Source organism: Neoroseomonas marina (genome assembly GCF_012927745.1).
Lineage (GTDB): Bacteria > Pseudomonadota > Alphaproteobacteria > Acetobacterales > Acetobacteraceae > Neoroseomonas > Neoroseomonas marina.
Window position 1 is genome coordinate 1 of record NZ_JABBKX010000004.1, and the last position, 53,882, is coordinate 53,882.

Sequence of the window (53,882 nt, forward strand, 5' to 3'; positions counted from 1 at the left end):
CGGACGGTGCTGCTGCTCGTCTGCTCGGCGCCGCAGCGGCTGCTGCCGACGATCCGCAGCCGCTGCCGTCGGCTCGGCCTCAATCCGCTCGCCCCGGGCGGGGTGGGGGGCCTGGTCGCCCGCCCGCTGCCCGGGGCGGGGAAGGGGGGGGCAGGGCCGAGCCAGGCCGCCCCCCCCCAGGCGGGCCCCCCGCGGGCCCCGCGGCGGACGGGGCCGGGGGCGCGCTGTTGGAATCCGGAGAGGGGCGCTGCCCCTCTCCGGACCTCTCCCCGCCCAAGGCCGAAGGGCCTTGGGGAACCGTTACTTGGGGGCGGTGATGTCGCGCAGGACGTCCTCGGCCGTGCGCATGGCGGCGATGGCGGCGGGAAAGCCGGCATAGGCGCAGGAATGGGTGATCACCTCGGCGATCTCCTCGGGCGTGCAGCCGTTGTTGAGGGCGCCGACCAGGTGGCCGCGCAACTCGTGATGCTGGCTCATCGCCACCAGCATGCCGATCGTGACCATGCTGCGCTCCCGCCGCGTCAGCGTCCCGCGCGTCCACAGCGAGGCATAGGGGAACTCTTCCGACAGATGCCGCAGCGCCTGGTTCAGCGGCGTCGTGCTGGCGTCGCGGCGCGCCATGTACCCCTCGCCCAGCACCTCCCGCATCGCCTGTCGTCCCGTCGTCCTCAGCGCGTCGTGCGCGGTCTCGTCGCTCATGCGGTGTCCTCCTGCGTAGGATGGGGCGATCCTAGAGCAGATCCCGATCAGGTGGGATCACCTGATCGGGTAAAGATGCTCGCGAAAACAAGGACCTAGAGATGTTTCCGTGAGCCATGGCGAACGGAAACTGCTCTGGCGGGAGGCCGCGGCGATGACGAAGACGCTGCTCATCGTCTTCCACAGCATGACCGGCGGTACGCGTCAGATGGCCGAGGCCGCGGCCCGCGCGGCGGAAGGCGAGGGCGTGTGCGTGCGCCTGATCGAGGCGCGGGATGCGACCGGCGACGACGTCCTCGCCGCCGACGGCTACCTCTTCGCGACGCCCGAGAACCTCGCCGCCATCGCCGGCATGATGAAGGACTTCTTCGACCGCACCTACTACGCGGCGCTCGGCCGCATCGAGGGGCGGCCCTATGCGCTGATGGTCTGCGCCGGCAGCGATGGCACGAACGCCGCGCGCCAGGTCGCGCGCATCGCAACCGGCTGGCGCCTCCGCGCCGTTGCGGAACCGCTGATCGTCTGCACCCATGCCCAAACGCCGGAGGCGATCCTCGCCCCCAAGACCATCGGCGCCGAGGACCTTGCCCGCTGCCAGGACCTCGGCGCGACGCTCGCCGCCGGCATGGCGATCGGGATGTTCTAGCCGCGCTTCCAGCCGATCCAGTCGCAGACCGCGCCACCCATCACGCGTTCCATCTGCGGCCCCTGCAGCCAGGGGAGTTCCTCGGTGAACAGCGTGATGCACTGCGTCCAGGAACACGGCATGCGCGTGATGTCCGTGCCCCAGAAGAAGCGGTCCGGGCCGAAGGCGTCGTAGAGCCGATGCAGCCCGTCATGGATGTCGCGGAACGGATAGGACTGTTCCGAATAGCCGGGCGCGCCGGTCGCCTTGAGCGCGACATTCGGGAAGCGGGCCAGTGCAACCACGGCATCGAGGTTGTCGAAGGCCGCCGCGCCCTTGCCGTGCCGGATCAGGCCGCAATGGTCGATGATCAGTCGCAGCCGCGGATGACGTTCGGCGATGCGGGCAAACTCGGGGAGGAAGCGCCAGGCCATGGTGGCCACCGGCAAGCCGGCGTCCTCGGCGGCGGGCCACAGCCAGTCGATCGTGCCGTCGAAGGGCCAGCTCTGCTGGTCGTCGCGGACGAAGGGGTAGCGCAACCCGCATTGTCCGGGCCGCTGCCGCCAGGTCGCGAGGAGCGGCCGGCTCGCCTCCGGCGTGTCGAGCGGCACCTGGCCCAGCACGCAGAAGCGGTCCGGATAGCGCGCCGCGGCGGCCTCGGAGATCGCATTGGCGTCCGGATCCCAGGAGACCGGCGGGTGCAGCACGGCGGCGTCGACGCCCGCCTCCGCCATCTCCCGCAGCAATTCCTCGGCGGTGAAGACTGGGACTTGGCGATGGTCTCCACTGGGCGTCCCGCTGCCCCAGATATGCACCTGAGCGTCGACGATCTTCATGCCCGTCCTCCCGCCGACAATACTGGAAGGGAGGAGAAGCGCGTGTCGAGGTGCTCGATCTCGAGGAAGCCGGCGTCGGTGCCGAACGCCTTGTAGATCGGGAAGGTCTTCAATACCCCGAGCGTCGCCGCACTCTCGAGCGGCGAGATGAAGCCGCAATCGTTGTCGCCGAAATGGGGCTGGCGCATCCAGTGGGCCAGTTGCGCCGCCGTGACCGCGAAGAAGCCGCTGTGCGGATTGGTGGCTCGGCGGAAGGTGGTGCGGTCGAGGCGAAGGAACGGTTCGTCCGGCAAAGGATCCTGCCAGGGTGCGAGCAGCCCTGGCCGGAGGTCGCCGTCGATCCAGGTCTTGAGGCTCGGCCCCGCCCTGTTCCATTCGAAGCGGTTGGGCATGAGCAGCCGCTTCGGTCCGAAGGCGTCCTGGAACGCGACGATCTTGGCGATGAAGCCGGGGTCGCCGACGCGCAGGTCGTCCTCGGAATAGCAGAACAGGTCATAGGCGTTGCGGCTGTCCGCAAACAGGCGACGTGCGGCGAAACCGATCATGCGCGGGTTGTCCGCGCGGACGGTCACCTGGCGGACGTCCCGTGCCTTGGCGTGCGCCTCGTCGATCAGGTGGTCCGTGCCGTTGGTCAGCACCACGATGTCGAGCGCATCGAGGACGCCGCGCATCCGCTCGTAGCGCTTCGCGGCGATGTTGATCGTCGTGGTCGCGCCGAAGGTGCCGCGCCAGGAATCGATCGTGCGTTTCAGGGCTTCCGCCCGTTGGTCGCGCCGGTGCGCATCGGTGGAGGAATGGCGCGAGCCGTCCTCCGCCTTGAAGTAGTGCACCAGCGCGAGGAGAACCCGCATCAGCGTCCGACCGCGTAGCCTTGCATGCCGCGCGGGTTGGCCCCGGCGCGGATGGTGCCGTCCGGTTCGCGTCGCACGCCGGTCAGACGGCCTTCCGACCACTCGCCGCCCATCTCGGCGAGGTGGCCGCGCGTGTTGAGGTCCTGCAACACTTCCGGTGCGTAGCGGCCTTCGATCACCACCTTCCCGGGCTTGGCCCCGCGCGGCCAGAAGCTGCTGATCCAGTGCTCGGAATGGAAGGAGGGCAGGTCGATCGCCTGCTGGATGTTCATCCCGTGATGGATCATCCGCAGCAGCATGATGGGCTGCCACTGGTCCTGCTGCTCGCCGCCCGGCGTGCCGAAGGACATCCAGGGCTGGCCCTCGCGCAGCAGCATGGACGGCGAGAGCGTCGTGCGCGGGCGCTTGCCCGGCTGCAGGCCGTTCGGCAGCGTCTCGTCCAGCCAGAACATCTGGCAGCGCGACCCGAGGCAGAAGCCGAGTTCCGGGATGGCCGGGGAGGATTGCAGCCAGCCGGCCGAAGGCGTCGCGCTGACCATGTTCCCCGCCGCGTCGATCACGTCGACATGGCAGGTGTCCCCGCCCGACGCGCCGAGGCGCGAGACGGTCGGCTCGCCCGACCCCGCGGCCGCCGCGAGTTCCTGCGCGCGCCGGATCGCCGCGGCGTAATCCGTGCGTGGCACGCGGCCATCCGGGCTGCCGGGGCGGAACTCCATCGAGGCCTCGCGCCCGATCAGCGCCCGACGCGCATCGGTGTAGGCCTTGGACAGCAGCGTCTGCATCGGCACGTCGACGAAGTCGGGGTCGCCGTAGAAGGCCTCGCGGTCGGCGAAGGCGAGCTTCTGGGCCTCGATCACATGGTGGATGAACTCGGCGCCGATGGGGTCCATCGCATCGACGTCGAATCCGGCCATCAGCGCCAGCGTCTGCAGCATGGCAGGGCCCTGGCTCCAGGGGCCGCACTTCAGGACGGTGTGGCCATGGTAGTCGAGCGTCAGCGGCGCCTCGACGGTGGCCGACCAGCGGGCCAGGTCGTCGCCGTTCAGCACGCCGCGGTGGCGGCGGCCGGAGGTGTCCATCGCCTCGGTCGTGGTGGAGAAGCGGGCGATCGCCTCGGCGACGAAGCCGCGATACCAGGTGGTGCGCGCCGCTTCGATCTGCCGCACGCGGTCGCCGCCGGCGGCCTCGGCCTCGCGCACCACGCGCTCATAGGTGTCGGCGAGCGTGGGGTTGGCATAGACGCCATTCGGCTCCGGCCCGCCATTGCGCAGCCACAGTGCGGCGGAGGTCTTCCACTCGGCCTCGAACAGCGGGCGCACGCTCTCGATCGTCGCGCGGATGCGCGGGACCATCGGCGCGCCATGCCGCGCATAGCCGATCGCGTAGGCGAGCACGTCGCGCACCGTCCAGCTGCCGTGGTCGCGCAGCATGACCATCCAGGCATCGAAGGCGCCCGGCACCGGTGTCGCGAGCAGACCCGTACCCGGCACCAGGTCGAGGCCCAGCTCGTCGCGCAGGTGCGCGACCGTGAGCCCGGCCGGCGCGGGACCCTGGCCGCAGATCACCTCCTGCCGGCCGGTCCGCGCGCTGTGCAGGATAATCGGGCAGTCGCCGCCCGGCCCGTTCAGGTGCGGTTCCACGATCTGCAGCGTGAAGCCGGCGGCGACGGCGGCGTCGAAGGCATTGCCGCCGCGTTCCAGCACCGCCATGCCGACCTGGCTCGCGAGCCAGTGGGTGGACGCGACGGCGCCGAAGGTGCCGATGATTTCGGGACGAGTGGTGAACATCCGGGGCGGTTCCTTCGCGGGGAAGCCGATCATCTCCGGCGTGGCGACGGACATCGGCCGTGGTCCTCGGTCTTGCGCCGAACGTCGTCGCGCAGCAGAGGGTGCGCGTCAATCCTCGCGGGAGCCTCGGACGGATGCTGGTGGCGGTGGTCGGGCCCTCGGGGGCAGGCAAGGACACGCTGATGGGCCTGGCCCGCGCGCGGCTGGAAGGCGATGCCCGGTTCCGCTTCGTGCAGCGCAGCATCACGCGCCCAGCCGAGGCGGGCGGGGAGGCGCACCGCGCCCTGTCCGTCGCCGCCTTCGACGCCGAGCGCGCCGCCGGCGCCTTCGCCCTGTGGTGGGGCGCGCATGGCCTATTCTACGGCATCCCGCGGGACATCGAGGCCGACCTCGCCGCGCGCCGGGTGGTGGTGGCGAACCTGTCGCGCGGCACGCTTGCCGAGGCCGCGGGGCGCTATCCGCTGCGCGTGCTGAACATCACCGCGCCGCTCGCGGTGCTGGCGGCGCGCCTTGCGGCGCGCGGGCGCGAAACGGCCGAGGACATCGCCGCCCGTCTGGCGCGGGAGGCCGCGCTGCCCCCGGGGCTCGACGTCGCGACAGTGTCGAACGACGCGACGCCGGAGGACGGCGCCGCTCGTGTCGTCGCCGAGCTCAGCCGCGCAGCGGCAGACGCTCGGCGATCGTGAAGGGCGCGCCCGGTGCGGGCTGTACGAAGAGCGAGAGCGACGTCACCTGCCGCTTCCGGCCCGGGGCCTCCCCGAGGAAGGCCGTGACCGCCGGCATGACCACCGCCTTCTCCTTGGGGGCGAGGCGCCGCGTCAGCGTGACGTGGAAGCGCCATTCCTCGAAGACATAGGGGTAGCCCCAGCGGTCGAGGTAGTCGCGCTGCCGGGCAGAGAGCCGTTCCGGGCGGCGGCGCGCGATCTCGGCCTCGCTCGGCGGCACGCGATGGTCGTCGAGCGCTTCGACGCAGGCATTCGCGAAGGCGGTCAGCGCGGGGCAGGGAGCGGATTCCCGCAGCGCCAGGAAGCCGTCGAGGTCATGCACCGCGAGCGGCGGCAGGTCGAAGGGCGCCGTCCGGCCCGCCAGCGCCGCCGCGGCGTCGCGCGCCGCCGCGTATCCCCGCGCCAGCCGGAAAGGCGGCTTCAGCGTCGCATGCAGACCATAGCCGCGCGGATCGGCCGTGAGTTCGGCCAGGTCCATGCCGTCCACCGCCGGCTGCGTCTGCGCCCGCCCCGATGCGGCGTCGCGCCCGAGCCAGGTGCTGCCCAGCGCATGCAGCGCGTCGTTCTCCTCCGGCGCCCAGTAGAGCGCGAGCCGCCATGGCGTCATGCGACGCGGCTGCCCTCGCGCCACACCCGGCGCACCACCGGGATGCCGTGGACCGCGCGCACCTGCGCGAGGTCGGCCCGCAGCCCCGGCGCGAGACGCCCTCGATCGGCGAGCCGCGCCATCCGCGCCGGCCGGTCGGTGATCATGGCGACGGCTTCGGGGAGGGAGATGCCGGTCTCCTCTGCCGTCCGCCAGGCGGCCTCGACCATTGAGGCCGGCACGTAGTCGGAGGCGAAGGCATCGGCCGCCCGCGCGCGCACCAGGTCCGCCGCGGCGACATTGCCCGAATGGCTGCCGCCGCGGACGATGTTCGGCGCCCCGGCGATGACGCCGACGCCCGCGTCGCGCGCGGCCTCGGCGGCTTCCATCGTCACCGGGAACTCGCTGATGGCGATGCCATCGGCGAGGTTGCGGCGCACTTCCTCCGCACTCTGGTCGTCATGCGAGGCGATGGCGAGGTCGCGGTGCCGGATGCGGTCGAGCAGCCAGCGCCGCTGCGGTTCGCGTAGCCGCTCCCGCTGGTCGAGCAGGAAGGCGATGCGATCCTGCACCTGTTCGACCGTCATCTGCGTCTGCTTGCGGCGCATCGTCACGTAGCGGGGGATGTCGCGGTACTGTCCGACACCCGGCGAGTGGTCCATCAGGCTGACCATCAGCACCCGCGGATGATCGGCCACCGGGTCCATCGCCGGCACCATGTCGGCGGCCGGCAGTTCGCAGCGCAGGTGCAGGAAGTGCTCGGAGCGCAGCACGCCGGTCTCGGCCAGCGCATCGAGGTCGGCGACGCCGTCGAGGAAGGTCTGCCCGCGCCCCTGGTCGAAGCCGAGGTCGCCGAGGCACAGCGCGTCGAACACGGTGGTCACGCCGGCCGCCGCGCATTGCGCGTCATGCGCGATCATCGCGGAGCGCGAGGGCCAGCGCGCGTTCTGCCGCGGCTGCACCTGGCGCTCGAGGTTGTCGGTGTGCACGTCGACCACGCCGGGGATGAGGTGGTCGCCCTCGAGGTCCCGCGCGGCGGCCGCATGGCTGCGGCCCGGCTGGATCTCGGCGATGCGGCCGCCGCGGATCACCAGCGTGCCCGGCAGGGTTTCCTCCGGCAGGACGAGGATGGCGTTGGTGAGGATGGTCTCGGCGGTCATGCGGCGTCCTGGTGGGGGATCACGTCGAAGAGGCGGTCGGCGACGGCCTCGCGGACCTCGGCATCGTGGAAGATGCCGACGATGGCGGTGCCGGCGGCCTTGGCCTCCCGGATCATCTCGACGACCACGGCGCGGTTCCCGGCATCGAGGCTGGCGGTCGGCTCGTCGAGCAGGAGGACGGGATAGCCCGGCGCGAAGCCGCGCGCCAGATTGACCCGCTGCTGCTCGCCGCCCGAGAAGGTGGCCGGCGGCAGGCCGTGCAGGCGGTCGGGCAGGTTCAACCGCGTGAGCAACGCGGTCGCGCGGGCCAGCGCCTCCGCCTTCACCATGCCGCGAGCGATCATCGGCTCGGCCACGATGTCGCGCGTCGCGACGCGCGGGATGACACGGAGGAACTGGGAGACGTAGCCGATCGTCTCCCGCCGCGCCTCGATCACCGTGCGCGGATCTGCGGTGACAAGGTCGATCTCCTCACCGCGATGGCGCAGCAGGATGCGCCCCGCGCCGGCGCCGTAATTGCCGTAGAGGCAGCGCATCAGCGTCGACTTGCCGGCCCCGGAGGGGCCCCAGAGCGCCACGCATTCGCCCGGGTTGACGACCAGGTCGACGCCGCCCAGCACCGGGATGCGCGTGCCGCCCTGCAGGTGCAGCGTGAAGGCCTTGGCGACGCCTTCGGTGCGAAGGAGCGCGCTCATGCCGCCAGCACCGAGGAGACGAGCAGCTGCGTGTAGGGATGCTGCGGGTCGTCCAGCACCCGGTCGGTCAGCCCCTGTTCCACCACGCGGCCGCGCCGCATGACCAGGATGCGGTCGGCGAGCAGCCGCGCCGCCGCGATGTCATGCGTCACGATCAGCACGGAAAGCCCCAATTCGCGCGAGAGGGATCGGATCAGGTCCAGCAGCCGCGCCTGCACGGACACGTCCAGCCCGCCGGTCGGCTCATCCATGAACACCAGCTTCGGATGCGTCACCAGCGTGCGCGCGATCTGCAACCGCTGCTGCATCCCGCCCGAGAAGGTGCGCGGCAGGTCGTCGATGCGTGTCGCGTCGATCTCGACCTTGGCGAGCCAGGACAGCGCCTCGCCGCGGATGTTGCCGTAATGGCGCGCGCCGACGGCCATCAGCCGTTCGCCGACATTGCCGCCGGCCGAGACGTTCAGCCGCAGCCCGTCGCGCGGGTTCTGGTGCACGAAGCCCCAATCGGTGCGCAGCAGGCGTCGCCGCGCGGCCTCGCCCATGGCGTGGACGTCCTCGCCCAGCCATCGCACCGTGCCGGCATCGGGCGGCATCAGGCCGGACAGGACGCGCAGCAGCGTCGTCTTGCCGGAGCCGGATTCGCCCACGATGGCGACGACCTCGCCCTCGGCGACGTCGATCGCGACATCGACCAGGGCGGGGATGGCGCCGAAATGCAGGGTGAGGCCCCTGGCCTCGAGCATCGGCCTGGTCATTCCGCGGCCTCCCGCAGGGCGACGCGGCCGCTGCAATAATCGGTGTCGGAGCAGACGAAGAGCCGACCGCCGCGATCGTCGGTGATCACCTCGTCGAGGTAGCTCTCGCGCGACCCGCACAACGCGCAGGCATGCGGCGCGCGGATCGGGCGGAAGGGATGGTCCTCGAAGTCGAGGCTCTTCACCTCGGTATAGGGCGGCACGGCGTAGATGCGCTTCTCGCGCCCGGCACCGAACAATTGCAGCGCCGGCATGCGGTCCATCTTCGGATTGTCGAAGGCCGGGATGGGGGACGGCGCCATCAGGTAGCGCCCGTTGACCATCACCGGATAGTCATAGGCCTTCGCGATATGGCCGTAGCGCGCGATGTCCTCATACAGGCGGACATGCATCAGCCCGTAGTCGGCCAGCGAATGCAGGCGCTTCGTCTCCGCGCGGCGGGGTTCGAGGCGCGAGAGCGGCTCGGGCTGCGGCACCTGGTAGACGATGACCTGGTCCTCCCGCAGCGCCTGTTCGGGGATGCGGTGACGGGTTTGGATGATGGTCGCCTCGGACGTCCGCTCGGTCGTCGCGACGCCGGCGACGCGGGTGAAGAAGCGGCGGATCGAGACGGCATTGGTCGTGTCGTCCGCGCCCTGGTCGATGACTTTCAGCGTGTCGCTGGGGCCGAGGATCGCCGCGGTGACCTGGATGCCGCCGGTGCCCCAGCCATAGGGCAGCGGCATCTCGCGCGCGCCGAAGGGGATCTGATGCCCGGGGATCGCGACGGCCTTGAGGATGGCGCGGCGAAGCATCCGCTTCGTCGCCTCATCTAGGTAGGCGAAGTTGTAGCCTTCCATCACAGGGCTCATTCCGCGGCCTCCTGCATCGCTTCGCGCGCCAGCGCGGCGCGGATCGTCCGCAGGTTCTCGAGCTCCGACTGGAAGTCGACGTAATGCGGCAGCTTCAGGTGCTCGACGAAGCCCGTCGCCTCGATGTTGTCCGAATGATACAGCACGAATTCATGATCCTGCGCCGGGGCGGTCACGTCCTCCCCGAGTTCCGTCGCGCGCAGCGCGCGATCGACCAGCGCCATGGACATCGCGCGCCGCTCGCCATGGCCGAAGGTCAGCCCGTAGCCGCGGGTGAACTGCGGCGGCTCGGTGCGGCTGCCCTTGAACTGGTTCACCATCTGGCATTCGGTGATGCCGATCTCGCCGAGCTCGATCGGGAAGCCCAGTTCCGGCGGCGTGAATTCGACGGTGACATGACCGACGCGGACCTCGCCGACGAAAGGGTGGTTCCCGCCATAGCCGCGCTGCGTCGAATAGCCGAGGGCGAGCAGGAAGCCCTCGTCGCCGCGCGCCAAGTTCTGCAGCCGGACCGGCCGCGCGGCAGGGAAAGCCAGCGGTTCGCGCGTCAGGTCGCCGGGTTCGGCATCGGTCGCTTCCTCCCGCTGCATCAGCCCCTCGCGCGCCAGCAATTCGGTCACGCGCGGCACCGCGCCGGCGGGCACCTCGGATTGCGGCGCCTCGGCGCGCTCCGCCCCCTCGGCCGCCAGCGCGAAGTCCAGCAGGCGGTGCGTGTAGTCGTAGGTCGGGCCGAGCACCTGGCCGCCCGGCAGGTCCTTGTAGGTCGCGCTGATCCGCCGGCGGATGCGCATCGCATCGGTCTCGAGCGGATCGCTGACGCCGAAGCGGGGCAGGGTGGTGCGGTAGGCGCGCAGCAGGAACGCGGCCTCGATCAGGTCGCCCTTGGCCTGCTTGATCGCGAGCGCGGCCAGGAAGCGGTCATGGCAGGACCCTTCCGCCATCACCCGGTCCACCGCGAGCGGCATCTGCTGCTCGATCTGCGCGACGGTCAGCTCCGGCAGCGCGGGATCGCCGCGCCGCGTCTCGTCGAGCCAGGCATGGGCGGCGGAGATCGCCCGCTCGCCGCCCTTCACGGCCACATACATCGACTCAGCCCTCCGCGATCGCGACGGTGCGCGGCAGGGCGGCGAGCCGCTCCCCCGCGCAGAGGATGACATCGACGCCGCGCGGGAAGCGCGCGCGGTTGCGCGCCCAGGCCGCGACGAAATCCGGCGGCAGGCCGGTGACGGCGAGGCGGTGTTCGCGTTCGATGCCAGGGCCCGTCAGGCGCCAGCCGGCGCCTTCCTCGAGGGCGGCCACCTGCACGATCAGCGTCGCGCCACGTTCCGGTTCTTCCTCGGTGCCCGCGTTCAACGCGGCGACCGAAGGCGGCGCGCCGGTCGCGAGGACGAAGGCGGCCTCGCCCGGCGCATCGGCGAAGGGCGCGCCGCAATGGAAGCGCAGCCAGGCCGCGGCATCCTCGCCCGCATCCTGCCAGAGCGTCGTGCCGGAATCGGCGAGCGTCAGCAGCACCGCCGCCGCCGAGGGCATCATCGGCGCGGGCGGCTGCAGGCCTGCGCCGGCGCGCTGGATGCGGCCCGGGCGGCTCATCGCCTCGAGCACCGCGCGGAATATCGCCTGGGCGTCGAGGACGGGATCGGCGAAGCCGGGGGTGAGCACGCTCATCGCGTCGTCTGCATGGCGAGGAATTCCACCTTGGTCGCCGCGGCGCGGCGGGCATCCGCCTCTCGCGCGGCGTTCTGGCGCGTCTCGAGCGGCGCGATCACCGAAGCCATCAGGGCATCGCGCCGCGCCGGATCCTGCAGCGCCGCGTCGAGCACGGCCGCGAGTTCCGCCTGGCGCTTGTCGCGTCCGGCCACATAAGCGTGGCCGACCGTCTCGCCGAGCCGCACCGCGCAGCGTGTCACCGTCATCTCGCCGAGGTTGAAGGCATTGCCGTCCCCGCCGGCGCGGCCGCGCACCATGACGAGACCGGTTTCCGGGGCGCGCAGGCGCTCATGGGCCGGAAGTTTGGGCATCAGGGCGGCGATCTCCTCGCCGCTCGCACGCGCCAGCACGGCCATCCAGTGGCGGCGCTCGGCGTTCGGATCGGGTGGTGCACTTGTCATGGAATTCATCTGGACAAGTAGACATCCGACCGCCACAAAGTCCACACGGATATCCCATGGACTTGGGCGGCGATGGTTGAAGTTTCGATGACAGGGGCGCCTCTGGCGCGGGGGCAGGGCGTCGCATTGTGGCGCCAGATCGCGGCCTCGCTGGAAGGCGAGATCGCCCATGGCGGCCGCGCCGCCGGAGATCGCCTGCCGACCGAGGCGGTGCTGACGCAACGCTTCGGCGTGAACCGACACACCGTGCGCCGCGCGCTCGAGGATCTCGAGGCTCGCGGCCTCATCCGCGTCGAGCAGGGCCGCGGCGCCTTCGTCGCGGAGGACGTGGTCGACTACCGCCTCGGCCCGCGCACGCGCTTTTCGGAACTGATCCGCCGCCAGAACCGCGAACCTGCGGGGCGCATCCTGCGTCTCTCCGAGATCCCCGCCGAGACGCAGCTGGCCGAGGCGCTCGGCATCCGCCGCGGGCGGATGGTGCTGAAGGTCGATCGGCTGGGTCTGTCGAACGGACGCCCGGTGGTGATCGGCGTGCACCACCTGCCATTGCCGCGCTTCGCCGTGGCGGCGGACGTTCTCGGGGAAGAAACCTCGATCACCGCGGCGCTGGCCGCCTGCGGACTGTCCGACTACCGGCGCAAATCGTCCCGCATCACGGCCCGTTTGCCGACGCCGGAGGAAGCGGACCTCCTGCAGCAATCGCGGTCGCGCCCGGTGCTTGTCTCCGAATCCCTCAACGTCGATCCCGACGGGCAACCCGTGGACTGGACCCAGGCGATCTACGCCGCCGGCCGCGTGCAACTGGTGGTGGAACCCTGATCCAATGGCCTGGACGATCACTGGCGGCAGCGTGCTGCGCGACGGCGCGATGCGCGCGGAAGACCTCGCCCTTGCCGACGGAACCGTCGCCTCGGCACCTGCGCCGGAGGCGGCGCGCTTCGACGCGCAGGGCCTTTGCGTGCTGCCGGGCATCGTGGACATCCATGGCGACGCGCATGAACGGCAGTTGCAGCCGCGACCGGGCGTCGACCTGCCGGTGCCGCTCGCGCTGCGCGACAGCGCCGCGCAACTGATCGCGAGCGGCATCACCACCGCCTATCTCGGCGTGACGCTGTCCTGGGAACCGGGGCTGCGCTCCTTGTCCGCCTGGCGTGCGCTGAAGGCCGCGCTGCCGACCGCGCGCGCCGCCGCCGCGACCGACTTGCGGGTCCATCTGCGCTTCGAGGCCGACAACCTCGACGCGCTGGACGATGCGCTGGAGGGCATCGCGGATGGCTCGGTGCACCTGCTCGGCTTCAACGACCACACGCCGGGCATCATGAAGAAGATCGGCAAGCCCGAGCAGGTGGCGAAGTTCGCCGGCCGCGCGGGGATGCAGGCGGAGGCCTTCCGCAGCCTGGCCGAATCCGTCGCCGCCCGGCGCGACGAGATCCCTGCCGCCCGCGCCCGCCTCGCGGAGGCCGCCCGCACCGCCGGCATCCCGATGCTCAGCCATGACGACGCGACGATCGAGGACCGCGTCCATTACCGCGCCCATGGCGCGACCATCTGCGAATTCCCGATGGCCGAGGCCGTGGCGGCGGATGCACGCGCCGCGGGTGAGCATGTCGTCATGGGCGCGCCCAACGTGGTGCGCGGCGGGAGCCATATCGGCTGGGCCTCCGCCGCACCGCTCGCCGAGCGGGGCCTCGTCACCGTCCTCGCCTCGGACTACGTCTGGCCGGCGATGCTCGAGGCCGCCTTCGCCATGGTCCGTCGCGGCGCGATGGACCTGCCACGGGCCTGGGCGCTGGTCTCCGCCAATCCGGCCGAGGCCTGCGGCCTCAATGATCGCGGCCGGATCGCGCCGGGCCTGCGTGGCGACGTGGTGCTGGTCGATCCGGCGACGCCGTCGCCCGTCGCCGTCTTCGCAGGCGGCCGGCTCGGCTGGCTCGCGCCGGGCGCCGAGACGCGCATCGCGCGCTGAGGCCGGGGCAGGGCGGCATGACCTCCTCCGCCGCCCCGGCGCCGCGCGAGATCACGGCGCCGATCATCCTCTTCGGCTTCCGCCAGCCGGATCGCCTGGCGCGCGTCTGCCGGGCGTTGCGGTCGCAGCGCGGCGTGGTGCTCGACGAACGCCGCATCCACCTGATGATGGATGGCGCGGTGTCCCCGCGCACCGGTCGCCGCTATGCGAGCGGGGCCGAGATCGCCGCAGGCATCGCCGCGGTGCGCGAAATCTTCCCGAGGGCCGAGATCCTCGCAGCGCCGGACAACCTTGGCATCGCGCGCAACATCGCGCGCGGCGAGGACCACGCCTTCATCACCCTCGGCGCCGAATGCGCCTACTTCTTCGAGGACGATCTCGAGCCCGGCCCCTGGTATCTGCACATGCTCGACCTGGCGCGGGAGGTGACGGCGAAGGCGGGCGGCGTCGCGCATTTCGCCGTCTATGGCGATCACCGCGCGCCCGCAGTGGAAGGCCCCGCGGGATGGACGCAGCTGGAACACCACTGGGCCTTCGGCCTGCACCGGGATGCCTGGCGGCGAATCCGAACGGAGCTAGCGCCCTATGACGCGATCCTCGCCCTGGACGACTACCAGGAACGCAACGAGGGTCGGATCCTCGCCCTCTGGCTCGCGGGTGAGTTCGGGCATGTCGCGAGTTCGCAGGACGCGGCGAAGGCGCTGGCCGCGGCCCGCCTCGGGCTCGCGCGCGTGAACACGCGGGCCTGCTTCGGCCTGTATTTCGGCGAGACGGGGGAGCACTTCACGCCCGAGATCTACCGCCGCCACGGCTTCGCGGAGGCCGCGGTGCACCGCGATGGGCCGCGGCCCCTCTCGCCTCTCGATCCCACCGCCTTTGCGGCGGCCGAGCGCGAACGCTACCGACACCTTCGCCGTGCCGACCTGCCCGGCCGTGTCGCCGCCTTGCAGGCCCGCCACGCGGATCCCGATCGTCCCGCGACCGAGGCGGACCTCGCGGCGCTCTACCTGTTGCTGGCCGACCGGAAGGAGGTGCCGCCCGAGGGGCGTGCCCAGGTGGGCCGCAGCCTGCGTGAGGTCCGCGCCTGGCTGCTGCGGTCGGCCGAGCCCGCGATCCTGCGCGCCCTGCGTCCGCCCCGCGGCTAGGAATCGGCCGGCCGGCGGGCCCGATACGCGCGGAAGATGCCGAGCTGGATCTCGCAGCCGATATCCGTGAAGCCGGCTTCGGCGAGCGCGCCTTCGATCGCCTTGGGCGGGACGCAGGCGTCGATCGTGTCCCAGAAGTACTCCATCATCTGCTGCGACGGGCCGCGGCCGGCGATCCACCGCGACAGGACCGGCACGACGCTGCCGAGGTAGAATCGCAGCGCCGCCAGCGCGACGGGGCTCGCCGGTTGGTCGATCTCGAGCAGCAGGACGCGGCCACCCGGCCGCAGGACACGGCGGTACTCGGAAAATGTGCGCACCAGGTCCGGCACATGCCGCAGCGCGTAGCCCATGCTGACGAGGTCGATGCTTTCGGAGGCGAGGGGCAGCGCTTCCGCGCGCGCCTGCAGCAACGGAATCGGCAGGGTCGCGCGCGCTTCGCGCAGCATGCCGATGCTGAGGTCGAGACCGATGACGTCCTGCGGACGGCCAAGCACCGCCAGCGCTTCCCGCGCCACCAGCCCGGTGCCGGTGGCGACGTCCAGCAGGCGGAGGCCGGGCGCCAGTCCGCTCCGCAACAGAGCTTCACGCCGGTAGCGGGCGCCGGACCCGAGCGAGAAGACGGCGTTGATGCGATCGTAGGAAGCCGCGCCGCCGTCGAAGAGGCCGCGTACGAAGCGGTCCCGCTGCGCCGGGTCGGCGTAGTGGCGTGGCAGCGGCGCATGGGGCGCGAGTCCGGCGGGCGGCGTGTCCATCTGGTCGTCCGGCAATAAGCGGGACGCATGGGGACCGAGGTCCCCCGCCGGCGTCAAGACGGACGCCGGTGCGGCAGGGTTCACAATCCAGGATGGAAGGATGGCTCCCCGAGTAGGACTCGAACCTACGACCTAGGGATTAACAGTCCCGCGCTCTACCAACTGAGCTATCGGGGAACGGAGCCGGGCGCCGCATATAGTCGGGGGCGACACCCATGTAAACCCACCCGCGCGATCAGGTCCGGAGCGGAATCGAACCGCTGTAGAGGGTTTTGCAGACCCTTGCCTGACCACTCGGCCACCGGACCGCGCGGGCGCCCCATATCCTCTGCGCGCCGTCCGCGGTCAAGCGCTGGGTTGGCGCGCGTGGCCGCAGCGACCTATAACGCGGCCGCACCCTGTCACGAGGCCGATCACGATGGATTTCGCCGCGGCGCGCCGCTTCATGGTGGATGGGCAGCTCCGCCCCAACCGCGTGGAGGATCCGCGCATCGTCGCCGCGCTGCGCGAATTGCCGCGCGAGCGCTTCGTGCCGCCGGCGCTCGCCGCCCGCGCCTATGCCGATGCGGACATCCCGCTGCCGGGGGGGCGGGCGATGCTGAAGCCGCTGGTGATCGCGCGCCTCGTGCAGCTCACCGGGCTGAAGCGTGGCGAACGCGCCCTGGTGCTCGCCGCGGGCACCGGATTCGGCGCGGCGCTGCTCGCCGCGATCGGCGGCATCGTCACCGCCGTTGAAGCCGACCCCGCGCTCCTCGCCGTCGCGCGGGCCGCGCTGCCGGCGGCGGCGCCGGCCGACAGCGTGACGGTGGTGCAGGCGGACCCGGCCCTGGGCTACGCGGCCGGCGCACCCTGGGACGTCATCCTGATCGAGGGCGGCGTGGGCCAGGTGCCGCAGGCGATCGAGGAGCAACTCGCCGAAGGCGGCCGCCTCGTGACGATCGGCCTTGCGGGTGGGCCGCCCGGGCGCGCGCTGCTCGCCCGTCGCGCGGGCGGGACCACGACGACCACGCCTGCCTTCGACGCCCATGCCCCGGCCCTGGCGGGCTTTGCGGCGGCGCCGGCCTTCGCCTTCTGACTTCGTTGCGGTGTCCGACACACTTCCTTGTTCCGGTGCGGGCTGGCGCGGCCGTGTTGCGCTGCGTTAAGGTTTTCCCCTGACACTGCTACAGTCCGTGCCTGCTTCGGCGGACTGCCGGCCGGAAGATCTGGGGATCGGCGACTGACATGATGAGTCTTCGCGGGACGATGCTGCTTTCCGTTGCCCTGGCGGCGCTTGCGCCAGCCGAGGGCAGGGCGCAGTCGCTGCAGGAGGCGCTGGCCGCCGCCTACGCGAACAATCCGACGTTGCTGGCCGCCCGCGCGCAGCAGCGGGCGGTGGACGAGAACGTGCCGCAGGCGCTGTCGGGGTGGCGGCCGACCGTCGTCCTCTCGGGGGCGGGCGGCTACACCAATTCGACCAACCGGCTGCAGGCCAACGTGCCGGCGGCGCGCGATTCCGCGGGCAACATCCTGAATCCGACCACGGTGGGCGAGCCGTTTTCCGCCTACACCGACATCCCGCGCAACACGGCCACGCTGCAGGCGACGGTGACCCAGCCGATCTATCGCGGCGGCCGGACAACCTCCTCGACGCGGCGCGCGGAGAACCAGGTCTATGCGCAGCGCGCGCGGTTGCTGGCGACCGAGCAGGGCGTGCTGCTCGATTCCGTCGCTGCCTATGTGGCCGTGATTCGCGATGGCGAGGTGGTGCGGCTCAACGCCAACAACGTCGAAGTGCTCATGCGCCAGTTGCAGGCGACGAATGAACGCTTCCGCGTCGGCGAGATCACTCGCACCGACGTTGCCCAGGCGGAATCGCGCCTGGCAGGTGCACGGGCGAACCTGCAGCAGTCCGAAGGCAACCTGCAGTCCTCCCGCGCGGTGTTCCAGCGCCTGATCGGCGTCGAGCCCGCCCGTGTGCAGGCCCCGCCGCCGGTGATCCCGCCGGTCCGCTCGGTCGAGGAGGCGGTTCGCCTCGCCACCGACAACAACCCGACCGTGGTCGCCGCCGCCTTCGACGAGGCCGCGGCGCGCGATTTCATCGACGTACAGTTCTCGGCCCTGATGCCGCAGGTCAGCGTGAATGCCTCGGCGTTCCGCATCGACAACAACCAGACCCGAGGATCGCGCCAGACGGGTACGCAGGTCACGGCGAACCTGTCCGTGCCGCTCTATCAGGGTGGCGCGGAGCATTCGGCCGTCCGCCAGGCGCGCCAGTCGGCGCAGCAGGCCCGGCAGGCGGTGGCAGATGCGAAGCGTCTCGCGGCGCAGCAGGCGACGCAGGCATGGGAATCGCTCCGCACCGCGCGCGCCCAGGTTGAAAGTGTCCGGGCCCAGATCCGCGCCCAGGAGATCGCGCTCGACGGCGTCCAGCGCGAGGCGATCGTCGGCAGCCGGACGACCCTGGACGTGCTGAACGCCGAGCAGGAACTGCTGAACGCCCGTGTCAGCCTGGTCCAGGCCCTCGCGACGCTGATCAACGCATCCTACGCGCTGACGGCGACGGTGGGGCGCCTCACGGCGCGCGATCTCAGCCTGCCGGTCGATGTCTACGATCCGCGCACCTATTACAACGCGGTGCGCGACCGGTGGTTCGGGACGGGCGATTTCTCGGACGTGCCGAACCAGCCGCAAGGCGCGGTGCAGGTGCAGTCCCTGTCGCCCGTGGTGCAGCCGGCGCCGGGCCCGCGCAGCCCATGAGCCAGCCGCCGACCCCGCCGATCCCGCAACCCCCGGGCGGCATGACGGCGGACCAGTCGATGGAGGACATCCTCGCCTCCATCCGGCGCATCCTGAACGAGGACGAGGCGGCGCCGGCCGGCGCCCAGCCTGGAACGCCTCCGGCGCAGCCCGCAGCGGCGCCCGGGGGCGACGAGTCCCCATTGGTACTGACGGAGGAGATGATGGTCTCCCCGCCTGCACCGGCGCCGGAGGCGCTGACCCCCTTGCCGATCGAAGCCGAGCCTCCGCCCCCCACGACCGCCGTCCCTTCGGCCGACGCGCTGCTGGCGCCGGCGGTGGCCGCCGCTGCGGCAGCCTCCGTCGGGCGGCTGCTTCAGGCGGTCTCGGCCGACCGCACGGCCACCGTCAGCCGCGGCGGCCCGTCGATCGAGGACGTGGTGCGGGAGGAACTCCGCCCCTTGCTGAAGGACTGGCTGGACCAGCACCTGCCCGGCATGGTCGAGCGATTGGTCCGGGCCGAGATCGAACGCGTGGTCGGGCGCGCCCTGGGCTGACGCGCCCCGCCGGCGGTCAGTCCGGGCGGATATTGTTGTCCCTGACCACCTGGCCCCAGACCGTCATCTGCGTGTCGAGGAAGGCGGCGAAGGCCTCCGGGCTCGACCCGACGACATCGACGCCGAGCGGTCCGTTCAGCCGCGCGCTGACGTCCGGCACTGCCAGCGCCTTGGCCAGGGCGGCATGGATGCGGCGGACGATCGGCTCGGGCACGCCGGCGCGGCCGATGAAACCCCACCACGCCAGCGCGTCGATCGCGGGCACCCCGGATTCCGAGACCGTCGGCAGGTCGGGGAAGTGCGGGGAGCGCTGCCCGCCGGTCTGCGCCAGCGGCCGCAGGGTCGCCCCCACCTGGCCGCCGAGGCCGGCATTGGTCGCCATGGGCATGTCGAGCTCGCCGGCGGCGGCAGCCGCGCTCATCGGCCCGCCGCCGCGATAGGGCACGTGCACGACCCGGAAATCGCCCGCCTTCTGCATGAGGGACATGGTCAGATGCGCCAGCGACCCGTTGCCGATCGATCCGTAGGTCAGGGTGTCCGGCCGGGCCTTGGCCGCCGCGATGACCTCCGGCAGCGACCGCCAGGGACGCGAATTGTGGGTGGTGATCAGCATGGGGGAGGTGCCGACGAGCATCACCGCCGACAGGTCCCGCTTGGTGTCGAAGCCGAGGTTCGGGATCAGCGCCGGGTTCACCGCATGGGTGTCGAAGACCATCGCCCAGGTCTGGCCGTCCGCCGGGGCGCGGGCCAGCGCCGCCGTCCCGATGGCGCCCGACGCACCGGGCCGGTTCTCGATCACCACGGGGACGCCGAGCTCGGCCGAAAGGGTCGGCTGCAGCAGCCGCGAAATCGTGTCCACCGACCCGCCGGGCGGGAAGGGGGCGATCAGCCGGACCGGCCCGTTCGGCCATGGCGACTGGGCGAGGGCCGGGCGGGCGAGGGCGGTGGCGGCGAAGCCGAACAGGCAACGACGGCTGGCGATCATGGTCGGGTCCCGGGGTGGTCACGCCCGATTACCCCAGCCATGCGCGGCGCGTCCAATAGCTGCGCGTCGCCCTTGACGCGGCGGCGGCGGCGGGGAAGGGATGCGCCCCATGCTCGACAAGTCCTTCGACCCCGCCGCGATCGAACAGCGCCTTTATGAGGGCTGGGAGAGCGCGGGCGCCTTCTCGGCCAACCCGGCCTCCCCGGCGAAGCCCTTCACCATCATGATCCCGCCGCCGAACGTGACGGGGTCGCTGCATATCGGTCACGCGCTCGACAACACGCTGCAGGACGTCCTGATCCGCTGGCGGCGCATGCAGGGGCGCGACGCGCTGTGGCAGCCGGGCACGGACCATGCCGGCATCGCGACGCAGATGGTGGTCGAGCGGCTGCTGGCCCAGCAGGGCAATGCCGACCGTCGGTCGATGGGCCGCGAGGCCTTCGTGAAGCGCGTCTGGGAATGGAAGGCCGAAAGCGGCGGGACGATCACCCGGCAGCTGCGGCGCCTCGGCGCGTCGCTCGACTGGCCGCGCGAGCGCTTCACCATGGACGAGGGCCTGTCCGAGGCGGTGCGCGAGGTCTTCGTGCGCCTCTACCGCGAAGGCCTGCTCTACCGCGACAAGCGCCTGGTGAACTGGGACCCGAAGTTCCTCACCGCGATCTCGGACCTCGAGGTCGAGAGCAAGGAGGTGAAGGGGCATCTGTGGCACCTCCGCTACCCGGTGGAGGGCGAGCCAGGCCGCTTCCTCGTGGTCGCGACGACGCGGCCCGAGACGATGCTGGGCGACACGGCGGTGGCCGTGCACCCCGGGGATGAGCGCTTCCGCGACCTGGTCGGCAAGCGCGTGATCCTGCCGCTGACCGGCCGCGCCATTCCGGTGGTGGCGGACGAGTATTCCGACCCGGAGAAGGGCTCGGGCGCGGTGAAGATCACCCCCGCGCACGACTTCAACGACTTCGAGGTCGGCAAGCGCCATGCGCTGGCCTCGCCCTCCGTGCTCGATGCGGAAGGCAAGGTGATGCTGGACGAGATCGCGGCCTCGCTCGCCGCGGTCGAGGGCGTCTCGGATCTCGACTTCGTCCGCGGCCTCGCCGGCCAGGACCGCTTCGCGGCGCGCAAGGCGATCGTCGCGCGGCTCGAGGAGATGGAGCTCGTCGAGAAGATCGAGCCGCACACCCATGCCGTGCCGCATGGCGACCGCTCCGGCGTGCCGATCGAACCGCGCCTGACCATGCAGTGGTACGTCGACGCCAAGACGCTGGCGCAGCCCGCGATCAAGGCGGTCGAGACCGGCCAGACCGTGTTCACGCCCAAGCAGTGGGAGAACACCTTCTTCGCCTGGATGCGCGACATCCAGCCCTGGTGCGTGTCCCGCCAGCTCTGGTGGGGCCACCAGATCCCGGCCTGGTATGCGCCGGACGGCGAGGTCTTCGTCGCCCATACCGAGGACGAGGCCCGCAGCCTGGCGCGCGCCAAGTTCGGCCGCGACGTCGAGCTGACGCGCGACGAGGACGTGCTCGACACCTGGTTCAGCTCCGCGCTGTGGCCGTTCAGCACCATCGGCTGGCCGCAGAAGACGCCGGAACTGGCGAAATACTACCCCGGCGACGTGCTGGTGACCGCCTTCGACATCATCTTCTTCTGGGTCGCCCGGATGATGATGATGGGCATCCACTTCATGGGCGAGACGCCCTTCAAGACGGTCTACATCCACGGCCTGGTGCGCGACGAGAAGGGCCAGAAGATGTCGAAGTCGAAGGGCAACGTTCTCGACCCGCTCGAACTGATCGACGCGCATGGCGCGGATGCGGTGCGCTTCACGCTCTGCGCCCTGGCCGGGCCGGGGCGCGACATCAAGCTGCCGAAGCAGCGCATCGAGGGCTACCGCGCCTTCGCCACCAAGATCTGGAACGCGTCGCGCTTCTGCGAGATGAACGGCATCGCGCCGCGCACGGACTTCGATCCGGCGTCGGCGAAGCTGCCGCTGTCGCGCTGGATCCTGGACGCCGCGAACAACGCCGTCGCGGAAGCCAATGCCGCGCTCGAAGCCTTCCGCTTCGACGACTACGCCGGTGCCTGCTACCGCTTCACCTGGAATACCTTCTGCGACTGGTTCCTGGAATTCGCCAAGCCGGTGCTGAACGGCCCGGACGGGGCGGACAAGGACGAGGTGAAGGGTGCGGCCCAGCACGTGCTCGGCACCATCCTGCGGATGCTGCATCCGGTGATGCCGTTCCTCACCGAGGAACTCTGGCACCGCATGGGCTATGGCGCGGAAGGCAGCCTGATCCGGGCGGCCTGGCCGGAGGCGGTGTCCGTGGACGGCGCTGCCGACGCGCGGGCGGAACTCGACTGGGTCGTGCGCCTGGTGTCCGAGGTGCGCACGGTGCGCTCCGAGATGAACGTCGCGCCGTCCATCACCGTGCCGCTGCTGCTCGCCGGTGCCTCGGGTGAATCGCTGTCCCGCGCCAAGCGGTGGGAGGATGCGATCCGCCGCCTCGGCCGCGCGACCGAGATCCGCGCGCTGGAGGGTGAGGCGCCCAAGGGCGCCGTGCAGGCCGTGGTGGGCGAAGCCACCATCATGCTGCCGCTCGCGGACGTCATCGACCTCGGCGCCGAGCGTGCGCGCCTCGCCAAGGAACGCGCCCGCATCGAGGGCGAGGCACAGAAGATCGAAGCCAAGCTCGGCAACGAGACCTTCGTCTCCCGCGCCCCCGAGGAGGTGGTGGAAGAGAACCGCGAGCGTCTCGCCGCCGCGAAGGTCGAGATGGCGCGCCTCGACGCCGCCATGGCGCGGATCGCCGGCTGATGTTCGACAGCGCCACGCTCAACCTCTTCATCGCCATCACGATCTTCGTCGTGGTGACGGTGGTGGGGCGGGACCTGCTGGCGCGGTTCGGCATGTCGAAGGCCGTCGCCCAGGGCATCTCGGGGCTCGTCGCCATCGGCGTGGCGGTCGGCTTCCTGCTCGCGATCGGATAGGAGGATACGATGCCGGCCAAGGCGAAGGGCAGCATCCACGTCGGCATCGGCGGCTGGACCTTCCCGCCCTGGCGCGGCGTCTTCTACCCGAAGGGGCTGCCCCACAAGAACGAGCTCGCCCATGCCGGGCGGCACCTGACGGGCATCGAGGTCAACGGCACCTTCTACCGCCTGCAATCGCCGGAGAGCTTCGCGAAATGGCATGACGAGGTGCCCGAGGGCTTCGTCTTCGCGCTCAAGGGTTCGCGCTTCGTCACCAACCGCCGCGTGCTGGCCGAAGCCGGACCGTCGCTGGAGAAGTTCTTCGCCAGCGGCGTGACGGCGCTGAAGGCGAAGCTCGGTCCGATCAACTGGCAGTTGGCCGCGACCAAGCCGTTCGACGCGGCGGATATCGATGCCTTCCTCGCCCTGCTGCCAAGGTCGCTCGACGGCCTGACGCTTCGCCACGCCATCGAGGCGCGGCACGAAAGCTTCCGCCATCCCGAATTCGTCGCCATCGCGCGCAAGCATGGCGTCGCCATCGTGACGGCGGCGGACAGCGACTACCCGCTTTTCGCCGACCTGACGGCTCCCTTCGCCTATCTGCGCCTCATGGGGACCACGGCCGACCATGGGGCCGGATACCCGGCGGCGGCGCTGGAAGCCTGGGCGAAGCGCGCACGGGCCTTGGCCGAGGGGCATGGGCTCGACGACCTCGGGGCGCCGGTCGCGCAGGCGGCCGCCAAGGTCCCGCGCGACGTCTTCCTGTTCGTCATCAGCGGCGAGAAGGAACGCAACCCCGCCGCGGCGATGGAACTGATCGCCCGGGTGAAGGGCTGACGCTGCCGGTCGGGCCGCCCCATATGCGGGACATGACCCCCCTTTCGATCCTCGACCTCTCGCCCATCCCGGAGGGCAGCGACGCCGGCCAGGCGCTGCGCAACTCCCGTGACCTGGCCCGCCACGCGGATGCGCTCGGCTATCGGCGCTTCTGGATGGCGGAGCACCACAACATGCCGGGCATCGCCAGCGCCGCCACCGCCGTGGCACTCGCGCATGTGGCCGAGGGCACTCGGCGGATCCGCATCGGCGCCGGCGGCATCATGCTGCCCAACCACGCCCCGCTCATCATCGCGGAGCAGTTCGGCACGCTCGCCGCGCTGTATCCGGGGCGCATCGATCTGGGCCTGGGCCGGGCGCCGGGCACCGACCAGGTCGCGGCCCGCGCGCTGCGGCGGAACCTCGCGGGGGATGCCGATTCCTTCCCGCAGGACGTGCTGGAACTGATGGAGTATCTGCGTCCCGCCGATCCGGACCAGGCGCTGCGCGCCGTGCCGGGGGAAGGGCAGGAGGTCGAGATCTGGATCCTCGGGTCCAGCACTTTCGGGGCGCAACTCGCCGCCTATCTCGGGCTGCCCTACGCCTTCGCCTCGCATTTCGCGCCGCAGATGATGATGGAGGCGATCCGGGTCTATCGCGAGACCTTCCGCCCCTCCGAGCGCCTGGCGAAGCCGCATGTCATGATCGGCGTGAACGTCTTCGCGGCGCCGACCGAAGCGGAGGCGCGCTTCCTCTTCACCTCGCTGCAGCAGGCTTTCGTGAACCTGCGCACCGGCCGTCCCGGCAAGCTGCCGGCGCCGATGGAAGGCTATGAGGCGCGGCTCGATTCACGGGCGCGGATGATCCTCGACAACGCGCTGTCCTGCTCGGTGGTCGGCACGCCGGATACGGTCCGGCGCGGCATTGCGGACCTCGTCACCCGCACGGGGGCGGACGAGCTGATGGTCACCGCGCAGATCCACGACCCTGCTGCCCGCCTGCGGTCCTTCGGGCTGCTGGCCGAAGCCCATGCGATGACCCCCGCGGAGGCTTGACGCGGACAGGGCATCCGCGCCGGGATAGGCTTCAGACACGCCTGAGGAAGCCGTCCATGTCCGCGACCCGTTGGGACAAGTCCCGCCTGCCCAGCCGCCACACCACGCAGGGACCGGAGCGCGCGCCGCATCGGTCCTACCTCTATGCGATGGGCCTGACGCGGGAGGAGATCGACCAGCCGCTGGTCGGCGTCGCCTCCTGCTGGAACGAGGCCGCGCCCTGCAATATCGCGCTGTCCCGCCAGGCCCAGGCCGCCAAGAAGGGCGTGAAGGACGGCGGGGCGACGCCGCGCGAATTCACCACCATCACGGTGACCGACGGCATCGCCATGGGACATCAGTCGATGAAGTCCTCGCTCGCCTCGCGCGAGGCCATCGCCGATTCGATCGAACTCACCATGCGCGGCCATTGCTACGACGCGCTGGTCGGCATCGCGGGCTGTGACAAGTCGCTGCCGGGCGTGATGATGGCGATGCTGCGGCTGAACGTGCCATCCGTGTTCATGTATGGCGGCTCGATCATGCCCGGTAAGCACCATGGGCGGGACGTGACCGTGCTCGACATCTTCGAGGCGGTCGGTCAGCACGCCGCGGGCAACATGTCCAACGAGGAGCTGGACGAGCTCGAGCGCCACGCCTGCCCCGGCGCCGGCGCCTGCGGCGGCCAGTTCACCGCCAACACCATGGCCTGCGTGTCCGAGATGATCGGCCTCGCGCTGCCGTTTTCCGCCGGCGCGCCGGCGCCTTTCGAGGAGCGCGACGCCTATGCCGTGGCCTCCGGCAAGGCGGTGGTGGAACTGATCCGCCGCAACCTCCGCCCGCGCGACATCGTCACCCTGGACGCCCTGCACAACGCGGCGGCGATCGTCGGCGCGACGGGCGGTTCGACAAATGCCGCGCTGCACCTGCCGGCCATGGCGCATGAGGCCGGCATCCGCTTCACCCTGCAGGATGTCGCGGAGATCATGCGCAAGACGCCACACATCGCGGACCTCAAGCCCGGCGGGAAATACGTCGCGGCCGACGTGCACCGCATCGGCGGCGTGCCCGTGATCATCAAGGCGCTGCTCGACGGCGGCTATGTGAAGGGCGACTGCATGACGGTCACCGGGAAGACGCTCGCCGAGAACCAGCGCGAGGTGATCATCCCGAAGGACCAGGACGTGGTGCATCCGACCACCAACCCCATCTCCCCGATCGGCGGGGTGGTGGCGCTGCACGGCAACCTCGCCCCGGACGGCGCGATCGTGAAGATCGCGGGCATGCACAACCTGCGCTTCGAGGGCACCGCGCTGTGCTTCGACTGCGAGGAGGACGCCTTCGCCGCCGTCGAGGCCCGCGCCTACAAGCCCGGCGACGTCATCATCGTGCGCTACGAAGGCCCCAAGGGCGGTCCTGGCATGCGCGAGATGCTCTCCACCACCTCGGCCATCTACGGGCAGGGCATGGGCGACAAGGTCGCGCTCATCACCGATGGCCGTTTCTCGGGGGCGACGCGCGGCTTCTGCATCGGGCATGTCGGGCCCGAAGCCGCGGTCGGCGGCCCCATCGCGCTGCTGCAGAACGGCGACCGCATCGTGATCGACGCGGAGAAGGGCACCATCGACATGATCGTGCCGGACGACGAGATCGCGCGGCGCCGCGCTGCCTGGAAGCCCCGCGGCCACGACTACAATGCCGGCGGCCTGTGGAAGTACGCGCAGCTCGTCGGCCCGGCCCATCTCGGCGCCGTGACGCATCCGGGTGGCGCGGCCGAGACGCACTGCTACGCCGACCAGTAGCGTTACACTTCGTATGCCATCGCCCTGCCATCGGCGGGGCGCAGAAACCTCCGATGCGACGGTGCGTTGAACCGGCGCATTGGAGGACGCCGATGATGCTCCGCCGCATCATGCTGCCGCTAATGGGCGGGGCCGGCCTCGCGGGATGCGTCGCCTACCCGCAGCCGGTGGCTTATGCGCCGGCCGCGCCGCCGCCACCCGCGCCCATCTATGTCGCGCCGCCCCCGCCGCCGCCCCCGGCGGTCTATGTTGCGCCACGGCCGCGGCGCGTCTGGGTGCCGCGGCGCTGCGACGCCTGGGGCCGGTGCTGGGGCGGCTACTGGCGCGTCCGATGACGATGAGGCCTGTCATGTCCCGCTTCCTGCCCTGCCTTGGCCTGGCCGCGCTGCTCGGCGGGTGCGCCGTCTATCCCGACGGTTCGCTCGGCCCGCTGCCGCCGGCTGCCCCCGTGGGCGTCTATGTCCCGCCGCCTGCGCCGCCCGTGGCCTATGCGCCGCCCAGCTACGCCTATCCCGGCAGCGAGGGCGCGCCGGTCTACTACGTGCCGCCGCCGGCACCGCCGGTGGTGGTCTCGCCCTCGATCGGGCTCGGCTTCTATTGGGGCCCGCGGGGCTACTGGGGCCCCGGCTACTACGGCCGGCCCTGGTACGGGCGCCGCTGGTAGCGGGTCAGCGCAGCGTCGCGATCACCGGCGTGTGGTCCGACGGCTGCGCCTCGCTGCGCGGCATGGTATCGACCTCGCAGGCCTCGAGCCGTTCCGCGAGGTCGGCGCTGAGCAGCACATGGTCGATGCGCAGGCCGCGGTTGATCTCGAAGGCCGCGCCGTAGTCCCAGTAGGTGAACAGCGTCTCCTGCGGGTGCAGCGCGCGCAGGGCGTCCGTCAGGCCCAGATGCAGCAGGGCGCGAAACCGCGCGCGGCTCTCCGGCCGGACCAGGGCGTCCGTGGGCGGCAGGGCGCCGGGGGCGAGGTCGGCGGGCGTCGGGCAGACGTTGAAGTCGCCCAGGATCGCGAAGGGCGTGAAGGTGTCGAGTCGTTCGGCTGCCACCGCCCGCAGCCGGTCCATCCAGCGCAGCTTGAAGGAGAAGCCGGCATCGCCACCGGAATTGCCGTTGGGCAGATAGATCCCCGCGGCATTGAGGCCCTCGGCACGGACTTCGACATACCGGGCTTGAGTGTCCTCCTCGTCGCCGGGGAGGTGCTCGGCCACGACCTCGAAGGGGACGCGGCCGATCACCGCGACGCCGTTTCGCCCGCCGGCCTGGCCGACGGCGTGCGTCCTGTAGCCCAGCGCCTCGAACTCCATGACCGGCACCTGTTCGGCCGTGCAGCGCGTTTCCTGCAGGAAGAGCAGATCCGGCTGCGCGCGCTGCAGGAAGCGCGCGACATGGCCTGCACGCTGGCGGATCGAATTGACGTTGAAGGTCGCGAGCTTCATCCCGGCTTCGTTCGGAAGGGAAGGGTGTTCCTATACCCTCCCGGCGCCGGCCGCGCGACCGGCCTTCAGGCGGCCACCGCCGCCGCCATCCAGGGCAGGACGGCCCCGATCCGGGCGATGGTCGTGGGCGCGACGGCATGGTGGAACGTCGGTTCGGCCCCGAAGAACCTTCCGGTTCGCTCGCCCGTCCGGCGAGCCCCTGTTGCCGGAACGATATGCGTCGGCAATGGACCTGGCGGTTCGATGCTGCCTCGCAGCAATCCGGCCCGTCAGCCCATCGAGAAAGACGTCCCGCAGCCGCAGGCCGAGACCGCCTGCGGGTTGCGGATGGCGAAATGCGCCCCGATCAGTTCCTCGGCCCAGTCGAGTTCCGCCCCCGCCAGCAGGTCGAGCGAGACGGGGTCGACGAAGACGCGCCCGGCCCCGTCGCCGACCACCAGGTCATCCTCCGCGGGCCCGTCCTCGAGCCCGAACCTGTACTGGAAGCCGGAACAGCCCCCGGCCTCGACCGCCAGGCGCAGGCCGGCGGCGGGCCGGCCCTCGCGCGCGGCGATCTCGCTGATCTGGGCGCGGGCGCGGTCGGTGACGCGGAAGGCGGGGGCGGTGCTGCTGCCGTCGGGCATGGCGGGGAACTCCTGGCCCCCCAACATAGGATGCCCGGCGCGCCGATCAAACGGGCGGCCGGTTGCCGGGGGGCGCGCCCGGATGCTACGGCCCCGGCCATGAGTCTCGCGCCCTACGCCGTCCGGCCGGAGACCTCGCGCGGCCGGTTGCATCCGGAAGCGGGGGGCGATGCGCGCTCGCCCTTCCAGCGGGACCGGGACCGCATCATCCACGCCACGTCGTTCCGGCGGCTGCAGTACAAGACGCAGGTCTTCGTCTATCACGAAGGCGATCATTTCCGGACGCGCCTGACCCATTCGATCGAGGTCGCGCAGATCGCGCGGTCGATCGCGCGCCAATTGTCGCTCGACGAGGATCTCTCCGAGGCGCTCGCACTCGCCCACGACCTCGGTCATCCGCCCTTCGGCCATGCGGGGGAGGACGCGCTGAACAGCGCGATGAAGCCCTATGGCGGCTTCGATCACAACGCGCAGTCGCTCAAGGCCGTGACGCTGCTCGAGACGCGCTATGCCGGCTTCGACGGGCTGAACCTGACCTGGGAGACCCTCGAAGGGCTTGCCAAGCACAACGGCCCGCTGCGCCGCCCGGCGCCCTACATCGCCGAATACGACGCGCAGCATCCGCTCGACCTCGATACCCATGCGAGTGCGGAGGCGCAGATCGCCGCCCTGGCGGACGACATCGCCTACAACAATCACGACCTGGACGACGGGCTGCGGGCGCGGCTCTTCACGCTGGACGAGGTGGGGTCGTTGCCGCTGATCGGCGACGCGTTGGCCCAGGCGCGGCGCGCCGCACCTGAAGGCGCCGAGGACCGCGTGCCGTCCGAGATGATCCGCCGCGTCATCAACCTGATGGTCGGCGACGTCGTCGCGGAATCCCGGTGCCGCATCGCCGCGCTGGCACCGGCAAGCGTGGACGACATCCGCCGGGCCCCGCGCCCGGTCGTCGCCTTCTCGGACGGCATGGTCGAGGCGAACAACGTCCTGCGCGACTTCCTGTTCACCCGCATGTACCGCCATTGGCGGGTGAACCGCACCATGGCGAAGTCGAAGCGCGTGGTGCAGATGCTGTTCAGCCTGCTGCATGGCGGGCCGCAGATGCTGCCGCCGATGTGGCGCGCCCGCGCGGGCGACGCCGGGTCGCCGCACTGCGCCCGCGTGGTGTGCGACTACATCGCCGGCATGACCGACCGCTACGCGCTGGAGGAACACCGGCGCATGACCGATCCCGATATTCCTGGCTGAGAGCCCATGACCGAGAACATCTTCACGCTCCTGACCCAGGAGGTGCGCGGCGCGCTCGCCGCCCTGGTCCCCGACCTTCCGGCCGAGGCCCTGGCGCGCGTCCAGGTCGAGCCCCCGCGCGAGGCGGCGCATGGCGACATGGCGACGAATGCCGCGCTGGTCGCTGCCAAGCCCGCGCGCATGCCGCCGCCGAAGCTCGCCGCCGCGCTGGCCGAACGCCTGCTCGCCCTGCCGATGGTGTCCGAGGCGACGCCCGCCGGTCCGGGCTTCGTGAACCTGCGGCTGAAGGAGGATTTCCTCCGCGCCCAGGTCGGCACGGTGCTGCTGGTCGGTGAGGCCTATGGCGATTCCAGGATCGGCGCCGGCATCCGCGCCAATGTCGAATACGTCTCGGCCAACCCGACGGGGCCGATGCATGTCGGGCATTGCCGAGGCGCCGTGGTGGGCGATGCCCTCGCCAACCTGATGGCGAAGGCCGGTTGGGCGGTGACGAAGGAGTACTACGTCAACGACGCCGGCAACCAGGTCGCGGCCCTCGGCTGGGCGGCCTATTGGCGCTACCTGCGCGCGGTGACCCTCGACGCCGAGGAGTGGAACGCGGAGCAGACCGAGCGTCGCTTCGGCGTCACGCTGCAGTATCGCGGCGACTACCTGGTCGCGGTGGGGGAAGCGCTCGCCGAACGCTACGGCGACAGCCTGGTCGCGCGTCGCGTCGGGGCGGACAGCCTGCCGGGCGAGGAGACGCTGTCCGCCTTCGGCCCGGCGCTGGAACGCGGCTGGCTCGTGAAGTCGGCCTGGCTCGACACCTGCCGCGAGACCGCGGTGGCGATGATGATGGGCGAGATCCGCGAGGACCTCGCGCTGCTCGGCGTAAACCAGGATGTTTTCCTCTCGGAGCGCGCGCTGGTCGAGGCTGGCGCCGTCGAGGGCGCGGTCAAGCTGCTCGAGGACAAGGGCCTGATCTACGAGGGCGTGCTCGAGCCCCCCAAGGGCAAGACGCCCGAGGATTGGGAGCCGCGGCCGCAGACGCTGTTCCGCGCCACCGATTTCGGCGACGACGTCGACCGCCCGCTGCGCAAGTCGGACGGGTCGAACACCTACTTCGCCAACGACATCGCCTGCCACGCCGACAAGATCGGCCGCGGGCATCAACTGCTGATCGACGTCTGGGGCGCCGACCATGGCGGCTACGTCAACCGCATGACGGCGGCGGTGCGTGCGCTGTCGGGCGGGACGGTGCCGCTCGAGATCGTGCTGTGCCAGATCGTGCACGTCATGAAGGCCGGCGAGCCCGTGCGCATGTCGAAGCGCGCCGGCACCTACATCACGCTGCGCGACCTGATCGAGGAAGTCGGCCGCGACGCCGTGCGGTTCACCATGCTGACGCGCAAGTCCGACGCGCAGATGGAGTTCGACCTCGACAAGGTGGTCGAGCAATCGCGGGACAATCCGGTCTTCTACGTGCAGTACGCCCATGCGCGCTGCCGGTCGGTGTTGCGGCAGGCCGGGGACCCGAAGGCCGGGGAGCTCGCCTCGGCGCCGCTCGCGGCCCTGACCGACCCGGCGGAAATGGCCCTGATCCGGCGCATCGCGGCCTGGCCGCGCACGGTGGAAGCCGCCGCAACAGCGCGTGAGCCCCACCGAATCGCGTTCTATCTTCAGGACTTGGCCGGGGATTTTCATGTACTGTGGAATCGGGGTCGCGACGATTCGACGCTCCGGTTCATCCGGGCGGAGGAGCCGGAGGCGACCCGGGCCCGGCTGGCCCTCGTCGCGGCGACCGCGACGGTGATCCGCTCGGGCCTCGGCGTCATGGGGGTGACGCCGGTGGAGGAGATGCGCTGAGGGGCTTGCCCACGGCCCAGGGGGGTTGGGCATGACAGACGTTCAGGTGCCGTCCTATCGGGTCCGGCCTGCCGACAACGGGCCGCCGTGGCGGATGATCGCGATCGGCGGGGGACTCGCCGCCGTCCTGATGGTCGGCGCCGCGATCGCCTGGGGCATCAGCCGCGGCGGCAGTTCGCGCGGCGTGCCGCTGATCGAAGCCGACACGCGGCCCTTCAAGGTCCGCCCGGATGATCCCGGCGGGCTGCGGGTCCCCAACCAGGACGAACTGATCTTCGAACGCAACCGGGGCGGCGCCCCGGCCGCGGGCGCGCGGCTGGCGCCGGAATCCGAAGGTCCGCGGCTCGATGCATTGCGTGCCCAGGTGGCGCAGCCGACCCAGCAGGCGGCGGCACCCGCCGTGCCTGCGGCGCCGGCCGCCGCACCGGCGAGCCCCGCTGCCACCCGCCAGGCCGCCAACGGCGCGCCGGCTGCCCCTGCCGCCCAGCGGCAGGCCCCGGCCGCAGCGGCGCCGGCGGCGGGCCCGACGGCCCAGGCCCCTGCAGCTGCGCCGGCCGCGGCACCCGCGCACCTGGCGCCTGCGCCGAACGGGACGATCCGGGTCCAGCTGGGCGCCCTGACTTCGGAGGAATCCGCCCGCGGCGAATGGGACCGCCTGGCGCGGCGGCACAGCGACCTGCTGGGCGCCTTCCGCCCGCAGATCGTGCGCTTCGAGCGGGAAGGGCAGCCCACGCTGTATCGTCTCCGCACCGGCGGCTTCGCCGATGTCGCGGCAGCGCAGGCCTTCTGCGAGCAGGCGCGCGCGAAGCAGATGCCCTGCGTCATCATCCGCTGACCCGGCAGCCAGCCCCGTGACCCCCCGCGCGGCGATCGTCGGCCTGTCCGGCCCCGCCATGACCTCCGAGGAAGCGGCCCTGCTGCGCGCCGAACGGCCGCTCGGAGCCATACTCTTTGCCCGCAACGTCGTGGCACCGCCGCAACTGCGGGCGTTGACCGCCTCGATCCGCGACATCCTGGGCGCTGAGGCGCCGATCCTGGTGGACCAGGAAGGCGGTCGTGTCGCACGCCTCAAGCCGCCGCATTGGGACCGCTTCCCGGCGGCCGCTGCGCTGGAGGGGTCGCCGGAGCCGGCCATCCGCGCCAACGCGCTGCTGCTCGGCGCGACCTGCGTGGCCGAGGGCCTCGACGTGGTCTGCGCCCCCGTTTTGGACCTGCGCATCCCGGGCGCCCATGGCGTCATCGGCGACCGCGCCTATGCCGCCGACCCCGCCGAGATCGCCCGCTGCGGCGCGGCGGTGATCGCGGGACTGCAGGCGGCCGGCGCCATTCCGGTCATCAAGCATATCCCCGGCCACGGCCGTTCGATGGCCGACAGCCACCACGAACTGCCGCGTGTCGGTGCCGGCGCCGCCGAACTGGCCGAGGACATCGCGCCCTTCCGGTCCCTGGCGGCATCGGGCGCCTGGGCGATGACGGCCCATGTTCTCTACGAGGCCTGGGATGCAGCCCGCCCCGCCACCATCTCTGCCCGCGTGATCAACGACATCATCCGCGGCGAGATCGGCTTCGACGGGGTCGTCGTGACGGACGATCTCGCCATGGGGGCGCTGCAGGGCACCTCGAACGACCTCGCCGGCGCGGCACTGGAGGCCGGCTGCGACGTCGTCCTGCACTGCACGGGCCGCCTGGCCGAGACGGCGGCGCTGTTGTCGGCCTGCCCGCGGCTGACCGATCGGGCCGAGGCGCGCCTCGCCGCCGCGCGCGCCGCGCGTGATGCCTTCCGCGACCGCGATCCGGGGGCGCTGCGCCGCCTGCGGGACGCCGCCCTCGGCGCCGCATCCGGCGCCGCGGCGGGCGACGACCCGACAGCGCGCCCCGCCGCCTGATGCTCGACTGGCTTCCGGAAGCCGCAGCGGCGGTGCTCGCCGCGGTGCTCGCCATCACGATGCACGAGGCGGCGCATGGCTACGCCGCGCTGGCGCTGGGCGACGATACGGCGAAGCGGGCGGGCCGGATCAGCCTGAACCCGCTGCGCCATGTCGACACCTTCGGCACCCTGATCCTGCCGGGGCTGATGATCGCCGGCCAGTTGCTCACGATCGGCCAGGTCCAGGCAGTATTCGGCTGGGCCAAGCCCGTGCCGGTGGACATCTGGCGTCTGCGCAACCCGCGCTGGGGCATGGTGCTGGTCGCCGCCGCCGGACCGGCCGTGAATGCCGCGCAGGCCATCGTCGCGGCCCTGCTGGTCCATGCCGTCGTCGCCGGGGAGGGAATGCTCGGCACCGAGCTGGCGCGCTACCTCGTGCGCTTCCTGGCCCTCGTGATGGTGGCGAACCTGGTGCTCGGGCTCTTCAACCTCCTGCCGCTGCCTCCGCTCGACGGCGGGCGGATCTTGGTCGGCATCCTGCCCCGTGGGCCGGCCATCGCGCTGGCACGGGTCGAACCCTATGGACTCCTGATCGTCATACTGGGCCTGTTCGTCCTGCCGATGGTCGTTCCTGGCTGGGACCCGATGGACTGGTTCGTGCGGAACCTCGTCGGGCCGGCCTTCGACCTGGTGCTCGTTCTGACGGGCCACGGAGCGGGCGGATGAGCGAGACGCTGCAACTGCATCTGGACGGGTTCGAGGGCCCGCTCGACCTGCTGCTGGAACTGGCGCGGGCGCAGAAGGTCGACATCGCGAAGATCTCGATCGTCGCGCTGGTGGACCAGTACCTGGCGGTCATCGAGGGGGCCCGGCGCGTGCGGCTGGAACTCGCCGCCGACTGGCTCGTGATGGCCGCCTGGCTCGCCTGGCTGAAATCCCGCCTGCTGATCCCGCCCGAGGAAGCCGAGGGCGAGGACGCCGAGGCGCTGGCCGAGACGCTGACGGAACGGCTCGCGGAGCTGGAACGCATGCGCGCAGCCGCGCTGTGGCTGAACCGCCGTCCATGGCTGGGCCATGACGTCTTCGCCCGCGGCATGCCCGAAAGCCTGCGCGTCGAGGACCGTTCGGGCCTGCATGCCGACCTGCCCTCTCTGCTGCAGGCCTATGTTGCCGCGCGGCGGCGGGCGCTGGCGAAACGGCCGTATCGGCCAAAGCCGCGGAAGCTGTTCACCGTGCAGGAGGCGCTGGAGCGCCTGACCCGGCTGGTCGGCGCCCTGCCGTCCTGGTCCGTGCTGCAGGGTTTCCTGCCCAATACGATCGTGGATCCGGTGGAACGGCGCGCGGCCCTTGCCAGCACGCTCGTGGCAGGCTTGGAGATGGCCCGCGGCGGCGGCATCGAGATCCGCCAGGAAGAGGCCTTCGGCCCCATCATGGTCCGCCGCCGGACGGAAGAAGGTACGACGGATGAACGGAACGCCTGAGACGCCGGAGGAGGCGCCCGAGGCGCCGCCCGCGGCGGCGGGCGAACCCATGCCCGTGCCGCCCGCGCCGGAACCGGGGCCCGAACCGTCGGAGGCCGACCCGGCGCTGCTCGCCGAGGGCGTGCGCATCGCGGAGGCGCTGATCTATGCCTCCGACCGGCCGGTGACGCCGGCCATGCTCGCCGCCGTGTTGCCGGAGGGGCTGACCGCCACCGCCGTCGCCGCCGCCCTGGCCGAGGCCTGCGAGGGCAGGGGTGTCGTGCTGACCGAGGTCGCCGGCGGCTGGGCGTTCCGCACCGCGCCGGATCTGGCGCAGCGGCTGACCAAGGTGGTCCAGGCCCCGCGCCGTCTGCCGCGCGCGGCGATGGAGGCGCTGTCCGTCATCGCCTACCACCAGCCCTGCACCCGCGGCGAGATCGAGGAGATCCGCGGTGCGACGCTATCCCAGACGACGCTGGAAGCGCTGCTGGAACTTGGCCTGATCGCCCCGCGCGGGCGGCGCGAGGTGCCGGGCCGGCCGACGCTGTGGGGGACCACCCCGAAATTCCTCGAGCAGTTCGGGCTGAAGGCGCTGTCGGACCTGCCGCGCAAGGAAGAACTGGTCACGGCCGAGACCGCGCCGGCCCTGCCGCTCGGCCCCGCGCCCGCGGAACCCCAGGCCGCGGCGGAACCCGAACCGGACGACGCGTCCCCGGAAGACGAGCCGCCCGCGCCGCCGACGCCATGACCTTCGTTCGCCAACAGCAGCATCCCCTGCGGCCCGCCGCCGGCGCCGGGCCGGAAGCGCAAGTCGCGACCGCGCCCGACCATCAGCCGCGCGCGATGCGCCGTTCCCGCGCGAAGCCAAGCCGGCCGGACGGCCGGCGCCCGGCGTCTGAGGGCCAATCGACGTGACTCTCGTGTTCCGGGACATCCGCCACGCCTACGGCCCGCTCGCGGTGCTGCGGGGCGTGGACCTCACCGTGGCACCGGGGGAGATCGTCTGCCTGCTCGGCGCCTCCGGCTGCGGCAAGACGACGCTGCTGCGCCTCGCCGCGGGGCTCGAGCCGCTGCAATCGGGCCAGATCGAGCTCGGCGGCCAGGTCATCGCCGAGCCGGGCAGGGACGTGCCGCCGGAACGGCGCGGCGTCGGCTTCGTTTTCCAGGACTATGCGCTGTTCCCCCACCTGACGGTCGCCGAGAACGTCGCCTTCGGCCTGCGCTTCGCGCCCCGCGGGGAACGCGGCTGGCGGGTGATGGACGCCCTCGCGCGGGTGGGGCTGGAAGCCTACCAGGGCGCCTATCCGCACATGCTCTCCGGCGGGCAGCAGCAGCGCGTGGCGCTGGCCCGCGCGCTGGCGCCGCGCCCGGCGGTCCTGCTGCTGGACGAGGCCTTCGCGAGCCTCGACGCCCGGCTGCGCGAACAGGTGCGCGACGATACGCTGCATGTCCTGCAGACCTCCGGAATCGCCACCCTGTTGGTGACCCACGATTCGGAGGAGGCGATGTTCATGGGCGACCGCATCGCCCTGATGCGGGAGGGTCGGATCCTGCAGATCGGCCCGCCCGAGACGCTCTACTTCGATCCGGTCGACCGCTATGTGGCGACCTTCCTGGGCGAGGTGAACCGCCTGCCCGGACGGGTGCGGGAAGGACGGGCGGAAACCGCGATCGGCAGCCTGCCCGCCCAGATGGCCGACGGCACGCCGGCCGAGGTGCTGGTGCGGCCCGAGGGCCTGCGGCTCGGCGCCGAAGGCGGGCATCCGGCGGAAGTCGAGGCCTGCCGCCTGCTGGGTGCGACGACGCTGGTGCACCTCGCGATTCCGGACGGGACGGGCGGGCTGCTGCACCTGCATGCGCGCCTGCCACCCGGGCGGCGCCTCGCGCGCGGCGAGCAGGTGAACGTCGCGCTGGATCCGGAACGGGCCTTCGTCTTTCCGCCCGAGGCTTCCTAGATAGGGTCAGCCGCATTGGCGGCGTGGCGGCTTCCTGCTAACGGGGCGTCCCCCGTGCGGGAGTGCGCCGGGGACGAAGGGAACACATGTTCGACCTGGCCTGGTCCGAGATCGCGCTGATTGCCGTGGTGGCGCTCGTCGTCATCGGGCCCAAGGACCTGCCCGATGCGATCAAGGGCGTGGCCAAGGGCATCCAGTCCCTGCGCCGCAAGGTCGCCGAGTTCCAGCAGCAGGCGGACGAGCTGGTCCGCGAGGCCAAGCTCGACGACGTGCGCAACCAGATCGCCGAGGTGCGCAACACCCTCAGCGACATCCGCAAGTTCGATATCAAGGGCGAGATCGAGAAGACGGTCGATTCCGACGGCACGGTCCGCAAGGCCTTCGAGGACCCGATGACCGGCGGCACCACCCCGCCGGCCTGGGAACCGCCGCCGGTCCCCGAGAACGCGCCGGCCTTCGTGCCCCCCGACGTCGCCCGCTGGCACGCCCCGCCCCCGCCGCCGCCCCCGGTCGTCGAGGCGCCGCCGGCGCCTGCCTTCGTGCCGCCGTCCGAGGGCGGGACCGCCCCCGTCCCGGCCGCGACGCCGGCGACCACCACCCCGAGCGTCTGAAGGGACGGCTCCGTGGCCTCGAATACCGAAGAAGACGTCATCGACGACAAGCCGATGCCGTTGATGGACCACCTGAGGGAGCTGCGTCAGCGGCTGCTGTGGTCCGTCGCCGCCTTTTTCATCGCCTTCGCCGGCTGCTACTACTTCGCGGAGCCGATCTACTTCTTCCTCGCCGAACCGCTGATCAAGGTGATGCGGGAGCTGGGGCATTCGAACCCGCGCCTGATCTTCACCCATCTGCTCGAGGCCTTCGTCACCTACCTGAAGGTGGCGTTCTTCGGCGCGATCTTCCTGTCCTTCCCGGTGTGGGCGTCGCAGCTGTGGCTGTTCGTCGCGCCGGGACTGTACCGGTCCGAGAAGCGGGCGATCCTGCCCTTCCTCGTCGCCTCGCCCTTCCTGTTCCTCCTGGGCGCGGCGCTCGCCTACTACTTCATCTTCCCGCTGGCCTGGCGCTTCCTCGCGGGCTTCGCGACGCCGCCGGGCGGCTGGGACGGCGCCTCGGTCGACCTGCTGCCGAAGGTGAGCGAGTACCTCTCGCTCGTCATGCACATGATCCTGGCCTTCGGCCTGGCCTTCCAGCTGCCGGTGCTGCTGACCCTGCTGTGCAAGGTCGGCATCCTGAACGTGGATTCGCTGCGCAAGGGCCGGCGCTACGCGGTCGTGATCATGTTCGTGGTCGCCGCCGTGCTGACGCCGCCCGACATCATCAGCCAGATCGGCCTCGCCGTGCCGCTGATCGCGCTCTACGAGGTCTCGATCCTCGCGGCGCGGTGGATGGCGCCGAAGCCGACGGATGAGAGTTGACCCTGTGACGACGGCGCCCCGCCCGCGCGGGGCAGGTTCCGGCTTCCAGGGTTCAGGACTTCGAGAGGCAGATCGCCATGCATGACATCCGGGCGGTGCGGGCGGACCCCGCGGCATTCGACGCGGCGCTGGCGCGGCGTGGGCTCGCGCCCTGCTCGGCGGCGATCCTCGCGCGCGACGAAGCCCGCCGCGCCGCGCAATCCGCGCTGCAGGACAAGCAGACCCGGCGCAACGCCATCGCCAAGGAAATCGGCATGGCGAAGCGGCAGGGCGGCGACACCAGCGCCCTGGAAGCCGAAGCCGTGGCGCTGCGCGACGAGATGGCCGCGCTCGACGCCGCCGCGACCGAGGCGGAGCGCGAGCAGACCGTGCTGCTCGAAGCCCTGCCCAACCTGCTGGACGCCGAAGTGCCGGACGGCGCCGACGAAACCTCCAACGTCATCCTGCACCAGCATGGCGAGATCCCGAACCTCGCCTTCGCGCCGAAGCAGCATTTCGAGCTCGGCGAGGCGCTCGGGCTGATGGATTTCGGCACCGCGACGAAGCTCGCGGGCGCGCGCTTCACCGTGCTGAAGGGCGCTCTCGCGCGGCTCGAACGCGCGCTCGGCCAGTGGATGATCACGCTGCACACCGAGCAGCACGCCTATTCCGAGACCTCGGTCCCGCTGCTGGTCAACGACGCCACGATGTACGGCACCGGCCAGTTGCCGAAGTTCGGCGAGGACCTGTTCCGCACCACCGACGATCGCTGGCTGATCCCGACCGCCGAGGTCCCGCTGACCAACTTCGCGCGGGAGGAGATCCTGGGCGAGGCGGATCTCCCGATCCGGCTGACCGCGCTGACGCCCTGCTTCCGCTCCGAGGCCGGCAGCGCCGGGCGCGACACCCGCGGCATGCTGCGCCAGCACCAGTTCTGGAAGGTGGAGATGGTCTCCATCACCACCCAGGAGCAGTCCGCCGAGGAGCATGAGCGCATGACGCGCTGCGCCGAGCGGGTGCTGACCGAGCTCGGCCTGACCTGGCGGCGCGTCTTCCTCTGCGCCGGGGATACCGGCTTCGGCGCGGCGCGGACCTATGACCTCGAGGTCTGGCTGCCCGGCCAGCAGGCCTGGCGCGAGATCTCCTCCTGCTCCAACTGTCGCGACTTCCAGGCGCGGCGGATGAACGGGCGCTACAAGCCGAAGGAAGGGAAGGGGAATCTCTTCCTCCATACGCTCAATGGCTCGGGCGTCGCGGTGGGCCGTGCGCTGATCGCGGTGATGGAGACCTACCAGCAGGAGGATGGCAGCATCCTGGTGCCGGAGGTGCTGCGCCCCTGGATGGGCGGGATCGAGAAGATCGCGCGCTGACCTACAGCGCGCGGCCGAAGACACGGATCGCCGGGGCCGTGGCGATCCGCGCTGTCCAGAACGGGATGTCGCGCAGGTAAAGGGTATTCGGCCGCGCCGGGCCGTCGCGCGGCGCCAGCGCGCGCCGGAGCGGATCATAGGCGAAGGGCGCGAATCCGGCGGCGCGCATCGCGGCCTCGATGGCGGCGTCGGTCGGCCCGGCGGTCTCGAGGATCGCGGCCTTCAGCGCACCGCCGGACAGCAGTCCCGCCGCGCCGGCGAGGACCTCCGGCTCGCCGCCCTCGACATCGACCTTGAGCAGCACGGGTGGCGCGCCGGCCGCGAGCGCGTCGAGCGTCGCGACCGGCACCTCCGTCCCGCCATCGGCCGCAGCCCGGTTCGTCGTGCCGCGACCGGTGGTGAAGCGCAGGGTGCCCGGCGCGGCGCCGGCGGCGATGGCGTGGACCTCGACACGATCCGCGATGCCGTTCAGCGCCAGCATGGCGCGCAGGTCGGGCAGTGTTTCGGCGGCAGGTTCCAGGGCCAGCACCCGCGCCCCGGCCGCGCCGGCAGCGAGCGCGGCATAGACGCCGACATTCGCCCCCACGTCGGCCATGCGGTCGCCCGGCCGCAGGGCCTGGAGCACGAAACCCATCTCGGCGGGGTCGGTCAGGCCCGCATACCAGCACGCGGTGGCCGAGGAGAGACCACGCCGCAGCCGTAGGCGCACGGTGCCCGCGGGGCCGTCCACCCAGGCCGGTTCCAGCGTGCCGCCGCGCCGCGCGACCGCCTGCCAGCGCAGCAGCCGCACCGCGGCGCCGATCGGGTCCCGCCGCACCAGCGGATGCCCCGCGAGGAAGCCCGCGAGGCGCGGCAGCGCGGAAAGGCGGCTCAGGCCGGGATCCTCACCCCGAGGCGCCCGGCGAGGTCGAGAATGAACTGCCAGGCGACGCGGCCGGATCGGCCGCCGCGCGTCACGGACCATTCGACCGCCTCGGCGCGCAGCTGCTCGGGCGTCGCCGGCAGGCCGAAATAGGCCGCATAGCCCTCGATCATGGCGAAGAAGGTGTCCTGGTCGGCGTTGTGGAAGCCGATCCAGAGGCCGAAGCGATCGGAGAGCGAGACCTTCTCCTCCACCGCCTCGCCGGGATTGATCGCGGTGCTGCGCTCGTTCTCGATCATGTCGCGCGACATGAGGTGCCGGCGGTTTGAGGTGGCGTAGAACAGCACGTTCTCGGGCCGCCCTTCGATGCCGCCGTCGAGCACCGACTTCAGCGCCTTGTAGTCCGCATCCTCCTTCTCGAAGGAGAGGTCGTCGCAGAACACCAGGCAGCGGCGCGGCTGGGCGCGGAGGACGTTGAGCAGATCCGGCAGGGTGCGGATGTCCTCGCGGTGGATCTCGATCAGCGCGAGGCTGCCCGGGATCTCGGCATTCGCCGCCGCATGGGCGGCCTTCACGAGGGACGACTTGCCGGTGCCGCGCGCGCCCCACAGCATCGCGTTGTTGGCGGTGAAGCCGCGCGCGAAGCGCATCGTGTTCTCGAGCAGGATGTCCTTCTGCCGCTCCACGCCCCGCAGCAGGCCGATGGGCACGGCCGAGACCTTGGGGACTGGCGACAGCCGCGCCTCGGGGCCGGGATGCCAGACGAAGGCATCCGCACCGGCAAGCGCCGGGGCGGCCACGGGCGGCGGGGCGAGGCGCTCCAGCGCCTCGGCGATGCGGGTCAGGGTCGGCAGAAGGGCGTGGTCGGTCATGGCCCGCGCGGAATAGGGCCTGCGGGGGCCGCCGGGAAGGGGGCCGGCCCCCGGCCGCTTGACGCGCAGGGGCTTGCGGCTAGGTTGCCGCGCTCTTCTTCACGTGCCGGGAAACGGAAACAAAGCCCATGTGGACCCCCTTCGGGATCTCGACCGCCCATGCCCAGGATGCCGCCGCGGGCGGCGTGGGCATCGTCATGCAGCTGTTGCCGCTCGTGCTGATCTTCGTCGTCTTCTACTTCCTGCTCATCCGCCCGCAGCAGAAGAAGATGAAGGAGCATCGCGAGATGCTGACGCAGCTCAAGCGCAACGACCGCGTGGTGACCTCGGGCGGCATCATCGCGACCGTTACGAAGGTCAAGGAAGGCTCGGACGAGATCGAGGCCGAAATCGCCCCGAACGTGCGCGTGACGCTGGTGCGCGGCACGATCAGCAGCGTCATCCGCCCCGAGGCGGCGAACGACGCCAAGCCGGCCTGATCGCGCCATGGCCCGGCCCCGCTCGCTCCTCGACCTGGCGGGCGCACTGCGCGACCCGCCGCGCCTTGCCGATGCCGCCCTTGTCGTAATCGACGCGCAGGGGGAATACGGGCCCGAGGGGCGGCTTCCGCTCGACGGCATGGCCGAGGCCCGCGCGGCGCTGGCCGGCCTGCTGGAACGTGCCCGCACAGCAGGCGCTGCGGTGATCCACATCGCCCACCGTGGTAAGGCGGGCGGGCTGTTCGACCGTGATGCCGCCGGCGGTGCCTTCCTCCCGGATGCCGCGCCCCGGCCGGATGAGGCGGTGGTGGAGAAGGGCCTGCCGAACGCCTTCGCCGGGACCGACCTGCAGGCGCTGCTGAAGCAGGCCGGCAAGCCGGAGCTCGTGCTGGCCGGATTCATGACGCACATGTGCGTGAGTGCGACGGCCCGCGCGGCGCTGGACCTTGGGTACCGCGTGACCGTGGTGGGCGACGCCGTGGCCAGTCGCGCCCTGCCGGATCCCATGGGCGGCGCCGACATTCCGGGGGCTGAGATCAGCCGCGTCGCGCTGGCCGAACTCGCGGACCGCTTTGCGATGGTGGTGCGGGCCGACAGCCTGCGCTGACCGGCCGGCACGTCCCCAAACGAAAAGGGCGCCGGGGATCTCCCCCGGCGCCCTTCGTGTTTGGGCGGTGGTCTCCGCTCAGGCCGACTGGCCGGAGGTGAAGCCGCCCTTGCCGAGCAGGTCGGCCACGACTTCCCAGTTCACGAGCTTGTCGAGGAAGTTCGCGAGGTAGTTCGGGCGGACGTTGCGGAAGTCGAGGTAGTAGGCGTGCTCCCACACGTCGACGCCGAGGATCGGCTTGCCCTCGCCGGTCGAGACCGGGTTGGCGCCGTTCGGGGTCTTGGTGACCTTGAGCTTGCCGTCGGAGCCGATGACCAGCCAGGCCCAGCCCGAGCCGAACTGCGTCGCGCCGGCCGTCTTGAAGGCTTCCTTGAAGGCCGCGAGGCCGCCGAGGTCGCTGTCGATCTTCGCGGCGAGCGCGGCCGGCAGGCTTTCGCCATGCGCGCCGCCCGGCGCCATCACGTTCCAGAACAGGCAGTGGTTGTAGTGCTGGCCGGCCTGGTTCAGCACGGGCAGGCCGTCGGCGCCGGCCTTGCCGGCCTCGACGCAGATGGCCTCGAGCGTCTTGCCGGCGAGGCCCTTGCTCTCGATCAGGCCGTTCAGCGCGGTGACGTAGGCGTTGTGGTGCTTGCCGTGATGGAGCTCGAGCGTCTCCTGGCACATGCCGTTGGCGGCGAGGGCGCCGGTGGCGTAGGGCAGCGGGGGCAGGCTGAAGGCCATGGGGTCTCTCCCGATCGTCGGTCGAAGCGCGGGCCGCGCCTCCCGGTCGAGGTAGGCGGCGCCTTATCGCGCGTCAACCGCGCGCGGGCTTCCGTCGGCGCGCGCGGACCCGCATAGAGGGCGCCGTGAACCTTTCCCCGACAGGCGCCTTCGCGCGCGCGCACGACCCGGACCGCTTCCTCTGCGCATTGTTCGCGCCGGCGGAAGCGCGCGAGGCGATCTTCGCGCTGATCGCGCTGAACCACGAACTCGCCCGTGCGCGCGAGGCAGCGACGAATCCGCTGGCGGCGATGATCCGACTGCAATGGTGGCGGGATGCGGTGGAGGAAGCCCGTGCAGGACGGCCGCCGCGCCGACATGAGGTCGCGGGGCCGCTCGCCGCCGTGATCGCGGAAGGCGGCCTCGATCCCGATGCGCTGATCGCGCTGGCCGATGCGCGCGAGGCCGAAGCGGAAGAGGGCGGGCTCGCCACGGAGGAGGCCTTCGTCGCCTGGCTGCGTGGCACCGCCGGCGGCTGGTCGGCCGCTGCCGGACGGGCCTTGGGGGCGAGTGCGGAGGAGGCCGAGACCCTGCGTGGCCTCGGCGCCGCCTATGGACTGGCGGGCGTGCTGCGGAACATTCCTGCCCATGCCGGCCAGGGACGTTGCCTGCTGCCGCTCGACCGCCTCGCACGCGCCGGCCTGAATGCCGAGGCCGTGATGGCCGCGCCCGACGCGCCGGCCGTGACGGAGCTGCGACGCGAGATGGCGGCCGAGGGCCTGGCGGCGCTGGCCGGGGCCCGGCGGGACCTGCCGCGGGGACTCGTTGCCGCGGCGCTGCCGGCGGTGCTGGCGCGACGCGACCTCGCGCGGCTGGCGCGCGGCGGGTCGCTGCCGCAAGGGCGTGGCGTCGGGGATCGCCTGGCCGTCATCGTCGCGGGGCTCCGCGGACGGGTCTGAAGCAGCGCATTGCCCGCGCGCCGCATCGTCCCGAGCCTGCCGCCGCAGGGGCATGAGGTGCGATGATGGCGGGTGGCGAGGATGCTTCGGTGCTGGATGCGGCGGCGCGGCTGGCCGGGCTGTCGCCGCAGGAGCGCGAGGCGCTCGGCGCGCGGTGGGCGGCGGTGCGCGCGGCCTTCCCTGGCCGTCCGCTGCGGGTCCGTCCGCGGCGGGCGCGGCGATGGCGCAACGGGGCCGCCGTGGCGCTGCTCGCTCTCGTGCTGGGAGCCGGTCTGGGGGTTGGCGGCATGGCCCTGGCCGGCCCGCGGATCGGGCTGCTGATGGGTCTCGGCGGCATGGCGCTGGGTGCGATCGGCTGGCTGCGCCCGAGTCCCGAGGCGCGATGGTTGCGTCAGGACCTCGATGGCCGTCCCCTGGTGCCGGTCCCGCTCTACCGGGAGGGCTCGCGGCTCGCCGCGATACCGGACGGGCGCCGCCTGGTCGGCGGGTTGCCGCTCCTCTCGCTCGACCCCGGACGGGATTCTCCGCGCCTCGCCCTCGGCGTCGCGACGGATGGCGGCGACGTCGTCCTCGCCCTCGACCCGGCCTTGCGGTGCCTCGTCCTGACAGCCGAAGAGCGGGCCGGCATCCATGCGGCCCTGACGCTGTGATCTGCTTCGCTGGCCTCGGCACGCAAGGCGGCGCAGTTTCGCCCTGACCTGATCGGAGACTTCGTCGTGAATGCCGTGCTCGCCGCTTTCCCGCGCCGTTCGCTCGTTCTGAAACCCGGCCGCGGTGCCTTGGGCGGCTGGCTGCTGGGCCTGGGGGGGCTGGTGCTGTTCGGCGGCTTCCTGGCCCTTCTCGCGATCGAGGTCGTGCCCGAGATCCGGGACGATTTCGTGGTGCGGGAGACGGCGCGCTCGGCCCCCGGCGCACGCATCGTGGAGGGGCGCTGCCGGTCGCGGCTGTTCCTGCTGCAATCCTGCGACATCACCATCGCCTGGCGGGGGAAGGACGGCAGCGGCACCCGCAAGCTGAGCTACTTCTTCGTCGAGCCGCATATGGGATCCTGGAGCGCGCAGCCCATGGCCGATCCCCGGCGGCCGGAACTCGTGACGACGGATCTTGGGCTTGAACGGCTGTGGAACCGCGTCGCGACCGCCATCGGGGGAGCGATCTTCGCGGTGGCGCTGATGGCGGGACTGGTGATCGGTGCGCGGCGCGCGCAATCCGCGCGCGGTCAGATCAAGGCCCTGTCGGGGCGCGTGCTGGAACCGGTGCCGGTGCGCTTCCGCGGCTGGGGCGAGGGGCCAAGCTGGATCGTGCAGGACGATCGCGGCGCGACCGCGGAGTGGCCCGTCCGCAAATCCGACAAGCCATTCCTCCTGGACGAGGCGCGCGGCCTTGTGCTCGCGCTGCGCGATCCTGCGGGCGGCCCGGCCTTTCCGCTCGATGACAAGCTGCGCTTCGTGACCCTGTCGCCCGAGGAGCGCGCGCGTATCCTGGCCGCGCGCGGCGCCGTCGCAGGGTGATGCTGTGCCTTGACGCGGGGGGCGTGAGGCCGGAAGGCTCGCCACCCGTGCGAGGAAGGCGGCACAGATGATCTTCGAAGGGGTCGCGCCCGGGACGTGCCGGGCGCCGATCGTCATCTTCTCCTTCGACCGGCCCGAATATCTCGAACGGCTGTGCCGCGGGCTGCTGGCGCAGGCGCAGGTTCGGCCCGATCCGTCGCGCGTGTTCCTGCTGCAGGACGGTGCGGTTTCGCCGCGGACGGGCCATCGCTACGGCCGGCCGCTGCGGATGCAGCGTTGCATCGAGGTCTTCCGGACGCTGTTTCCCGAAGGCCAGGTGCTCGCGGCCGAGCACAACCTCGGCATCGCCGACAACATCCTGCGCGGCCAGCGCCACGTCTTCGAGACCCTGGGCGAGGAGATCGGCTACTTCTTCGAGGACGACCTCGAGCCCGGCCCGCTCTACCTCGCGGCGCTGGAAGCCATGCGCGCCGCGACCGAGCCCTTCGCCGGCCGCGTCGCCTATTTCGCGGCCTATGGCGACCACAAGGCACCGCGCCCGGGGCCGGAGGTGCGCGCCGTCCAACTCGGGCATCACTGGGGCTTCGGGCTGCGGCGCGCGGCGTGGCGGCGCATCCAGGCCTTCCTGCCGGCCTGGTGGGAGGAGGCGCGGCGCGTCGACTTCCAGGGGCGCAACCGGCTGCGGCTGCTGAAGGTCCAGCGTGACTGGGACGTGGCGGTGGACGGCATCGCCGAGGATGCGGCGACGGAGCTCGCCTGCGCGTCGCTGGGCCTCGCGCGGCTGAACACCGACGTCTCCTTCGCGCGCTACATCGGGGAGCATGGCGAGCACTTCAATCCGGGCGTGTTCCGGGCCCTGGGCTTCGAGGGGATGCGGTGGGCCGACGGCGATCGCTTCGTCCTGCAGGCGCCGAGCGCCGACGAGGTGGACGGCATCGCCGCGGCGGCGCGGGAGGGGCGCGTGGCCTATCGCCGCGACCACCTGGAGAACCTGATCGCGCGGGCCGAGGCCGAGATCATCGACCCCGACCGGATCGCTACGCCCGAGGACGTGGCGGCGATGTGGATGATGCTGCTCGACGGCCGGCTGGTGCCGCCGGAGGTGATGGAACGCCATGCGGGCCGCACGACGATCCGCGACCTGCGCCGGGCTATCGTGCGGATGCCGTTGTTCCGGCGGAACACAGCGCCGTAGGGCGGAGACCGATCAGCTGGGATGGCCCGGTCGGGAAAGGACGGCGCCCTCGAGCCTCGTTAAGCGCGCTTCCGCTTCCTGGCCGGCGCGACGGCGCGTTCGAGCAGCGGGGCGAGGAATCGGCCGGTGTGGCTCTCGGCGACGGCGGCGATGTCCTCCGGCGTGCCTTCCGCCACCAGGCGCCCGCCGCCATCGCCGCCCTCCGGGCCAAGGTCGAGCACCCAGTCGGCGGTCTTGATGACCTCGAGGTTGTGCTCGATGACCAGCACGGTGTTGCCCTGGTCGACCAGGGCGTGCAGCACTTCGAGCAGCTTCCGCACGTCCTCGAAATGCAGGCCCGTGGTGGGTTCGTCGAGGATGTAGAGCGTGCGCCCCGTCGCGCGGCGCGAAAGCTCCTTCGACAGCTTGATGCGCTGCGCCTCGCCGCCCGACAGTGTCGTCGCCTGCTGGCCGAGATGGATGTAGCCGAGCCCGACGTCGCGCAGCACCGACAGCTTGTCGCGGATGGAGGGCACGGCGGAGAAGAACTCCACGCCTTCGTCCACCGTCATGTCGAGCACGTCGGCGATCGACTTGCCGCGGAACTTCACTTCCAGCGTTTCGCGGTTGTAGCGCTTGCCCTTGCAGGTGTCGCAGGTGACGTAGACGTCGGGCAGGAAGTGCATCTCGATCTTGATGAGGCCGTCGCCCTGGCATGCCTCGCAGCGACCGCCCTTCACGTTGAAGGAGAAGCGGCCGGGCTTGTACCCGCGGGCGCGGGATTCCGGCATCTCGGCGAACCAGTCGCGGATCGGGGCGAACAGGCCCGTATAGGTCGCCGGGTTCGATCGCGGCGTGCGCCCGATCGGCGACTGGTCGATGTCGATGATCTTGTCGAGCAGGTCGAGCCCCTCGATCCGGTCATGCGGGGCAGGGACCTCGGCCGCGCCCATCAGCCGCCGCGCGGCGGCCTTGTAGAGCGTCTCGACCACCAGGGTGGACTTGCCGCCGCCCGAGACGCCGGTGACACAGGTGAAGGTGCCGAGGGGGATCGAGGCGCTGAGGTCCTTGAGGTTGTTGCCCGTCGCGCCGACGACGCGGAGCTGCTTCTTGCGGTCGGGCTTGCGGCGCGCGGCGGGAACCTCGATACGGCGGATGCCCGACAGATACTGGCCCGTCAGGCTGGCCGGATTGGCCGCCACCTCGGCCGGCGTGCCCTGGGCGATGACGCGGCCGCCACCCTTGCCGGCGGCGGGGCCGATATCGACCAGGTAGTCAGCCTGGCGGATCGCATCCTCGTCATGCTCGACGACGAGGACGGTGTTGCCGAGGTCCCGCAGGCGCCGCAGCGTCGTCAGCAGGCGTTCGTTGTCGCGCTGGTGGAGGCCGATCGAGGGCTCGTCCAGCACATAGAGTACGCCCGTCAGGCCGGAGCCGATCTGCGAGGCGAGCCGGATGCGCTGCGATTCACCGCCTGAGAGCGTCGCCGAGGACCGGCCGAGCGAGAGGTAGTCGAGGCCGACATCGACGAGGAACTGCAGCCGTTCCTCGATCTCCCGCAGGATGCGACGCGCGATCTCCTGCCGCTGCGGCGTCAGCGTCTCCATCACCGTCGCGAACCAGTCGCGGGACCGTTTGATCGAGAGATCGCTGACCTCGCCGATGTGCTTTCCCGCCACCTTCACGGACAGCGCCTGAGGCTTGAGCCGGTAGCCACCGCAGGCCGCGCAGGGCTTCTCCGCCTGATAACGCGCGAGATCCTCGCGCACCCAGGGATTGTCGGTTTCCTTGAACCGCCGCTCGAGGTTCGGAATCACGCCCTCGAAAGGCTTCTGCACCTCATAGGCGCGCAGCCCGTCCTTGTAGCGCAGGGTGACGACATCGTTCCCGGTGCCATGCAGGATCTGCCGGCGCGTGGCGTCCGGGATGTCCTGCCAGGGCGTCGTCATGGCGAACTTGAAGTGCTTCGCCAGGCTTTCGAGCGTCTGCGTGTAGTAGGGCGACTGCGCGCCGGTCCAGGGCATGATCGCCCCGTCCTTCAGCGAAACGTCGTCCTGCGGCACCACCAGTTGCGGGTCGAAGAAGGATTCCGTGCCGAGCCCGTCGCAGGCCGGGCAGGCGCCGTGCGGGGAGTTGAAGGAGAAGAGCCGCGGCTCGATCTCCTCGATGGTGAAGCCGCTGACCGGGCAGGCGAACTTCGCGCTGAACACCGTGCGTTCGTTGGTGTCGGCGTTGTCGGCATAGGCGATGCCGTCGGCGAGGCCGAGCGCCGTTTCGAAGGAATCCGCCAGGCGCTGCGCAACGCCGTCCCGCACCACGACGCGGTCCACCACGATCTCGATGTCGTGCTTCAGCTTCTTATCGAGCTTCGGCGCTTCGCCGATCTGGTACAGCGTGCCGTTGACCTTCACGCGTTCGAAACCACGGCGCTGCCATTCGGCGAGCTCCTTGCGGTATTCGCCCTTCTTCCCCCGCACCACCGGCGCGAGCAGCAGCAGCCGCGTCCCCTCCGGCATCGCCATCACGCGGTCGACCATCTGCGAGACGGTCTGCGCCTCGATCGGCAGGCCGGTGGCAGGCGAGTACGGCACGCCGGCCCGCGCCCAGAGAAGGCGCATGTAGTCGTTGATCTCGGTGACCGTACCGACGGTCGAACGCGGGTTGTGGCTGGTCGTCTTCTGCTCGATCGAAATGGCGGGCGAGAGGCCCTCGATCGAATCGACGTCCGGCTTCTGCATCAGTTGCAGGAACTGCCGTGCATAGGCGCTCAGCGACTCGACGTAGCGACGCTGGCCCTCGGCATAGATCGTGTCGAAGGCGAGGGAGGATTTCCCGGATCCGGACAGGCCCGTCACGACCGTCAGCGTGTCGCGGGGAATGTCGAGGTCGACGTCCTTGAGATTGTGCTGGCGCGCGCCGCGGATACGGATCAGGCCGGTCATTCAGGGGGGCTCCGCACGCGGCGCGGCGGGGCCGGCCGGTGATGTTCCGGTGATGTTCTCTTCCTATATGCCCTCGGGACGGGCGTATGGGAAGGGGACGCTGCGGCGCCGAATGAACGGACGCCGGCAAGGGGTCGTCACCCCCGGCATGCCGCGGCACTGGCCGCAGGACGCCGGATTGGCTAGAACCTCCCGTTCAAGAATCCCTAGGAATCCGCGCGCATGGCAGGCGTCAACAAGGCGATCATTCTCGGGCGGCTGGGCCGCGATCCGGAAGTGCGGAACTTCCAGAACGGCGGCAAGGTCGTGAACCTGCGGATTGCAACCTCGGAGCGATACAAGGATCGCGAGGGCAACCAACAGGAGAGAACGGAGTGGCACTCCGTTGCCATCTTCAATGAGCGCCTGGGCGAGGTGGCCGAGAAGTACCTGCGCAAGGGAAGCGAGGTCTACATCGAGGGTCAGATCGAGACCCGCAAGTGGCAGGCCCAGGACGGCCAGGAGCGCTACACGACCGAGATCGTGCTGCGGCAGTTTCGCGGCGAGCTCCAGCTCGTCGGCGGCCGCGGCGGCGGAACCGGCGCGGAGGAGGGCGGCGGCTATGCCGAGCGCTCGGGCGGGGGTGGTGGCGGCAGCTATGCCGACCGGCCGTCCGGGGGCGGGCGCGGTGGCTATGAGGGCGGCGGGGGCGGTCGTTCCAGCGGCGGGGGCCGCAGCGGCGGCTGGGACTCCAAGAAGACCGACCTCGACGACGAGATCCCCTTCTGATCCCTTTGCCGCGCGGCGGTTGACGCAGGCCGCCGCGCGGTGCCTATGGCGCCCGAACCCCGCGCGCGACTGCGCCGCGCCGCCACTCTGACCGGACCGAGCCTGACCGCGTGAGCGACCCGAACACCCCCGGCGAGACCCCCTCGGACACGACGCCCGTCGCGCTCGAGGAGGAGATGCGCCGCTCCTACCTCGACTACGCGATGAGCGTGATCGTCGCGCGCGCGCTGCCCGATGCGCGCGACGGCCTCAAGCCCGTGCATCGCCGCATCCTGTTCTCGATGTACGAGAGCGGATTCACGCCGGACAAGCCGTACCGCAAGTCGGCCCGCGTGACCGGCGACGTGATGGGTAAGTACCACCCGCATGGCGACGCCGCGATCTACGACGCCATGGTGCGCATGGCGCAGCCATTCTCGATGCGCGTGCCGCTGATCGACGGGCAGGGGAACTTCGGGTCGGTCGACGGCGATCCGCCGGCGGCGATGCGCTACACCGAGGCGCGGCTCGCGCCGTCCGCCATGGCGCTGCTGGAAGGCATCGACGAGGATACCGTCGACTTCCAGCCGAACTACGACGAAAGCGCCGAGGAACCGCGCGTCCTGCCAGCCGCCTTCCCGAACCTGCTGGTCAACGGCGCGGGCGGCATCGCCGTCGGCATGGCGACCAACATCCCGACGCACAATCCGACCGAGGTGATCGACGCGACGCTGGCGCTGATCGGGAACAACGCGCTGACGCTCGAAGATCTGATGAAGATCATCCCGGGGCCCGACTTCCCGACCGGGGGCCTGATCCTCGGACGCTCCGGCATCCGCGCGGCCTTCGAAACCGGCCGTGGGTCGATCCCGCTGCGTGCGCGCGCCGACATCGAGGAGATCCGCGGCGGCCGCCAGGCCATCGCCGTCACGGAGATCCCCTACCAGGTCAACAAGTCGAGCCTGCTCGAGAAGATCGCCGAACTGGTGCGCGCCAAGGCGATCGAGGGCATCTCGGACCTGCGCGACGAATCCGACCGCTCGGGCATGCGCATCGTCATCGAGCTGAAGCGCGATGCGACGGCCGAGGTGGTGCTGAACCAGCTGTATCGCATGACGCAGCTGCAGACCTCCTTCGCGGTGAACTTCCTCGCCCTGCACAACGGCCGTCCGCAGCAGATGGGGCTGAAGGACGCGCTGATGGCGTTCATCGGCTTCCGCGAGGAGGTCATCCTGCGGCGGTCCCGCCATCGGCTGGCGAAGGCGCGGGAACGCGGCCACCTGCTGATCGGCCTCGCCATCGCGGTCGCCAACATCGACGAGGTCATCCGCGTCATCCGCGCCAGCGCCGACGCGGCGACGGCGCGCGTCGCGCTGATGGAACGCGACTGGCCGGCGGGCGACGTGGGCGCGCTGCTGGAACTGGTCGACGACTACCGCAACGTCATCACGCCCGCCGGCACCGTGCGGCTGACAGAGGAACAGGCCCGCGGCATCCTCGACCTGCGCCTGCAGCGTCTCACGGGCCTCGAGCGCGAGAAGATCACCGCCGAACTCGGCGAGGTCGGCGAGAAGATCCGCGACCTGCTCGACATCCTGGGCTCGCGCATCCGCCGCATGGAGGTGATGTCGGCCGAGCTGCTCGCGGTGCGCGCCAAGATCGCATCGCCGCGCATGACGCAGATCGTCGACGGCCTCGCCGACGTGGATGACGAGAGCCTGATCGAGCCCGGCACCATGGTGGTGACGCTGACGCGCGACGGGTACGTCAAGCGCACGCCGCTCGACACCTTCCGCGCCCAGGGGCGCGGCGGGAAGGGACGCACCGGCGCTGGGACGCGGGAGGACGACGTCGTCATCCGCTCCTTCGTCGCGCACACCCACCAGTTCGTGCTGTTCTTCACCAGCCGCGGCATGGCCTTCCGCGAGAAGGTCTGGCAGTTGCCGGAAGGTGGCGCGACGGGGCGCGGGCGGTCGCTGCGCCAGGTGCTCGCGCTGCAGGAAGGGGAGAGCGTCACGGCCGTGCTGCCGCTGCCGCTCGACGAGGACCTGTGGGACGGGCTGCATCTGGTCTTCGCGACGGTGCAGGGCAATGTCCGCCGCAACCGGTTGTCGGACTTCAAGAACGTGCGGTCCTCGGGCCTCATCGCCATGAAGCTCGACGAGGGCGACAGCCTGGTCGGCGTCGCGACCTGCCGGGAGGGCGACGACGTGCTGCTCGCCACGCGCGGCGGCAAGGCGATCCGCTTCCAGGCCGAGCCCGACACGCTGCGCCTGTTTGCTGGGCGCGATTCGACCGGCGTGCGCGGCATCCGCCTCCAGGAGGGCGACAGCGTGATCGCGCTGTCCGTCCTGCGCCACATCGACGCCACGCCGGACGAACGCGCGGCCTACCTGAAGGCCGCCGCAGCCAGGCGCCGCGCCGGCGACGAGGAGGCGGAGGCGACGCCGGCCGAGGAGGGCGAGGAGGCCGTCGCCGACATCGCGCTCAGCCAGGAGCGTTTCGACGAACTCGCCGAGGCGGAGGAACTCATCCTCGCCGTGACCGATGGCGGTTTCGGCAAGCGCACCTCCGCGCACGAGTACCGGGTGACCGGGCGCGGCGGGCAGGGCATCAACGGCATCACGCTGTCGAAGCGCACGGGCCGCGAGGTCGTCGCGACCTTCCCGGTGCGCCAGGGCGACCATCTGATGCTCGTCACCGACGGCGGTCAGCTCATCCGCATCCAGGCGGATGACGTGCGGATCACCGGCCGCCAGGGGATGGGTGTCACGCTCATGCGCCTGTCGGAAGGGGAGCGGGTGATTTCGTGCTTCCCCGTCTCCGACGAGGGTGAGGACGAGGAAACGGCCGAGAACATCGATGACTGAACGAATCGCCCTGTATCCGGGCACCTTCGACCCGGTGACCAACGGGCACCTCGACATCATCGGCCGCGCCGCGCGGCTGGTGGACAAGCTGGTCGTCGGCGTCGCGATCAATATCGGCAAGGGGCCGCTCTTCGATCTCGAGGAGCGCGTGGCCCTGGTGAAGACGGAGGTGGCGTCGATCGCCGCCCGCAACGGCGTCGTCATCGAGGTGCGCCCCTTCCAGGGACTGCTGGTGCAGTACGCGCGCGAGGTCGGCGCGCGGATGGTGATCCGCGGGCTGCGGGCGGTTGCGGACTTCGACTACGAGTTCCAGATGGTGGGCATGAACCGGCGCCTGGATCAGGAGATCGAGACCGTCTTCCTGATGGCCTCGGAGACCAATCAGTTCATCGCCTCCCGCCTCGTGAAGGAAATCGCGCGGCTGGGCGGGGACATCTCGGGCTTCGTGCCGAAGGCGACGCTCGACGCGACGCTCGCCAAGATCCGCGCGACCCAAGGCTGAAGGAGCCAAGATGATGCTTCGCAGGACCCTCCTCGGTGCC

At 71.2% G+C, this 53,882-nt stretch carries 56 protein-coding genes and 2 tRNA genes (1 of these 58 running past the window's edge); 36 read left to right on the top strand and 22 right to left on the bottom strand.

What is annotated here, in order from left to right:
• Window positions 1-300: 300 nt before the first annotated feature.
• Window positions 301-699 carry a carboxymuconolactone decarboxylase family protein gene (locus tag GWK16_RS13135; protein WP_170054441.1) on the bottom strand — a complete coding sequence of 133 codons (399 nt, stop codon included), beginning with the start codon at window positions 697-699 and terminating at the stop codon, window positions 301-303.
• 109 nt (window positions 700-808) lie between these two features.
• Between GWK16_RS13135 and GWK16_RS13140 the strand changes: the two genes are divergently transcribed.
• Entirely contained in the window at window positions 809-1,345 is a 537-nt protein-coding gene (locus GWK16_RS13140) for a flavodoxin family protein (protein WP_211187397.1), read from the top strand.
• On the opposite strand, the gene GWK16_RS13145 is transcribed toward GWK16_RS13140, so the two are convergent.
• The 3 genes from GWK16_RS13145 to GWK16_RS13155 are packed head-to-tail and all read right to left on the bottom strand — an operon-like array spanning window position 1,342 to window position 4,852.
• Entirely contained in the window at window positions 1,342-2,160 is an 819-nt protein-coding gene (locus GWK16_RS13145; RefSeq protein ID WP_170054442.1) for an amidohydrolase family protein, read from the bottom strand. The genes GWK16_RS13140 and GWK16_RS13145 overlap by 4 nt on opposite strands.
• Window positions 2,157-3,011 (bottom strand): hypothetical protein, encoded by an 855-nt coding sequence (locus tag GWK16_RS13150; RefSeq protein WP_170054443.1) that lies wholly within the window; start codon window positions 3,009-3,011, stop codon window positions 2,157-2,159. Before GWK16_RS13150 ends, GWK16_RS13145 begins: the two co-directional genes overlap by 4 nt.
• The gene (locus GWK16_RS13155; protein WP_338144469.1) at window positions 3,011-4,852 is read right to left on the bottom strand and encodes a gamma-glutamyltransferase family protein; all 1,842 of its coding nucleotides are present in this window, start codon (window positions 4,850-4,852) and stop codon (window positions 3,011-3,013) included. Before GWK16_RS13155 ends, GWK16_RS13150 begins: the two co-directional genes overlap by 1 nt.
• Before the next feature lie 5 nt (window positions 4,853-4,857).
• On the opposite strand from GWK16_RS13155, the gene phnN reads away from it, so the two are divergent.
• Entirely contained in the window at window positions 4,858-5,484 is a 627-nt protein-coding gene (gene phnN / locus GWK16_RS13160; protein ID WP_338144470.1) for a phosphonate metabolism protein/1,5-bisphosphokinase (PRPP-forming) PhnN, read from the top strand.
• Here phnN and GWK16_RS13165 read toward each other — a convergent pair.
• The 8 genes from GWK16_RS13165 to phnG are packed head-to-tail and all read right to left on the bottom strand — an operon-like array spanning window position 5,450 to window position 11,678.
• The gene (locus tag GWK16_RS13165; protein ID WP_170054444.1) at window positions 5,450-6,130 is read right to left on the bottom strand and encodes a DUF1045 domain-containing protein; all 681 of its coding nucleotides are present in this window, start codon (window positions 6,128-6,130) and stop codon (window positions 5,450-5,452) included. The two genes, phnN and GWK16_RS13165, sit on opposite strands and share 35 nt — an antisense overlap.
• The gene (locus GWK16_RS13170) at window positions 6,127-7,269 is read right to left on the bottom strand and encodes an alpha-D-ribose 1-methylphosphonate 5-triphosphate diphosphatase (RefSeq protein ID WP_170054445.1); all 1,143 of its coding nucleotides are present in this window, start codon (window positions 7,267-7,269) and stop codon (window positions 6,127-6,129) included. Before GWK16_RS13170 ends, GWK16_RS13165 begins: the two co-directional genes overlap by 4 nt.
• A complete protein-coding gene (gene phnL, locus GWK16_RS13175; RefSeq protein ID WP_170054446.1) occupies window positions 7,266-7,964 on the bottom strand; it encodes a phosphonate C-P lyase system protein PhnL in 699 nt (232 codons plus the stop codon). The genes GWK16_RS13170 and phnL overlap by 4 nt, the downstream gene beginning before the upstream one ends.
• Window positions 7,961-8,719, bottom strand: a complete 759-nt coding sequence (phnK, locus tag GWK16_RS13180; protein WP_170054447.1) for a phosphonate C-P lyase system protein PhnK — start codon at window positions 8,717-8,719, stop codon at window positions 7,961-7,963. Before phnK ends, phnL begins: the two co-directional genes overlap by 4 nt.
• Complete coding sequence (locus tag GWK16_RS13185) at window positions 8,716-9,570, bottom strand: alpha-D-ribose 1-methylphosphonate 5-phosphate C-P-lyase PhnJ (protein WP_248291371.1); 855 nt, start codon at window positions 9,568-9,570, stop codon at window positions 8,716-8,718. The genes phnK and GWK16_RS13185 overlap by 4 nt, the downstream gene beginning before the upstream one ends.
• Window positions 9,567-10,655, bottom strand: coding sequence for a carbon-phosphorus lyase complex subunit PhnI (locus tag GWK16_RS13190; RefSeq protein WP_170054448.1), 1,089 nt, complete (start codon window positions 10,653-10,655; stop codon window positions 9,567-9,569). Before GWK16_RS13190 ends, GWK16_RS13185 begins: the two co-directional genes overlap by 4 nt.
• A gap of 4 nt (window positions 10,656-10,659) precedes the next feature.
• The gene (gene phnH / locus GWK16_RS13195; RefSeq protein ID WP_170054449.1) at window positions 10,660-11,235 is read right to left on the bottom strand and encodes a phosphonate C-P lyase system protein PhnH; all 576 of its coding nucleotides are present in this window, start codon (window positions 11,233-11,235) and stop codon (window positions 10,660-10,662) included.
• On the bottom strand, window positions 11,232-11,678 hold the full coding sequence (gene phnG / locus GWK16_RS13200) for a phosphonate C-P lyase system protein PhnG (RefSeq protein WP_170054450.1): 447 nt from the start codon (window positions 11,676-11,678) through the stop codon (window positions 11,232-11,234). The genes phnH and phnG overlap by 4 nt, the downstream gene beginning before the upstream one ends.
• Window positions 11,679-11,765: 87 nt before the next feature.
• On the opposite strand from phnG, the gene phnF reads away from it, so the two are divergent.
• The 3 genes from phnF to GWK16_RS13215 are packed head-to-tail and all read left to right on the top strand — an operon-like array spanning window position 11,766 to window position 14,789.
• Complete coding sequence (gene phnF / locus GWK16_RS13205) at window positions 11,766-12,497, top strand: phosphonate metabolism transcriptional regulator PhnF (RefSeq protein ID WP_170054451.1); 732 nt, start codon at window positions 11,766-11,768, stop codon at window positions 12,495-12,497.
• 4 nt (window positions 12,498-12,501) lie between these two features.
• Entirely contained in the window at window positions 12,502-13,644 is a 1,143-nt protein-coding gene (locus tag GWK16_RS13210) for an alpha-D-ribose 1-methylphosphonate 5-triphosphate diphosphatase (protein ID WP_170054452.1), read from the top strand.
• Between the two features lie 17 nt (window positions 13,645-13,661).
• A complete protein-coding gene (locus GWK16_RS13215) occupies window positions 13,662-14,789 on the top strand; it encodes a hypothetical protein (protein ID WP_170054453.1) in 1,128 nt (375 codons plus the stop codon).
• On the opposite strand, the gene GWK16_RS13220 is transcribed toward GWK16_RS13215, so the two are convergent.
• The 3 genes from GWK16_RS13220 to GWK16_RS13230 form a co-directional block, all read right to left on the bottom strand.
• A complete protein-coding gene (locus GWK16_RS13220) occupies window positions 14,786-15,544 on the bottom strand; it encodes a class I SAM-dependent methyltransferase (protein WP_170054454.1) in 759 nt (252 codons plus the stop codon). The two genes, GWK16_RS13215 and GWK16_RS13220, sit on opposite strands and share 4 nt — an antisense overlap.
• Before the next feature lie 101 nt (window positions 15,545-15,645).
• Window positions 15,646-15,721 (bottom strand) — tRNA-Asn (locus GWK16_RS13225).
• A 60-nt stretch (window positions 15,722-15,781) separates the two neighbouring features.
• A tRNA-Cys gene (locus GWK16_RS13230) sits at window positions 15,782-15,852 on the bottom strand.
• 110 nt (window positions 15,853-15,962) lie between these two features.
• Between GWK16_RS13230 and GWK16_RS13235 the strand changes: the two genes are divergently transcribed.
• From GWK16_RS13235 to GWK16_RS13245, 3 genes are all read left to right on the top strand, one after another.
• A complete protein-coding gene (locus GWK16_RS13235; protein WP_170054455.1) occupies window positions 15,963-16,619 on the top strand; it encodes a protein-L-isoaspartate O-methyltransferase family protein in 657 nt (218 codons plus the stop codon).
• A gap of 149 nt (window positions 16,620-16,768) precedes the next feature.
• Window positions 16,769-18,283, top strand: a complete 1,515-nt coding sequence (locus GWK16_RS13240) for a TolC family outer membrane protein (RefSeq protein WP_248291372.1) — start codon at window positions 16,769-16,771, stop codon at window positions 18,281-18,283.
• Window positions 18,280-18,819 carry a DUF2497 domain-containing protein gene (locus GWK16_RS13245; RefSeq protein WP_170054456.1) on the top strand — a complete coding sequence of 180 codons (540 nt, stop codon included), beginning with the start codon at window positions 18,280-18,282 and terminating at the stop codon, window positions 18,817-18,819. Before GWK16_RS13240 ends, GWK16_RS13245 begins: the two co-directional genes overlap by 4 nt.
• Window positions 18,820-18,835: 16 nt before the next feature.
• On the opposite strand, the gene GWK16_RS13250 is transcribed toward GWK16_RS13245, so the two are convergent.
• Window positions 18,836-19,804: a Bug family tripartite tricarboxylate transporter substrate binding protein gene (locus GWK16_RS13250; protein WP_170054457.1), complete on the bottom strand. Its 969-nt coding sequence runs from the start codon at window positions 19,802-19,804 to the stop codon at window positions 18,836-18,838.
• A gap of 109 nt (window positions 19,805-19,913) precedes the next feature.
• On the opposite strand from GWK16_RS13250, the gene GWK16_RS13255 reads away from it, so the two are divergent.
• From GWK16_RS13255 to GWK16_RS13285, 7 genes are all read left to right on the top strand, one after another.
• Entirely contained in the window at window positions 19,914-22,613 is a 2,700-nt protein-coding gene (locus tag GWK16_RS13255) for a valine--tRNA ligase (protein WP_170054458.1), read from the top strand.
• Window positions 22,613-22,786 carry a hypothetical protein gene (locus GWK16_RS13260; protein ID WP_170054459.1) on the top strand — a complete coding sequence of 58 codons (174 nt, stop codon included), beginning with the start codon at window positions 22,613-22,615 and terminating at the stop codon, window positions 22,784-22,786. Before GWK16_RS13255 ends, GWK16_RS13260 begins: the two co-directional genes overlap by 1 nt.
• A 9-nt stretch (window positions 22,787-22,795) precedes the next feature.
• Window positions 22,796-23,605 (top strand): DUF72 domain-containing protein, encoded by an 810-nt coding sequence (locus GWK16_RS13265; RefSeq protein WP_170054460.1) that lies wholly within the window; start codon window positions 22,796-22,798, stop codon window positions 23,603-23,605.
• Window positions 23,606-23,637: 32 nt separating this feature from the next.
• Window positions 23,638-24,639 carry an LLM class flavin-dependent oxidoreductase gene (locus GWK16_RS13270; protein ID WP_170054461.1) on the top strand — a complete coding sequence of 334 codons (1,002 nt, stop codon included), beginning with the start codon at window positions 23,638-23,640 and terminating at the stop codon, window positions 24,637-24,639.
• A 56-nt stretch (window positions 24,640-24,695) separates the two neighbouring features.
• Window positions 24,696-26,420, top strand: coding sequence for a dihydroxy-acid dehydratase (gene ilvD / locus GWK16_RS13275; RefSeq protein ID WP_170054462.1), 1,725 nt, complete (start codon window positions 24,696-24,698; stop codon window positions 26,418-26,420).
• A 92-nt stretch (window positions 26,421-26,512) separates the two neighbouring features.
• Window positions 26,513-26,755, top strand: coding sequence for a hypothetical protein (locus tag GWK16_RS13280; protein ID WP_170054440.1), 243 nt, complete (start codon window positions 26,513-26,515; stop codon window positions 26,753-26,755).
• A 14-nt stretch (window positions 26,756-26,769) separates the two neighbouring features.
• Window positions 26,770-27,084 (top strand): hypothetical protein, encoded by a 315-nt coding sequence (locus GWK16_RS13285; protein WP_170054463.1) that lies wholly within the window; start codon window positions 26,770-26,772, stop codon window positions 27,082-27,084.
• A 4-nt stretch (window positions 27,085-27,088) separates the two neighbouring features.
• On the opposite strand, the gene xth is transcribed toward GWK16_RS13285, so the two are convergent.
• Both xth and GWK16_RS13295 read right to left on the bottom strand, forming a co-directional pair.
• Window positions 27,089-27,856 (bottom strand): exodeoxyribonuclease III, encoded by a 768-nt coding sequence (gene xth, locus GWK16_RS13290; protein WP_170054464.1) that lies wholly within the window; start codon window positions 27,854-27,856, stop codon window positions 27,089-27,091.
• Window positions 27,857-28,125: 269 nt separating this feature from the next.
• Window positions 28,126-28,479 carry a HesB/IscA family protein gene (locus GWK16_RS13295; RefSeq protein ID WP_170054465.1) on the bottom strand — a complete coding sequence of 118 codons (354 nt, stop codon included), beginning with the start codon at window positions 28,477-28,479 and terminating at the stop codon, window positions 28,126-28,128.
• Window positions 28,480-28,578: 99 nt separating this feature from the next.
• Between GWK16_RS13295 and GWK16_RS13300 the strand changes: the two genes are divergently transcribed.
• The 11 genes from GWK16_RS13300 to serS all read left to right on the top strand — a co-directional run bounded on the left by GWK16_RS13300 (window position 28,579) and on the right by serS (window position 39,618).
• Window positions 28,579-29,727 carry a deoxyguanosinetriphosphate triphosphohydrolase gene (locus GWK16_RS13300; RefSeq protein ID WP_170054466.1) on the top strand — a complete coding sequence of 383 codons (1,149 nt, stop codon included), beginning with the start codon at window positions 28,579-28,581 and terminating at the stop codon, window positions 29,725-29,727.
• Between the two features lie 6 nt (window positions 29,728-29,733).
• Window positions 29,734-31,572 carry an arginine--tRNA ligase gene (locus GWK16_RS13305; RefSeq protein ID WP_170054467.1) on the top strand — a complete coding sequence of 613 codons (1,839 nt, stop codon included), beginning with the start codon at window positions 29,734-29,736 and terminating at the stop codon, window positions 31,570-31,572.
• A 31-nt stretch (window positions 31,573-31,603) separates the two neighbouring features.
• A complete protein-coding gene (locus GWK16_RS13310) occupies window positions 31,604-32,407 on the top strand; it encodes an SPOR domain-containing protein (protein WP_170054468.1) in 804 nt (267 codons plus the stop codon).
• Between the two features lie 16 nt (window positions 32,408-32,423).
• Window positions 32,424-33,458 carry a beta-N-acetylhexosaminidase gene (nagZ, locus tag GWK16_RS13315; protein ID WP_338144471.1) on the top strand — a complete coding sequence of 345 codons (1,035 nt, stop codon included), beginning with the start codon at window positions 32,424-32,426 and terminating at the stop codon, window positions 33,456-33,458.
• Complete coding sequence (locus tag GWK16_RS13320) at window positions 33,458-34,165, top strand: site-2 protease family protein (protein ID WP_170054470.1); 708 nt, start codon at window positions 33,458-33,460, stop codon at window positions 34,163-34,165. The genes nagZ and GWK16_RS13320 overlap by 1 nt, the downstream gene beginning before the upstream one ends.
• Window positions 34,162-34,920, top strand: coding sequence for a segregation and condensation protein A (locus GWK16_RS13325; protein ID WP_170054471.1), 759 nt, complete (start codon window positions 34,162-34,164; stop codon window positions 34,918-34,920). Before GWK16_RS13320 ends, GWK16_RS13325 begins: the two co-directional genes overlap by 4 nt.
• Window positions 34,904-35,647, top strand: coding sequence for an SMC-Scp complex subunit ScpB (gene scpB, locus GWK16_RS13330; RefSeq protein WP_170054472.1), 744 nt, complete (start codon window positions 34,904-34,906; stop codon window positions 35,645-35,647). The genes GWK16_RS13325 and scpB overlap by 17 nt, the downstream gene beginning before the upstream one ends.
• 163 nt (window positions 35,648-35,810) lie before the next feature.
• The gene (locus tag GWK16_RS13335) at window positions 35,811-36,854 is read left to right on the top strand and encodes an ATP-binding cassette domain-containing protein (protein ID WP_170054473.1); all 1,044 of its coding nucleotides are present in this window, start codon (window positions 35,811-35,813) and stop codon (window positions 36,852-36,854) included.
• 86 nt (window positions 36,855-36,940) lie between these two features.
• Window positions 36,941-37,465: a Sec-independent protein translocase protein TatB gene (gene tatB / locus GWK16_RS13340; protein WP_170054474.1), complete on the top strand. Its 525-nt coding sequence runs from the start codon at window positions 36,941-36,943 to the stop codon at window positions 37,463-37,465.
• Between the two features lie 54 nt (window positions 37,466-37,519).
• Window positions 37,520-38,269 (top strand): twin-arginine translocase subunit TatC, encoded by a 750-nt coding sequence (gene tatC, locus GWK16_RS13345; RefSeq protein WP_170054747.1) that lies wholly within the window; start codon window positions 37,520-37,522, stop codon window positions 38,267-38,269.
• 77 nt (window positions 38,270-38,346) lie between these two features.
• On the top strand, window positions 38,347-39,618 hold the full coding sequence (gene serS / locus GWK16_RS13350; protein WP_170054475.1) for a serine--tRNA ligase: 1,272 nt from the start codon (window positions 38,347-38,349) through the stop codon (window positions 39,616-39,618).
• 1 nt (window position 39,619) lies between these two features.
• Here the strand turns inward: serS and GWK16_RS13355 are convergent, their stop codons facing one another.
• Both GWK16_RS13355 and GWK16_RS13360 read right to left on the bottom strand, forming a co-directional pair.
• The gene (locus GWK16_RS13355; protein ID WP_170054476.1) at window positions 39,620-40,435 is read right to left on the bottom strand and encodes an FkbM family methyltransferase; all 816 of its coding nucleotides are present in this window, start codon (window positions 40,433-40,435) and stop codon (window positions 39,620-39,622) included.
• Window positions 40,436-40,488: 53 nt separating this feature from the next.
• Window positions 40,489-41,352 (bottom strand): ATP-binding protein, encoded by an 864-nt coding sequence (locus tag GWK16_RS13360; RefSeq protein WP_170054477.1) that lies wholly within the window; start codon window positions 41,350-41,352, stop codon window positions 40,489-40,491.
• Window positions 41,353-41,480: 128 nt separating this feature from the next.
• Here GWK16_RS13360 and yajC point away from each other — a divergent pair, with 128 nt between their 5' ends.
• On the top strand, window positions 41,481-41,831 hold the full coding sequence (gene yajC / locus GWK16_RS13365; protein ID WP_170054478.1) for a preprotein translocase subunit YajC: 351 nt from the start codon (window positions 41,481-41,483) through the stop codon (window positions 41,829-41,831).
• Between the two features lie 7 nt (window positions 41,832-41,838).
• Window positions 41,839-42,438, top strand: coding sequence for a cysteine hydrolase family protein (locus GWK16_RS13370; RefSeq protein ID WP_170054479.1), 600 nt, complete (start codon window positions 41,839-41,841; stop codon window positions 42,436-42,438).
• A 78-nt stretch (window positions 42,439-42,516) separates the two neighbouring features.
• Here GWK16_RS13370 and GWK16_RS13375 read toward each other — a convergent pair whose 3' ends face one another.
• The gene (locus tag GWK16_RS13375) at window positions 42,517-43,158 is read right to left on the bottom strand and encodes a superoxide dismutase (protein ID WP_170054480.1); all 642 of its coding nucleotides are present in this window, start codon (window positions 43,156-43,158) and stop codon (window positions 42,517-42,519) included.
• Between the two features lie 125 nt (window positions 43,159-43,283).
• Between GWK16_RS13375 and GWK16_RS13380 the strand changes: the two genes are divergently transcribed.
• From GWK16_RS13380 to GWK16_RS13395, 4 genes are all read left to right on the top strand, one after another.
• Window positions 43,284-44,096: a squalene/phytoene synthase family protein gene (locus GWK16_RS13380; RefSeq protein WP_170054481.1), complete on the top strand. Its 813-nt coding sequence runs from the start codon at window positions 43,284-43,286 to the stop codon at window positions 44,094-44,096.
• A 65-nt stretch (window positions 44,097-44,161) separates the two neighbouring features.
• Window positions 44,162-44,746, top strand: a complete 585-nt coding sequence (locus GWK16_RS13385; protein ID WP_170054482.1) for a hypothetical protein — start codon at window positions 44,162-44,164, stop codon at window positions 44,744-44,746.
• 66 nt (window positions 44,747-44,812) lie between these two features.
• Window positions 44,813-45,607: a hypothetical protein gene (locus GWK16_RS13390; RefSeq protein ID WP_170054483.1), complete on the top strand. Its 795-nt coding sequence runs from the start codon at window positions 44,813-44,815 to the stop codon at window positions 45,605-45,607.
• Window positions 45,608-45,674: 67 nt separating this feature from the next.
• Window positions 45,675-46,802 (top strand): hypothetical protein, encoded by a 1,128-nt coding sequence (locus tag GWK16_RS13395; protein ID WP_170054484.1) that lies wholly within the window; start codon window positions 45,675-45,677, stop codon window positions 46,800-46,802.
• 59 nt (window positions 46,803-46,861) lie between these two features.
• On the opposite strand, the gene uvrA is transcribed toward GWK16_RS13395, so the two are convergent.
• Window positions 46,862-49,723 carry an excinuclease ABC subunit UvrA gene (gene uvrA / locus GWK16_RS13400; protein ID WP_170054485.1) on the bottom strand — a complete coding sequence of 954 codons (2,862 nt, stop codon included), beginning with the start codon at window positions 49,721-49,723 and terminating at the stop codon, window positions 46,862-46,864.
• 222 nt (window positions 49,724-49,945) lie between these two features.
• Between uvrA and ssb the strand changes: the two genes are divergently transcribed.
• The 4 genes from ssb to GWK16_RS13420 all read left to right on the top strand — a co-directional run.
• Entirely contained in the window at window positions 49,946-50,491 is a 546-nt protein-coding gene (gene ssb, locus GWK16_RS13405) for a single-stranded DNA-binding protein (protein ID WP_170054486.1), read from the top strand.
• A gap of 110 nt (window positions 50,492-50,601) precedes the next feature.
• Window positions 50,602-53,340, top strand: a complete 2,739-nt coding sequence (gene gyrA, locus GWK16_RS13410) for a DNA gyrase subunit A (RefSeq protein ID WP_170054487.1) — start codon at window positions 50,602-50,604, stop codon at window positions 53,338-53,340.
• Window positions 53,333-53,842, top strand: coding sequence for a pantetheine-phosphate adenylyltransferase (coaD, locus tag GWK16_RS13415; protein WP_170054488.1), 510 nt, complete (start codon window positions 53,333-53,335; stop codon window positions 53,840-53,842). Before gyrA ends, coaD begins: the two co-directional genes overlap by 8 nt.
• A gap of 13 nt (window positions 53,843-53,855) precedes the next feature.
• Window positions 53,856-53,882, top strand: partial view of a peptidylprolyl isomerase gene (locus tag GWK16_RS13420; protein ID WP_170054748.1) — the 5' end (the start) only. Its footprint extends 531 nt past the window's final position; the window shows 27 of its 558 coding nt (coding positions 1-27); it begins with the start codon at window positions 53,856-53,858; the stop codon falls past the right edge of the window.

What these genes read in the sequence shown, in the direction of transcription:
- GWK16_RS13285 (WP_170054463.1), top strand. Translation starts at nt 26,770, where the DNA reads ATGTCCCGCTTCCTGCCCTGCCTTGGCCTGGCCGCGCTGCTCGGCGGG.
- GWK16_RS13280 (WP_170054440.1), top strand. Translation starts at nt 26,513, where the DNA reads ATGATGCTCCGCCGCATCATGCTGCCGCTAATGGGCGGGGCCGGCCTC.
- GWK16_RS13305 (WP_170054467.1), top strand. Translation starts at nt 29,734, where the DNA reads ATGACCGAGAACATCTTCACGCTCCTGACCCAGGAGGTGCGCGGCGCG.
- GWK16_RS13135 (WP_170054441.1), bottom strand. Translation starts at nt 699, where the DNA reads ATGAGCGACGAGACCGCGCACGACGCGCTGAGGACGACGGGACGACAG.
- phnH (WP_170054449.1), bottom strand. Translation starts at nt 11,235, where the DNA reads ATGAGCGTGCTCACCCCCGGCTTCGCCGATCCCGTCCTCGACGCCCAG.
- GWK16_RS13245 (WP_170054456.1), top strand. Translation starts at nt 18,280, where the DNA reads ATGAGCCAGCCGCCGACCCCGCCGATCCCGCAACCCCCGGGCGGCATG.
- GWK16_RS13325 (WP_170054471.1), top strand. Translation starts at nt 34,162, where the DNA reads ATGAGCGAGACGCTGCAACTGCATCTGGACGGGTTCGAGGGCCCGCTC.
- GWK16_RS13210 (WP_170054452.1), top strand. Translation starts at nt 12,502, where the DNA reads ATGGCCTGGACGATCACTGGCGGCAGCGTGCTGCGCGACGGCGCGATG.
- scpB (WP_170054472.1), top strand. Translation starts at nt 34,904, where the DNA reads ATGAACGGAACGCCTGAGACGCCGGAGGAGGCGCCCGAGGCGCCGCCC.
- GWK16_RS13185 (WP_248291371.1), bottom strand. Translation starts at nt 9,570, where the DNA reads ATGAGCCCTGTGATGGAAGGCTACAACTTCGCCTACCTAGATGAGGCG.
- GWK16_RS13395 (WP_170054484.1), top strand. Translation starts at nt 45,675, where the DNA reads ATGATCTTCGAAGGGGTCGCGCCCGGGACGTGCCGGGCGCCGATCGTC.
- GWK16_RS13320 (WP_170054470.1), top strand. Translation starts at nt 33,458, where the DNA reads ATGCTCGACTGGCTTCCGGAAGCCGCAGCGGCGGTGCTCGCCGCGGTG.
- GWK16_RS13385 (WP_170054482.1), top strand. Translation starts at nt 44,162, where the DNA reads ATGGCGGGTGGCGAGGATGCTTCGGTGCTGGATGCGGCGGCGCGGCTG.
- GWK16_RS13255 (WP_170054458.1), top strand. Translation starts at nt 19,914, where the DNA reads ATGCTCGACAAGTCCTTCGACCCCGCCGCGATCGAACAGCGCCTTTAT.
- phnF (WP_170054451.1), top strand. Translation starts at nt 11,766, where the DNA reads ATGACAGGGGCGCCTCTGGCGCGGGGGCAGGGCGTCGCATTGTGGCGC.
- GWK16_RS13300 (WP_170054466.1), top strand. Translation starts at nt 28,579, where the DNA reads ATGAGTCTCGCGCCCTACGCCGTCCGGCCGGAGACCTCGCGCGGCCGG.
- GWK16_RS13375 (WP_170054480.1), bottom strand. Translation starts at nt 43,158, where the DNA reads ATGGCCTTCAGCCTGCCCCCGCTGCCCTACGCCACCGGCGCCCTCGCC.
- phnG (WP_170054450.1), bottom strand. Translation starts at nt 11,678, where the DNA reads ATGACAAGTGCACCACCCGATCCGAACGCCGAGCGCCGCCACTGGATG.
- xth (WP_170054464.1), bottom strand. Translation starts at nt 27,856, where the DNA reads ATGAAGCTCGCGACCTTCAACGTCAATTCGATCCGCCAGCGTGCAGGC.
- tatC (WP_170054747.1), top strand. Translation starts at nt 37,520, where the DNA reads ATGCCGTTGATGGACCACCTGAGGGAGCTGCGTCAGCGGCTGCTGTGG.
- GWK16_RS13250 (WP_170054457.1), bottom strand. Translation starts at nt 19,804, where the DNA reads ATGATCGCCAGCCGTCGTTGCCTGTTCGGCTTCGCCGCCACCGCCCTC.
- yajC (WP_170054478.1), top strand. Translation starts at nt 41,481, where the DNA reads ATGTGGACCCCCTTCGGGATCTCGACCGCCCATGCCCAGGATGCCGCC.
- GWK16_RS13220 (WP_170054454.1), bottom strand. Translation starts at nt 15,544, where the DNA reads ATGGACACGCCGCCCGCCGGACTCGCGCCCCATGCGCCGCTGCCACGC.
- GWK16_RS13165 (WP_170054444.1), bottom strand. Translation starts at nt 6,130, where the DNA reads ATGACGCCATGGCGGCTCGCGCTCTACTGGGCGCCGGAGGAGAACGAC.
- tatB (WP_170054474.1), top strand. Translation starts at nt 36,941, where the DNA reads ATGTTCGACCTGGCCTGGTCCGAGATCGCGCTGATTGCCGTGGTGGCG.
- GWK16_RS13215 (WP_170054453.1), top strand. Translation starts at nt 13,662, where the DNA reads ATGACCTCCTCCGCCGCCCCGGCGCCGCGCGAGATCACGGCGCCGATC.
- GWK16_RS13240 (WP_248291372.1), top strand. Translation starts at nt 16,769, where the DNA reads ATGATGAGTCTTCGCGGGACGATGCTGCTTTCCGTTGCCCTGGCGGCG.
- GWK16_RS13295 (WP_170054465.1), bottom strand. Translation starts at nt 28,479, where the DNA reads ATGCCCGACGGCAGCAGCACCGCCCCCGCCTTCCGCGTCACCGACCGC.
- GWK16_RS13155 (WP_338144469.1), bottom strand. Translation starts at nt 4,852, where the DNA reads ATGTCCGTCGCCACGCCGGAGATGATCGGCTTCCCCGCGAAGGAACCG.
- GWK16_RS13145 (WP_170054442.1), bottom strand. Translation starts at nt 2,160, where the DNA reads ATGAAGATCGTCGACGCTCAGGTGCATATCTGGGGCAGCGGGACGCCC.
- GWK16_RS13190 (WP_170054448.1), bottom strand. Translation starts at nt 10,655, where the DNA reads ATGTATGTGGCCGTGAAGGGCGGCGAGCGGGCGATCTCCGCCGCCCAT.
- GWK16_RS13150 (WP_170054443.1), bottom strand. Translation starts at nt 3,011, where the DNA reads ATGCGGGTTCTCCTCGCGCTGGTGCACTACTTCAAGGCGGAGGACGGC.
- uvrA (WP_170054485.1), bottom strand. Translation starts at nt 49,723, where the DNA reads ATGACCGGCCTGATCCGTATCCGCGGCGCGCGCCAGCACAATCTCAAG.
- GWK16_RS13270 (WP_170054461.1), top strand. Translation starts at nt 23,638, where the DNA reads ATGACCCCCCTTTCGATCCTCGACCTCTCGCCCATCCCGGAGGGCAGC.
- serS (WP_170054475.1), top strand. Translation starts at nt 38,347, where the DNA reads ATGCATGACATCCGGGCGGTGCGGGCGGACCCCGCGGCATTCGACGCG.
- GWK16_RS13360 (WP_170054477.1), bottom strand. Translation starts at nt 41,352, where the DNA reads ATGACCGACCACGCCCTTCTGCCGACCCTGACCCGCATCGCCGAGGCG.
- coaD (WP_170054488.1), top strand. Translation starts at nt 53,333, where the DNA reads ATGACTGAACGAATCGCCCTGTATCCGGGCACCTTCGACCCGGTGACC.
- ssb (WP_170054486.1), top strand. Translation starts at nt 49,946, where the DNA reads ATGGCAGGCGTCAACAAGGCGATCATTCTCGGGCGGCTGGGCCGCGAT.
- GWK16_RS13370 (WP_170054479.1), top strand. Translation starts at nt 41,839, where the DNA reads ATGGCCCGGCCCCGCTCGCTCCTCGACCTGGCGGGCGCACTGCGCGAC.
- GWK16_RS13170 (WP_170054445.1), bottom strand. Translation starts at nt 7,269, where the DNA reads ATGACCGCCGAGACCATCCTCACCAACGCCATCCTCGTCCTGCCGGAG.
- phnL (WP_170054446.1), bottom strand. Translation starts at nt 7,964, where the DNA reads ATGAGCGCGCTCCTTCGCACCGAAGGCGTCGCCAAGGCCTTCACGCTG.
- phnK (WP_170054447.1), bottom strand. Translation starts at nt 8,719, where the DNA reads ATGACCAGGCCGATGCTCGAGGCCAGGGGCCTCACCCTGCATTTCGGC.
- GWK16_RS13310 (WP_170054468.1), top strand. Translation starts at nt 31,604, where the DNA reads ATGACAGACGTTCAGGTGCCGTCCTATCGGGTCCGGCCTGCCGACAAC.
- GWK16_RS13235 (WP_170054455.1), top strand. Translation starts at nt 15,963, where the DNA reads ATGGATTTCGCCGCGGCGCGCCGCTTCATGGTGGATGGGCAGCTCCGC.
- GWK16_RS13265 (WP_170054460.1), top strand. Translation starts at nt 22,796, where the DNA reads ATGCCGGCCAAGGCGAAGGGCAGCATCCACGTCGGCATCGGCGGCTGG.
- GWK16_RS13260 (WP_170054459.1), top strand. Translation starts at nt 22,613, where the DNA reads ATGTTCGACAGCGCCACGCTCAACCTCTTCATCGCCATCACGATCTTC.
- ilvD (WP_170054462.1), top strand. Translation starts at nt 24,696, where the DNA reads ATGTCCGCGACCCGTTGGGACAAGTCCCGCCTGCCCAGCCGCCACACC.